The 57671-nt window shown below is 38.1% G+C and carries 50 protein-coding genes (2 of these 50 cut by a window edge); 22 read left to right on the forward strand and 28 right to left on the reverse strand.

All coding sequences use genetic code 11. From position 1 onward, the window contains the following. Positions 1–1352: the 3' portion of a GcvT family protein gene (locus RGQ13_RS00235; RefSeq protein WP_348391552.1), read on the forward strand. The gene continues 1102 nt to the left of window position 1, outside the view; the window shows 1352 of its 2454 coding nt (coding positions 1103–2454); the start codon falls outside the window, past its left edge; it ends in the stop codon at positions 1350–1352. A gap of 227 nt (positions 1353–1579) precedes the next feature. Continuing rightward, positions 1580–3163: a BCCT family transporter gene (locus RGQ13_RS00240; RefSeq protein WP_348391553.1), complete on the forward strand. Its 1584-nt coding sequence runs from the start codon at positions 1580–1582 to the stop codon at positions 3161–3163. A gap of 123 nt (positions 3164–3286) precedes the next feature. Here the strand turns inward: RGQ13_RS00240 and RGQ13_RS00245 are convergent, their stop codons facing one another. The 3 genes from RGQ13_RS00245 to RGQ13_RS00255 form a co-directional block, all read right to left on the reverse strand. Then, entirely contained in the window at positions 3287–4822 is a 1536-nt protein-coding gene (locus tag RGQ13_RS00245) for a sodium/proline symporter (protein WP_348391554.1), read from the reverse strand. 363 nt (positions 4823–5185) lie between these two features. Continuing rightward, complete coding sequence (locus RGQ13_RS00250; RefSeq protein WP_348391555.1) at positions 5186–5413, reverse strand: hypothetical protein; 228 nt, start codon at positions 5411–5413, stop codon at positions 5186–5188. Between the two features lie 542 nt (positions 5414–5955). After that, on the reverse strand, positions 5956–7203 hold the full coding sequence (locus RGQ13_RS00255) for a c-type cytochrome (RefSeq protein WP_348391556.1): 1248 nt from the start codon (positions 7201–7203) through the stop codon (positions 5956–5958). A gap of 316 nt (positions 7204–7519) precedes the next feature. Here RGQ13_RS00255 and yihA point away from each other — a divergent pair, with 316 nt between their 5' ends. Next, positions 7520–8197 carry a ribosome biogenesis GTP-binding protein YihA/YsxC gene (gene yihA, locus RGQ13_RS00260; protein WP_348391557.1) on the forward strand — a complete coding sequence of 226 codons (678 nt, stop codon included), beginning with the start codon at positions 7520–7522 and terminating at the stop codon, positions 8195–8197. Between the two features lie 616 nt (positions 8198–8813). On the opposite strand, the gene polA is transcribed toward yihA, so the two are convergent. Both polA and gorA read right to left on the reverse strand, forming a co-directional pair. Continuing rightward, positions 8814–11570 carry a DNA polymerase I gene (gene polA, locus RGQ13_RS00265; RefSeq protein WP_348391558.1) on the reverse strand — a complete coding sequence of 919 codons (2757 nt, stop codon included), beginning with the start codon at positions 11568–11570 and terminating at the stop codon, positions 8814–8816. A gap of 697 nt (positions 11571–12267) precedes the next feature. After that, positions 12268–13617 (reverse strand): glutathione-disulfide reductase, encoded by a 1350-nt coding sequence (gene gorA, locus RGQ13_RS00270; RefSeq protein ID WP_348391559.1) that lies wholly within the window; start codon positions 13615–13617, stop codon positions 12268–12270. 301 nt (positions 13618–13918) lie between these two features. On the opposite strand from gorA, the gene RGQ13_RS00275 reads away from it, so the two are divergent. The 4 genes from RGQ13_RS00275 (at position 13919) to RGQ13_RS00290 (ending at position 18860) form a co-directional block, all read left to right on the forward strand. Then, entirely contained in the window at positions 13919–15139 is a 1221-nt protein-coding gene (locus RGQ13_RS00275) for a dicarboxylate/amino acid:cation symporter (RefSeq protein ID WP_348391560.1), read from the forward strand. Between the two features lie 135 nt (positions 15140–15274). Next, positions 15275–17317, forward strand: coding sequence for an oligopeptidase A (gene prlC, locus RGQ13_RS00280; protein WP_348391561.1), 2043 nt, complete (start codon positions 15275–15277; stop codon positions 17315–17317). Positions 17318–17340: 23 nt separating this feature from the next. Continuing rightward, positions 17341–18057 carry a DNA-3-methyladenine glycosylase I gene (locus RGQ13_RS00285; protein WP_348391562.1) on the forward strand — a complete coding sequence of 239 codons (717 nt, stop codon included), beginning with the start codon at positions 17341–17343 and terminating at the stop codon, positions 18055–18057. Between the two features lie 59 nt (positions 18058–18116). After that, on the forward strand, positions 18117–18860 hold the full coding sequence (locus RGQ13_RS00290; RefSeq protein ID WP_405054188.1) for a class I SAM-dependent methyltransferase: 744 nt from the start codon (positions 18117–18119) through the stop codon (positions 18858–18860). Positions 18861–18918: 58 nt separating this feature from the next. Here RGQ13_RS00290 and ubiK read toward each other — a convergent pair whose 3' ends face one another. Further along, the gene (gene ubiK / locus RGQ13_RS00295; protein WP_348391563.1) at positions 18919–19173 is read right to left on the reverse strand and encodes a ubiquinone biosynthesis accessory factor UbiK; all 255 of its coding nucleotides are present in this window, start codon (positions 19171–19173) and stop codon (positions 18919–18921) included. 173 nt (positions 19174–19346) lie between these two features. Between ubiK and rep the strand changes: the two genes are divergently transcribed. Then, on the forward strand, positions 19347–21380 hold the full coding sequence (gene rep / locus RGQ13_RS00300; RefSeq protein WP_348391564.1) for a DNA helicase Rep: 2034 nt from the start codon (positions 19347–19349) through the stop codon (positions 21378–21380). Between the two features lie 121 nt (positions 21381–21501). Here rep and RGQ13_RS00305 read toward each other — a convergent pair whose 3' ends face one another. From RGQ13_RS00305 to ftsY, 6 genes are all read right to left on the reverse strand, one after another. Beyond that, positions 21502–22584, reverse strand: coding sequence for a GGDEF domain-containing protein (locus RGQ13_RS00305; RefSeq protein WP_348391565.1), 1083 nt, complete (start codon positions 22582–22584; stop codon positions 21502–21504). A 170-nt stretch (positions 22585–22754) separates the two neighbouring features. Continuing rightward, on the reverse strand, positions 22755–24638 hold the full coding sequence (locus tag RGQ13_RS00310; RefSeq protein ID WP_348391566.1) for a putative bifunctional diguanylate cyclase/phosphodiesterase: 1884 nt from the start codon (positions 24636–24638) through the stop codon (positions 22755–22757). A 244-nt stretch (positions 24639–24882) separates the two neighbouring features. Further along, complete coding sequence (rpoH, locus tag RGQ13_RS00315; protein ID WP_348391567.1) at positions 24883–25749, reverse strand: RNA polymerase sigma factor RpoH; 867 nt, start codon at positions 25747–25749, stop codon at positions 24883–24885. A gap of 235 nt (positions 25750–25984) precedes the next feature. Beyond that, entirely contained in the window at positions 25985–26965 is a 981-nt protein-coding gene (gene ftsX, locus RGQ13_RS00320; protein WP_348391568.1) for a permease-like cell division protein FtsX, read from the reverse strand. After that, positions 26965–27651, reverse strand: coding sequence for a cell division ATP-binding protein FtsE (ftsE, locus tag RGQ13_RS00325; protein ID WP_348391569.1), 687 nt, complete (start codon positions 27649–27651; stop codon positions 26965–26967). Before ftsE ends, ftsX begins: the two co-directional genes overlap by 1 nt. A gap of 47 nt (positions 27652–27698) precedes the next feature. Continuing rightward, the gene (ftsY, locus tag RGQ13_RS00330; RefSeq protein WP_348391570.1) at positions 27699–28892 is read right to left on the reverse strand and encodes a signal recognition particle-docking protein FtsY; all 1194 of its coding nucleotides are present in this window, start codon (positions 28890–28892) and stop codon (positions 27699–27701) included. A 181-nt stretch (positions 28893–29073) separates the two neighbouring features. On the opposite strand from ftsY, the gene rsmD reads away from it, so the two are divergent. Further along, a complete protein-coding gene (gene rsmD, locus RGQ13_RS00335; RefSeq protein ID WP_348391571.1) occupies positions 29074–29661 on the forward strand; it encodes a 16S rRNA (guanine(966)-N(2))-methyltransferase RsmD in 588 nt (195 codons plus the stop codon). A gap of 70 nt (positions 29662–29731) precedes the next feature. Here rsmD and RGQ13_RS00340 read toward each other — a convergent pair whose 3' ends face one another. From RGQ13_RS00340 to RGQ13_RS00350, 3 genes are all read right to left on the reverse strand, one after another. After that, positions 29732–29947, reverse strand: coding sequence for a dodecin (locus RGQ13_RS00340; protein ID WP_348391572.1), 216 nt, complete (start codon positions 29945–29947; stop codon positions 29732–29734). A 112-nt stretch (positions 29948–30059) separates the two neighbouring features. Beyond that, the gene (locus RGQ13_RS00345; protein ID WP_348391573.1) at positions 30060–30653 is read right to left on the reverse strand and encodes a YjaG family protein; all 594 of its coding nucleotides are present in this window, start codon (positions 30651–30653) and stop codon (positions 30060–30062) included. A gap of 81 nt (positions 30654–30734) precedes the next feature. Beyond that, positions 30735–32927: a coiled-coil domain-containing protein gene (locus RGQ13_RS00350; protein WP_348391574.1), complete on the reverse strand. Its 2193-nt coding sequence runs from the start codon at positions 32925–32927 to the stop codon at positions 30735–30737. 200 nt (positions 32928–33127) lie between these two features. On the opposite strand from RGQ13_RS00350, the gene RGQ13_RS00355 reads away from it, so the two are divergent. Further along, positions 33128–33982, forward strand: a complete 855-nt coding sequence (locus RGQ13_RS00355) for an EamA family transporter (protein WP_348391575.1) — start codon at positions 33128–33130, stop codon at positions 33980–33982. Positions 33983–34038: 56 nt separating this feature from the next. Here the strand turns inward: RGQ13_RS00355 and RGQ13_RS00360 are convergent, their stop codons facing one another. The 5 genes from RGQ13_RS00360 to RGQ13_RS00380 all read right to left on the reverse strand — a co-directional run bounded on the left by RGQ13_RS00360 (position 34039) and on the right by RGQ13_RS00380 (position 36516). Then, complete coding sequence (locus RGQ13_RS00360; protein ID WP_348391576.1) at positions 34039–34302, reverse strand: YdcH family protein; 264 nt, start codon at positions 34300–34302, stop codon at positions 34039–34041. A 22-nt stretch (positions 34303–34324) separates the two neighbouring features. After that, on the reverse strand, positions 34325–34600 hold the full coding sequence (locus tag RGQ13_RS00365; protein ID WP_348391577.1) for a TraR/DksA family transcriptional regulator: 276 nt from the start codon (positions 34598–34600) through the stop codon (positions 34325–34327). 244 nt (positions 34601–34844) lie between these two features. Beyond that, positions 34845–35261, reverse strand: a complete 417-nt coding sequence (locus RGQ13_RS00370) for a GFA family protein (protein ID WP_348391578.1) — start codon at positions 35259–35261, stop codon at positions 34845–34847. A 2-nt stretch (positions 35262–35263) separates the two neighbouring features. Then, positions 35264–35488 carry a VF530 family protein gene (locus tag RGQ13_RS00375; RefSeq protein ID WP_348391579.1) on the reverse strand — a complete coding sequence of 75 codons (225 nt, stop codon included), beginning with the start codon at positions 35486–35488 and terminating at the stop codon, positions 35264–35266. A gap of 296 nt (positions 35489–35784) precedes the next feature. After that, on the reverse strand, positions 35785–36516 hold the full coding sequence (locus RGQ13_RS00380) for a glutathione peroxidase (RefSeq protein WP_348391580.1): 732 nt from the start codon (positions 36514–36516) through the stop codon (positions 35785–35787). Positions 36517–36752: 236 nt separating this feature from the next. Here RGQ13_RS00380 and RGQ13_RS00385 point away from each other — a divergent pair, with 236 nt between their 5' ends. Together RGQ13_RS00385 and RGQ13_RS00390 are read left to right on the forward strand one after the other, a co-directional pair. Continuing rightward, the gene (locus RGQ13_RS00385; RefSeq protein ID WP_348391581.1) at positions 36753–37790 is read left to right on the forward strand and encodes an NADP-dependent oxidoreductase; all 1038 of its coding nucleotides are present in this window, start codon (positions 36753–36755) and stop codon (positions 37788–37790) included. Between the two features lie 163 nt (positions 37791–37953). Further along, a complete protein-coding gene (locus RGQ13_RS00390) occupies positions 37954–38571 on the forward strand; it encodes a prepilin-type N-terminal cleavage/methylation domain-containing protein (protein ID WP_348391582.1) in 618 nt (205 codons plus the stop codon). Between the two features lie 119 nt (positions 38572–38690). Here the strand turns inward: RGQ13_RS00390 and RGQ13_RS00395 are convergent, their stop codons facing one another. From RGQ13_RS00395 to RGQ13_RS00405, 3 genes are all read right to left on the reverse strand, one after another. Continuing rightward, on the reverse strand, positions 38691–40031 hold the full coding sequence (locus RGQ13_RS00395; RefSeq protein ID WP_348391583.1) for an ADP-ribosylglycohydrolase family protein: 1341 nt from the start codon (positions 40029–40031) through the stop codon (positions 38691–38693). Positions 40032–40067: 36 nt separating this feature from the next. Next, entirely contained in the window at positions 40068–42635 is a 2568-nt protein-coding gene (locus RGQ13_RS00400; protein WP_348391584.1) for a glycoside hydrolase family 3 C-terminal domain-containing protein, read from the reverse strand. A 96-nt stretch (positions 42636–42731) separates the two neighbouring features. Next, a complete protein-coding gene (locus RGQ13_RS00405; protein WP_348391585.1) occupies positions 42732–43694 on the reverse strand; it encodes a LysR family transcriptional regulator in 963 nt (320 codons plus the stop codon). Between the two features lie 146 nt (positions 43695–43840). On the opposite strand from RGQ13_RS00405, the gene RGQ13_RS00410 reads away from it, so the two are divergent. From RGQ13_RS00410 to RGQ13_RS00430, 5 genes are all read left to right on the forward strand, one after another. Continuing rightward, positions 43841–45604 carry an arylsulfatase gene (locus RGQ13_RS00410; RefSeq protein WP_348391586.1) on the forward strand — a complete coding sequence of 588 codons (1764 nt, stop codon included), beginning with the start codon at positions 43841–43843 and terminating at the stop codon, positions 45602–45604. A gap of 44 nt (positions 45605–45648) precedes the next feature. Further along, complete coding sequence (locus RGQ13_RS00415; RefSeq protein WP_348391587.1) at positions 45649–46467, forward strand: SDR family NAD(P)-dependent oxidoreductase; 819 nt, start codon at positions 45649–45651, stop codon at positions 46465–46467. A 67-nt stretch (positions 46468–46534) separates the two neighbouring features. Continuing rightward, the gene (locus RGQ13_RS00420) at positions 46535–46948 is read left to right on the forward strand and encodes a hypothetical protein (protein ID WP_348391588.1); all 414 of its coding nucleotides are present in this window, start codon (positions 46535–46537) and stop codon (positions 46946–46948) included. 18 nt (positions 46949–46966) lie between these two features. Then, positions 46967–47443: a hypothetical protein gene (locus tag RGQ13_RS00425; protein WP_348391589.1), complete on the forward strand. Its 477-nt coding sequence runs from the start codon at positions 46967–46969 to the stop codon at positions 47441–47443. A gap of 68 nt (positions 47444–47511) precedes the next feature. Further along, a complete protein-coding gene (locus tag RGQ13_RS00430) occupies positions 47512–47724 on the forward strand; it encodes a hypothetical protein (protein ID WP_348391590.1) in 213 nt (70 codons plus the stop codon). Positions 47725–47802: 78 nt separating this feature from the next. Here the strand turns inward: RGQ13_RS00430 and glmS are convergent, their stop codons facing one another. Both glmS and RGQ13_RS00440 read right to left on the reverse strand, forming a co-directional pair. Beyond that, on the reverse strand, positions 47803–49635 hold the full coding sequence (gene glmS / locus RGQ13_RS00435) for a glutamine--fructose-6-phosphate transaminase (isomerizing) (RefSeq protein ID WP_348391591.1): 1833 nt from the start codon (positions 49633–49635) through the stop codon (positions 47803–47805). 22 nt (positions 49636–49657) lie between these two features. Beyond that, positions 49658–50422: a DeoR/GlpR family DNA-binding transcription regulator gene (locus RGQ13_RS00440; RefSeq protein ID WP_348391592.1), complete on the reverse strand. Its 765-nt coding sequence runs from the start codon at positions 50420–50422 to the stop codon at positions 49658–49660. 193 nt (positions 50423–50615) lie between these two features. On the opposite strand from RGQ13_RS00440, the gene hutG reads away from it, so the two are divergent. Both hutG and RGQ13_RS00450 read left to right on the forward strand, forming a co-directional pair. Continuing rightward, positions 50616–51407 carry an N-formylglutamate deformylase gene (gene hutG / locus RGQ13_RS00445; RefSeq protein WP_348391593.1) on the forward strand — a complete coding sequence of 264 codons (792 nt, stop codon included), beginning with the start codon at positions 50616–50618 and terminating at the stop codon, positions 51405–51407. Between the two features lie 34 nt (positions 51408–51441). Next, positions 51442–52815 carry a formimidoylglutamate deiminase gene (locus RGQ13_RS00450; RefSeq protein WP_348391594.1) on the forward strand — a complete coding sequence of 458 codons (1374 nt, stop codon included), beginning with the start codon at positions 51442–51444 and terminating at the stop codon, positions 52813–52815. 23 nt (positions 52816–52838) lie between these two features. On the opposite strand, the gene RGQ13_RS00455 is transcribed toward RGQ13_RS00450, so the two are convergent. Next, entirely contained in the window at positions 52839–53195 is a 357-nt protein-coding gene (locus RGQ13_RS00455; RefSeq protein ID WP_348391595.1) for a hypothetical protein, read from the reverse strand. A 171-nt stretch (positions 53196–53366) separates the two neighbouring features. On the opposite strand from RGQ13_RS00455, the gene ccoG reads away from it, so the two are divergent. The 3 genes from ccoG to RGQ13_RS00470 are packed head-to-tail and all read left to right on the forward strand — an operon-like array spanning position 53367 to position 56496. Further along, a complete protein-coding gene (gene ccoG, locus RGQ13_RS00460) occupies positions 53367–54812 on the forward strand; it encodes a cytochrome c oxidase accessory protein CcoG (RefSeq protein ID WP_348391596.1) in 1446 nt (481 codons plus the stop codon). Positions 54813–54823: 11 nt separating this feature from the next. Beyond that, the gene (locus RGQ13_RS00465) at positions 54824–55804 is read left to right on the forward strand and encodes a serine/threonine protein kinase (RefSeq protein WP_348393359.1); all 981 of its coding nucleotides are present in this window, start codon (positions 54824–54826) and stop codon (positions 55802–55804) included. A gap of 56 nt (positions 55805–55860) precedes the next feature. After that, the gene (locus RGQ13_RS00470) at positions 55861–56496 is read left to right on the forward strand and encodes a thiol:disulfide interchange protein DsbA/DsbL (protein WP_348391597.1); all 636 of its coding nucleotides are present in this window, start codon (positions 55861–55863) and stop codon (positions 56494–56496) included. 143 nt (positions 56497–56639) lie between these two features. Here the strand turns inward: RGQ13_RS00470 and RGQ13_RS00475 are convergent, their stop codons facing one another. Further along, positions 56640–56990: a RidA family protein gene (locus RGQ13_RS00475; RefSeq protein ID WP_348393360.1), complete on the reverse strand. Its 351-nt coding sequence runs from the start codon at positions 56988–56990 to the stop codon at positions 56640–56642. Between the two features lie 106 nt (positions 56991–57096). Continuing rightward, positions 57097–57671, reverse strand: partial view of a TetR/AcrR family transcriptional regulator gene (locus tag RGQ13_RS00480; RefSeq protein WP_348391598.1) — the 3' portion only. It continues 7 nt past the right edge of the window; only the last 575 of its 582 coding nucleotides appear in the window; its start codon lies off the right edge, out of view; the stop codon is at positions 57097–57099.

Here is a 57671-nt window from a genome sequence, read left to right on the forward strand (position 1 = left end):
AATGGATGGTTCATGGCGAAGCTGAAATTAATATGGCTGAATTTGACCCTCGTCGCTTTGGTAACTGGTGTAATGAAGATTATGTTCGGGAAAAGTCTTTTGAAGATTATAATCGCATGTATGCGTTTTCAGCGCCTGGAGAAGAGTTAGATACTGGCCGGAAGCTTAGAACCTCACCACTTTATCAAATATTAAAAACTAAAAACTGTATTTATACGCAAGCCTTTGGCTGGGAACGGCCAAAATGGTTTGCCCCTGAGGGAGTAGAAGAAACTGTAGGTTATAAGCGTTCTAACAGTTTTGAAAGTGTGGCAAATGAATGTAAAGCAGTACGCGAGCGCGTTGGCGTGATGGATTTATCAAGCTTTGCCAAATTTGAAGTGTCAGGCCCAGATGCTGGCGAGTTTATCAATAAATTAACAGCTAATAAGTTACCTAAACAAAATGGCATTGTGCTTACCCATGCGCTGAATAAAAATGGGGTGTTTGAAACAGAGTTTACTATTACTCGCTTAGCCGAAGATAAATACTATTTATTATCGGGTTCAACATGTGAAAGCCGAGATTGGGACCTGCTAAATCAGCGTAAAGATGAAGTTGCAAGTGACGCTGATGTTACCTTAAGCAAGGTCACCATAAAAAATGTCAGTGATGACTATGGCATTCTTGTGCTTGCAGGCCCAGACTCTAGAAAAGTACTAGAAAAAATTACCGAAGATGACGTATCTAAAGCTAATTTTAAGTGGTTGACCGGTAGAGAAATTACCGTTGCAGGTATCGAATTGGTTGCTTTGAAGCTAAATTATGTCGGAGAACTAGGCTGGGAGTTACATTGCCCAATGGATAAAATGGTCGATCTTTATCAAGCTATTTTCGCAGCAGGCACTCCTTTTGGAATAGCCGATTTTGGCATGTATGCGGTTAATTCTATGCGTATGGAGAAAGCCTATAAAGGATTTGGTACAGAATTAACTAACGAAATCACCATGGTCGAAGCTGATATGGGGCGATTTTATAAGCTTGACCAAGGCGAATTTGTCGGAAAAGACGCTTTGTTGCAAAGAATAGATCAAGGGGCAGCAATAAAGTGCGTTTATTTACAAATTGATGCCATTGATGCTGATGTTTATGGCGGCGAAGCAGTATTTTCTGCAGACAACAAAGTCATTGGTGTCGCTACATCAGGAGGATACGGTCATATCGTTAAACAAAGTTTGGCTTTTGCATATGTTGACGCTGCTTTCTCCGCTGCTGATACTGTTTTACAAGTCGAAATACTAGGGGAAATGTGTCAGGCAAAAGTGTTAGCAGATCCGCTATGGGATCCGGCATGCGAACGTTCAAGGAGTTAGTGGGGGAGCCTTAACTGCTCAGCGGTAGGGATAAAAGCATAATTTTAAAAGAAAACTGTATGGCGTTTCTTTATTATGATTTTATTCTTAGCGCTTACTTTCTGCTTAAAAAATACTAAACACTAAAATTACAGCAGCTCGCTTATGATAGTATATTTATAGCATGAAATATCATTATGACCATCAAGCTTCACTCTAAAAATAAAATAAAAATAAAAAGAGATTTTATGAACCCCGACAGCAGTGATAACAATCAAAATTATGAAAGCCAATACACTATAGGGCAACATAATATTCAAAAACTAGGTTTTGATGTTCACAAGCCTGTATTTACCATCAGCGCATTACTTATTTTAAGTTTTGTTTTTATCACACTGTTCAATCCTGAACTGGCCAATCAATCACTGAGTGCTAGCAAAGCGTGGTGTATTGAGCATTTTGATTGGTTTTTTATGGGCGCCGCGAACTTCTTTTTATTATTTTGTCTTGTGCTAACCGTAGGTCCAGTTGGCAAAATTCGCTTAGGCGGTGATGGTGCCACTACCGACTTCACAACTCGTTCATGGCTTGCTATGTTGTTTGCCGCCGGTGTTGGTATTGGGCTAATGTTTTGGGGCGTGGCCGAACCGGTTGCTTATTACAGTAATTGGTTTGGTACACCGCTGAGTGTAAGTCCGAACACACCTGAGGCTGCGCAGCTAGCTATCACCGCCTCTGTTTTTCACTGGGGGGTGCATGGTTGGGCGTTTTTCATCATAGTGGCAGTCGCATTGGCCTTTTTTCATTATAACAAGGGGTTACCACTGACTATTCGCTCGGTGTTTTACCCCATAATAGGCGATCGTTGTTGGGGCTGGCCAGGACACATTATTGATATCTCTGCAGTGGTTGCTACCTTATTTGGCTTGGCCACTTCTTTAGGGCTTGGTGCTACTCAAGCTTCGTCAGGTTTAAATTATTTATTTAATGCCCCTGATGGTTTAATCACCCAGATACTTGTTATCGTCACTATTAGCGCCATCACGGTTATTTCGGTAAAACGTGGCTTACAGGGCGGTATAAAATTATTGAGCAATATCAATATGTTTTTTGCTTTCTTATTGCTCTGTTTTGTGTTTTTAGTAGGGCCAAGCGTGCTACTACTGGAATCATTCTTTAATAATATTGTTGACTACGCTATTAACATTATTCCTTTGAGCAACTGGCATGACCGTAGTGATGAAAGTTGGATGCATGCCTGGACTGTTTTTTATTGGGCTTGGTGGGTAAGTTGGTCACCATTTGTCGGTATGTTTATCGCCCGTATTTCACGGGGGCGGACAATCAGAGAACTTACTATCGCCGCACTTTTTGTCCCAACAATGGTAGTTATGTTGTGGTTTACCGTTTTTGGCAATACGGCTTTATTTCAAGCTCAGCAAAACATCGGTGAGCTTAGTAATGGTATTAGCTCTGTTAGTTTAGCTATGTTTCAAATGTTAGAGAATTTGCCTTTTAATATAATTTCTTCAGGGGTAGGTATATTATTATTGCTGATTTTCTTTATAACCTCTTCAGATTCTGGCGCGCTGGTCTTAGACACTATTACCGCAGGCGGAAAATTAGAAACACCTATACCACAACGTATCTTTTGGGCGCTACTACAAGGCTTGATTGCTTGTGCACTTTTATATGGTGGTGGTGCAATGGCACTCAACGCCCTACAAGCAGCAACTATCACTGCAGCGCTTCCTTTTACCGCAATACTACTTATCATGTGTTTAAGCTTGTATAAGGGCTTACGTGAGTATTCATTTACTAACGCTAAGTGATTAAATGAACCTTGGCACAACGAATAGTTGGTTGAATAGCAGCTTCGAGTATACAGAAGCTGCTGAATGGGCAAAAATTACCTATAAGACACTAAGTCAAAGAAGTATTCTCGGATGATTTTCTTAATCTGTTGCTTGGCTATGAATTGATTGTAAATCAATAGCATAATCCTCGTTTATGCTCTGATTAGGCATAATTTTACAAACTAAATAACCAGCAATCAGTGAAGCACAGAAAGCTGGGGGTAAAGATTCTAGTGCAACAAAATATTGTCCAATACCATCAATATTTGGCGCAGCAAATTTAAAAAATGGAATAGAAATAAAACCAACTATCATTGATGCAATGGCGCCTGAAGCGGTGTAGTTTTTCCAAAAGAGAGACAATATAACCATAGGGCAAAACGTCGCGGCAATACCTGACCAACCAAAAATTACAAACCAGAATATTGTTCTGTCTGGTGACAATATGGCTACGCTTAATGCAATGCCTAGAGCAACGATTGCCAAGCCAATAGTAACGTAACGAGAAATACGAGCAGCAGACTTGCCACGGAGTTCAGGGTTGATGATTTTTCGGTAAAAATCATTGGTTATGGCACCAGACGCAAGTATTAACAATGACGACACGGTTGACATTATCGCGGATAAAACAGCAGCAACGTACAGACCAACAATTAATGGAGGGAATGTATGTTCAACCAGATTTGGCAATACATTTTGCCCACCATTACCTAATGTAGCTTCAGGATCTACCCCTACACTAGTAAATATATACCGACCAATAATCCCAATAGTTACGGCTGATGTTCCCACCAAAAAGGTAAAAACAACAGCTACCCATCGACCTTTGTTTAGTTCTTCCTTGTCTCTTATTGCGATAAATCGTGCAAATATTTGTGGAGAACCTAAAAAGCCAATACCAATAAATAGCATTCCTAAAATACTCATTATGCCCATTAAATTAAAATCATAAGCTCCTGATATATTGAGTAGATTTGGATCGATTGCTTGCAAGCCAGTGATGATATTATCGCTATCCGCTAACATGAAGTAGGCCACAATGGGGAGCAGGCATAGACAAAGCAGCATTACGGCACCTTGAAACATATCTGTCCAAGCGACAGCTAAAAAACCACCCATTACACAATAGATCACTACAATCACAAAGCCTATTATTGCTCCCAAATAATAATCCCATCCGAGGAAGCGTTCAAATGCTGAGCCTGTTGCATCAATTTGAGCACTAATATAAATCAAAACAAAAATAGATAAGGAGAATGCGGCGACCAACCGTAATGTGTTTGTTGTGGGACGAAAACGGCTCACCAAATAATCTGTCATGGTTATACTATCGTATAGGTCGGTTAATTTTTTAAACCGCTGAGCCATAACAAACCAAGCTATTGCAACACCTATAACTTCACCGACAACAATCCAATAAGCACTTACGCCGACTAAAGCTCCCATACCTGTTAAACCGAGTAAAAGCCAAGCACTTTCCCCCGTAGCTTGAGTTGAAAAAGCTGCAACCAAGTACCCAAGACTTTTACCGCCAGTAAAATAGTCTTTGAGGTTTTTAACTTGTTTTGATGCTATATAGCTAAGTCCAATCAGAACCGCAAAGTAAATAATGAGCATTAAGTATTTTTCAAACATATGGAGTAGCCTTTTTACTTTAGTAGTAAGCTTTATTTTTATTGTTACAGCAAATTAACACTTTTTTTGTACTACTGTCTAACACTGATGATATATCGGGTTCTAACTTTGATAACTTGTTTTTGTAGGTCAATTCATGGGAAAGAAAGAATAGAGGGGATATTATGGTACTGGAGGGCTTCCTCCGTGTGAATAATTATTTAAATAAAAATATATCTGGCACTATGCAATGGTTTTGCAAAGCCAATAAACTAGATTTCAATTCAAGTTATGAAATGCAACACATGTAATATAAATCTTGAGGCTGCTAGAGCTAATTCCATATATTAGAATGTCTTTTAGCAACCTAGGTTTTTATTAAATTCAATTTTTTCCAATTTTTAAATCAGGGATATCTGTAGCACCTATAGCATGTAATACAATACCAACCATAAAGAAGAAAAATGTTGCGGCCCCTACACTTGCTTTATACACATCGCTAGCTTCATCCATATTTACCACTAACAGCACTGCTGAAATAACAGCAATGATAAAAAATGTTATCGCGCAAAATGTGGAAACTTTTTGTAAAAAACGTTTGTTGTTCGGCATAAGATCTCTAGAGTTCGATTTATTATCAACACAAAGTATATATCAAAAGTATTTTTATATATTGATAAGGGTCAAGGAGCACAAAATATTAACATCTAAAGTCTTTGATCCTTATCAAGTACCCGACCAATTCAATTAAGTAATATGTGTCCATCTTTTAGAATGAGGGGAATATTATGGGTTGCTGTGGCGCTTGTGGTGGAGAAGAGAAAAAAGCTGTTGAAGAGCAGGAACAAACTCAAGAAACTACTGAAAAATCAGAAGATTAGTTTAACTAGTTTGATGTTACTATATTTAGAAAGGCAACTGTATAAGTTGCCTTTTTTTGTTGGTAAATTATAAACTACAAATCTATTGTCGTTTTCAACATGGAAGTTGCGTATGCCATGATCACATTATGACATGGACGTCATGTATTAGAGCATTGCAGGAGCATTTGCCGAGGATGTGATGGAGTGGTCCATGGCGATTTGCATTGCTTCATCCCTGAAGTAAAAAAAAAGCTGCGCTTTATAGCGCAGCTTCAATATACAAAATGTTTATTATTTTAACGAAGACATGTATTCAGCAACTGCAGCAATATCTGCATCAGTTAACTTCGCAGCAATATTAGCCATCATTGAGTTGATATCGTTATGACGAGTACCATCGCGGAATTTAACAAGCTGTGATTTCAAGTAATCTACGTTTTGGTTGCTAACTGTAGGGAAGCCCGCTAATGCCGCGCCTTTACCGTCAGAGCCATGACAAGCGATACAAGCAGTGATTGCACGAGATGCATCACCACCTTGATATAACTTCTTACCTACATTGTTAGTTTCTGTTGTAGATGCTCTAGCTTTTTGGCTTGCAAAGTAAGCGGCTAGGTCTTGCATATCTGTTGGAGATAAAGCTGCAACCATACCAGCCATTACTGGGTCGTTACGTCCTTCTGGACCAGCTTTAAAATCAGCTAACTGCTTAGCTAGATATTTTTCATGCTGGCCAGCTAAGTTAGGGTACATAGCAACTAAAGCGTTACCGTCAGCGCCGTGACATGAAGCACACATAACAGCTTTGCCTTTGCCTGCTTCAACATCGCCAACAAATGTTAGTTTTGCAGCTGAAGGCTTTTTAGCTACAACAGTAGCAACTGCGGCAGGGTCTTTGAAGTAAGCACCTAAATCAGCAACATCTTGCTCTGTTAAATTTTTAGCTACAACATTCATTGAAACGTTTGTGCGAGATTCATCTTTAAAAGCATTTAATTGCTTTTCAATGTACTCAGGGTGCTGCTTAGAAAGGTTAGGGTTGATCAAGACTTCAGAGTCGCCTTCTTTACCATGACAAGCAACACAAGCTGTAATACCTCGAGCAGCATCACCGTTTTCATATAAACCTTTACCTGCAGCTGCATCTGCAACCATTGTTGGTGCAGCTAAAGTTGCTGGCGCTGGTGTCGCTGATGATGAAGAATCAGTTGGAGCGCCTTCTGCACTATCACCGCTGCGGCTAAATGTTGCAAAATAAGCAGCTACATCACTCATATCTTGATCGGATAAGCCTGCAGCCATTGGTGCCATAACAGGATCTTTACGAGAGCCATCTTTAAAAGCTTTTAATTGCTTAGCAATGTAATCAGCATGCTGGCCTGCGAGGTTAGGGTAAGCATCTGCAATGCCAATACCGTTTGCTCCGTGACAACCAGCACAAACTGCTGCTTTAGTTTTGCCCGCAGTTGCATCGCCAGCGGCAAATGCGTTGCCCAATAGCCCACAACCTAAAATTACTGAAATAATGATTTTTTTCATAGATGTTCTGCCTGTTAATACTATGGAACTCAGTTTTACAACTGATTATTCCCTTTAAAAGCGCTTTTTACTAAATAATCTAAAACTATAAACAAAAGCTTATTATTTTCAGTTTACCTAGAGTAATAAAAAATTTACGCTATTTTACACAATTCCCGCGTTTGTGTAATGGTTATCGGTTAATTTTCGATAAAAACCTTAATCAACTTGCTATTAATCGACTTTGTCACCCTGTTTACAAAAAAACACTGCCTCAAAATGTTAAAAACAGGATATAATTGAATAAGTTATTTTATTTATCTTTTACGTTTATATTATGGTGGATCCCGTTTTGACAACTCCCCTGGTTAATTTACATGTTGCCAAATTTGAGCTGAGTGCTCCCGACATTCGTCGCCTTCCCGCTGATAGTGGTATTGAGGTTGCTTTTGCTGGTCGTTCCAATGCGGGTAAATCTAGTGCTTTAAATACACTGACTAACCAAAAAGCTTTAGCGCGTACGAGTAAAACCCCTGGTCGTACTCAACTGATCAATGTGTTTGATATTCGTGAAAATCGCCGCCTCATAGATTTACCTGGTTACGGTTTTGCTAAAGTCCCTTTAGAAATGAAGAAAAAATGGCAAAAAGCGTTAGCTGAATACTTAGAAAAACGTATGAGCCTAAAAGGCTTGGTTTTATTAATGGATATTCGTCATCCATTAAAAGATTTAGATGTAGATCTAATTAACTGGGCCAATGATTCTCAGTTACCAACATTAGTATTATTAACTAAAGCGGATAAGTTGAAACCAGGAAAAAGAAACTCTGAAGTATTACAAGTCCGCAAAAAGTGCTTAACCATGCATGACAACATTAAAGTACAGGCATTTTCATCATTGACTAAAGTTGGCTTAGAGCAAGCAACTGCAGCTATTAGTGATTGGTTTATTAATATTGAGCATCAAGAGTTGGTTGATATAGCAGATGAAGAAGAGTTCGACGAAAGCGAATAATTTAAAACTCACTTCATTAAAAGAGCCTAACGGCTCTTTTTTCGTTTTTAATGAGAGCAAAGATAGATAAAGTACACCGTCATCCCCCGCGAGCGGAGCGAGGTGAGGGATCTCATTGAGCGAACTGTGGCTCTGCAAAGTGGCAATCTGCGACATCAATACTCAGAATCAATTGTTTTATATTCACAGCAAACGTTAGGAGGTACCGGCCTCGGTAACTGCTCCATGCGTTACTCTATCTCCTGCATCCTTGCAGTCGTTCGCCGGCATGACGTTGTATTCTTTATAGCTTGGTTGGGTAACAGACTTGTAAAGCAGGGATGATGCAATGCAAATCGCTAACTGTGGTATTTGAACAGCTAATTTATTTAAGGCAAAAAAAAACCAACGTCAAGGACGCTGGTTAGAAGCTTATGGGGAAGCTAGAAAACAAAAGTTATTACAACAAGAATTCCGTTAGGAATGAGGCTATAATAGAGTGTTAACTCTAGTTTGTAAAGTGTTTACTCTAAGTTTTATTACATTTTTGTAAAAAAAGTAAAAAAAATAGCAATTAAATGCTATTTTTTAACGATGAGTATGAATCGTTTTGTAATTTTATTACATAACTATTTACTCAATGAGCCTGCTGCCAGTTCTCGCCACTACCGGCTTCCGAGATTAATGGCACATTTAACTGTACTGCATTGTTCATTATTTCGACTAGTTTTTCGGTTGTTTCAACAATTATGCTTTCTTCCACCTCAAAAATAAGCTCATCGTGTACTTGCATGGTCATTTTTATGCGTGGATCATTGTTTTCTATTAGCCATTTATCTACTGCGATCATCGCTTTTTTAATAATGTCAGCAGCTGTGCCTTGCATAGGTGCATTTATTGCGGCGCGTTCTGCGGCTTTTCGTCTAGCACCATTTCTAGATTTAATTTCTGGTAAAAATAGTCGACGACCAAATAAAGTTTCAACATAACCTTGCTCAGATGCTAATTGGCGAGTGTTTTCCATGTACTCTAATACACCAGGGTAACGTTCAAAGTAGGTGTTCATATAATCTTGTGCTTTGCCACGAGCAATGCCTAATTGCTTAGATAAGCCAAATGCCGACATACCATAAATTAAGCCAAAGTTAATCGCTTTTGCACTACGACGATGATCTGAAGTGACTTGCTCAAGCTCTATATTAAATATTTCGGCGGCAGTTGCCTGATGCACATCTCTACCTTCTGCAAACGCAGACAATAGGCCTTCATCATTTGATAAATGCGCCATAATGCGTAATTCAATTTGTGAGTAATCAATCGCCAATATTTTATAACCTTGTGGTGCTATAAACGCTTGGCGAATTTTTTTGCCTTCTTCACTACGAATGGGGATGTTTTGTAAATTAGGATCGGTTGAAGATAAGCGCCCTGTTGCCGTTACTGCTTGATGATAAGAGGTATGTACGCGACCTGATTTTTCACTCACCATTAATGGCAATTTATCAGTATATGTTGATTTTAATTTACTTAAGCCACGGTGCTCAATAATCAATTTAGGTAATGGGTAATCTAAAGCCAGTTCTTGCAATACTTCTTCAGCAGTGGAAGGTGCCCCTTTTGGTGTTTTCTTGATCACCGGAATGCCTTGCTCTTCAAACAAAATTGTCTGTAATTGTTTTGGCGAACTTAAATTAAAGCTTTTACCGGCCACATTGTGAGCTTGAATTTCTAATTCATCTAACCGCATGCCAATTTGATGACTTTGCTCGTTTAATAAGTCAGAGTCAATCAGTACGCCTGTCTGCTCCATACGGGCAAGTACTGGCATGAGTGGCAATTCAATTTCGCTAAATACTTGCTTTTGATCCGGGAATTTTTCTAGTTTAGGCCAAATCGCTTGGTGTAAACGTAGGGTGATATCTGCATCTTCAGCGGCATAGTGGCCAGCTTGTTCAACATCAATTTGGTTAAAGGTAAGTTGTTTTGCACCTTTACCGGCAATATCTTCAAAGTGTACTGTTTTATAACCAAGGTATTTATCAGCCAGAGCATCCATATTATGACGAGTAGACACACTGTTTAAACAATAAGACTCAAGCATGGTATCAAAGCCAACACCTTGTATTGTTATGTCATAATGACTTAATACATTGGCATCGTATTTTAAGTTTTGCCCTATTTTTAAAATGCTGGTGCTTTCTAACAAAGGTTTAAATTGCTCTAACACCCAATCTAAATCTAATTGTTCAGGTGCATCTATATAATCATGAGTAAGTGGCACATAGGCTGCTTTTCCTGCTTCAATAGCAAATGATAAGCCTACTAACTTAGCTTTCATGTAGTTGACACTAGTGGTTTCAGTATCAAAGGCAAACTCTGTACAAGTATTTAATTTATCGAGCCAAATTTGTAAATCAGCCTTTGTTAAAATAATGTCATATGAACTTTCAATGGCTGGTGGTAACTCATTATCTTCTTCAACTACTTGAGTATCTGTTACTACTGCTGTTGCAGAATTCGCACTTGCTGAATTACCTTTATCAAGTTCGGCAAGCAAACGCTTAAGTTCAAACTCGGTATACATTTCTCGTAAAGTGTCAGTGTCAGCATCTATTGCTTCAATTTCATTAATCGGCTGCTCAAGGTCAACATCCAATTTTATTGTAGCAAGCTCATAAGAAAGAGGTAATTGTTCAAGGGCGGCTCGAAGGTTTTCACCAATTTTACCTTTTACTGAGTCGGCGTTGGCAATAACATTGTCTAAATTTTCATGTTCTGTCAGCCATTTCACTGCGGTTTTAGGACCACACTTTTCAACACCAGGAATGTTATCTACTTTGTCGCCCATTAATGCGAGATAATCGATAATTTGATCGGGACGCACACCAAATTTTTCAACTACACCGGCAACATCCATAGCAACGTTTGTCATGGTATTGATTAACGTCACATGTTCGGTGACCAACTGCGCCATATCTTTATCGCCAGTTGAAATTACCGTTTCTAAACCAAGTTTGCTGGCTTGATCGGCCAAGGTACCAATAACATCATCCGCCTCTACAGCATCTATTACTAACAATGGTAATCCCATTGCTTTAATGATTTTATGAAGTGGGGCAATTTGGCAACGTAAATCATCCGGCATTGGTGGACGGTTAGCTTTATATTCTGGGTATAAATCGTTGCGAAAGGTTTTCCCTTTGGCATCAAAAATTACAACGATTTTTCCTGTCGGATAATCTTTTTGCAAACTTTTGATCATATTTAATACACCGGTGATTGCACCTGTCGGATGACCATCTTTAGTCGAAAGTGCCTGTAAATAGGGCACATAATAAGCGCGAAATAAGTAAGACGAGCCGTCAACGAGAATATAAGGGGAGGATTGAGTCATGGTATTTGTTTATTATCTTTGAAATTACTGGCAATAGCATGCCACAGATTCAATTGGTTTGGTATCAAAGCAATTATAAAAAACTGTGGAAAAGTTTTAAATTGTGGATAAGTCTGTTGAAGGAATTGCTAAGTCCACCTACTACAAAGGAAAGTAGCAAGTGTAAAACGCCTGTAAGGCTTAGTAATTATGATGTTCGGAAGATACAAATGACCGTTTCTATTTATTATTATTGGTAAAATAGATGTGGATAATTTTTCCATAAATCCCAAAAGTTAAACAATATAGAGAAGTGTTTTTCCTAATGGGACAATGATACTAGCAGAAAGATTTTTGAAAACAAACGGTTTTTTAACAATATATTAACTAAATAATTTAATTGATAATGTATTTTTTGATGTGAAAAAGTGATTAGTTAGGTAAACAAAGGCTTGTAGCTAATTTGAACAAACTAAGCTTTTTGGACTAAAAATAATTCAAATGAAAAAATTCAAAATAAAGCTCAATTTTCGAATTAAATTCTAATCATTGAGCTGATACTCATTTGAATAAATTATTACTCACTTGTGCAGGCTAAAATCAACCTAATCGGCGCCACTCTCAATCCCAATAACAAGCTATTAATCAATCGAGTGCCTTGCCTAGTTTAATTATTTTGCACAACAAGATCACAAACTTAATCAAACTGGACTTGGTATTAGCGCATGGTAACGAATTCTTCTGCTGCCGTAGGGTGAATTGCAACAGTATTGTCAAAATCTGCTTTGGTTGCGCCCATTTTTACAGCGACGGCAAAACCTTGCAGCATTTCATCACTGCCCAAACCTATACAATGCATGCCAACAATTTTTTCGTTCTTACCTTGGCATATTAGTTTCATTCGACAAGGCTGACGATGTTGAGTAACAGCCGTATACATAGAAGTAAACTGCGACGTATATACAGTAACATCTTCATCGCCAAATGAAGCGACAGCTTGTTGCTCTGTTAATCCAATAGTACCAATAGTTGGGTGTGAAAATACTACTGTAGGTATCAGGTTGTAGTCTAAGTGCTCATCGGTTTTACCATTAAATAAACGCTCAGATAAACGACGTCCTGCAGCTACTGCTACTGGAGTAAGTTGTGCACGGCCAGTGTTGTCACCCACAGCATAAATATTAGCTATGCTAGTATTTTGGTATTTGTCGGTATCAATAAATCCGCGCGAGTTTAATTCAATACCTGTAGCGGCGATATTAATATTATCGGTTGCAGGCTCACGGCCAATGGCCCAAATAACAGCATCTACCGTTATCGCTTCGCCATTTTCAAGTTCAAGCGTTAGGCTATTGTCAGCATTTTTAATTAGCTCTTTTGGTGTGCAATGCGTTTTAAGCGTGGGTCCTTCTTTAGCCATGATCTCAACTAAGGTATCTGACATCATGTCATCAAAATCACGTAAAGGCTTATGTTTGCGTACCAATAATGTTGTTTCACTGCCTAGCGCATTTAATACACCTGCAATTTCAACTGCAATATAACCCGCGCCAACTACTGCAACGCGTTTAGGTTGTTCTTTTAACGCAAAGAAACCATCAGAGGTTATACCAAGTTCGGCGCCTGGAATGTTTGGCACACTTGGTCGACCACCAGTGGCAATTAAAATATTGTCAGCAGTATAGGTTTCACCATTAACTTCTATGGTGTTTTTATCGATAAACTTACCAAAGCCGTTGATCACGGTCACGTTATTCTTGGCAAGGCCACTGTCATACGACTGATGAATACGAGAAATATAGGCTTCACGACTTTCTACCAGTTTTGCCCAATTTAGCTTTCCTGCGGTTAAATCAAAGCCGTAGTCTTGTGAGTAATGTACCGCGTCGGCAATTTGTCCGGCGTACCACATGACCTTTTTAGGAACACAACCAACGTTAACGCAAGTGCCGCCCAAAGCTTTAGCTTCTATTAATGCACACTTTTTACCGTGCATTGCAGCTCTATTTATTGATGCAATACCACCACTGCCAGCGCCAAGGGCGATATAATCAAAATGTTGAGTCATGTATAATTCCTTAATAAGAGGTATCTATTCTAATATCTAATAATTGCGCTCATTGATGCGCTTTTCAACTATAAGAGCGAAGTTTCGTAGTTTTTATTTCAGTGCACTCATCGTGGTGCATAAACTATGCTTAATAATGTCGTTAACATACGCTTCACACGGGTTTCTGTATAGAGAGACTTTGTATTAAGTTGTATAAATACCATTTAGATCAAATAAAATTTTTTTGAATTTAGACAGTATTGAGATGAACAGTTAACTTATATTTGCTCGTAGGGCATAAATAGCAAAGAGATTTCTTATGACAACAATTAAACAAGGCTTTAAGCATAATATCGGCTTACAAGTCGTTATTGCCATGGTTATTGGTGCAGGTGTTGGTGTTTTGATGGGAGAGGGGGCTTCTATTTTTGCACCGTTAGGCTCTATCTTTATTCATTTAATTACCATGTTGGTCGTCCCGTTGGTCGCGGTATCTATTATTTCTGGTGCGGCTAATTTAGGCGCGAGCCCAGATGCGGGCAAAGTTGGTTTTGGTACGATCGCATTTTTCATGGTGACGTCGGCAGTAGCGGTATTCTTAGCTATTTTCTTTGGTGAATTATTTAAGCCTGGAATAGGTGTAGATACTTCAGGTGTTTCGGGCATGTTTGCTAATACCTACGCGGATAAGGGCGAAGTGGCGGGTATATTTGACACCATTTTAGCGATGATCCCGACGAATATATTCGAATCATTAAATTCGAGTAATATTCTGCAAATTATTGTGTTTTGTATGTTCTTTGGAATTGCCATTACCAAAGTTGGCGCTGAACGATCTAAACCTTTTTTAGCCGGTATATCTACAATTATCGATGCTTTTGTTTGGATGATAAACAAAGTGATGATTATTGCTCCCATCGGTGTATTTGGCTTAATGGCAGATGCGGTTGGTACTTTTGGCTTTGATGTATTGGGTATCATCGTTAAGTTAGTTTTAGTGTTTTTATTAGTGATCATTATTTTCGGCTTTATTGTTTACCCATTAATGGTGAAGTTTTTATCTGATGTACCAGTGATGGAATTCATCTCAAAGATGAAAAAACCTCAAGCCGTTGCTTTATCTACAGCTTCTAGTATGGCCACTTTGCCGGTGACAATGGAAGTCTGTGAGGAAGAGTTGAATGTAAAGAATTCAGTAGCCTCTTTTGTGCTACCTTTAGGTGCAACGATCAATATGAGCGGTAATGCCATTTATTACGGTTTAGTTGCGGTGTTTTTCGCGCAAATGTTCGGTATAGAGTTAACACTTGGCGCTTATGTCGCCATTATATTTACTTCCACCATAGGTGCAATAGGACAAGCGGGAGTGCCAGGTCCATCCTTCTTAGTTGTTGCGGTTTTACTTGCTGCGGGTATTCCTATCGAAGGTTTGCCATTATTATTTGCCTTAGATCGAATTTTTGACATGATCAGAACCGCATTAAATATAACCGGTGATGCTGCATGTGCAGTCATCATGAATAAACTGGTAAAGAATTAAAGAAACTTTATAAGTAGAATATATATTAAAGAAAAGGCGCCGAAAGCGTCTTTTTTTTGTTTGTTACTTGAATAATCGCCCAAAAGTACTTATCTCTAGTAGTATTACTATCTCCCTAAAAATATAAGCAGCATTATGAGCAATCCTTTATTAGAGCAATCAGGCCTACCTGAGTTTTCAAAAATCAAACCTGAGCACATTAAACCTGCTGTTGAGCAAGCTATAGCCAATGGTAAAAAAGCTATCGAGCAAGTAGTTGCCAGTGGTGGACCTTTTACTTGGAATAATTTGGTCGCTTATATTGATGAAGTTGATGACCAGCTTGAAAAAATGTGGTCGCCAGTGTCGCATATGAATTCAGTAGTAAACAGTGATGAACTACGTGAAGCCTATGATTCATGTTTAGCCATGTTGTCTGAATACGGCACATGGGTTGGACAACATAAAGGATTATTCGATGCCTATCAACAACTTGCTAATAGTGATGAATTCACTAGCTTAAATGCAGCTCAACAAAAAGTAATTTCTAATGCATTACGCGATTTTAAATTATCGGGTATTGCTTTAGAGGACGATAAAAAAGTTCGTTATGGTGAAATCCAAACTAAGTTGTCAGAACTAGCGTCTAATTTTAGCAATAACTTATTAGATGCAACCGGTGCCTTTTCGGTAAATATTACTGATGAAAGTGAATTATCTGGTTTACCCGAAAGTGCCTTAGCTGGCGCTAAACAATTGGCCGAGTCTCAAGATAAACAGGGCTGGCTATTTACCTTAGATATCCCAAGTTACTTACCAGTGATGATGTACGCCGACAATGCCGATTTGCGTGAGAAAATGTATGTTGCCTTCGTAACCCGCGCATCAGATAAAGGCCCTAATGCCGGCGAATTCGATAATTCAACATTGATCTCTGAAACCTTGGCATTACGCCATGAAGTTGCTCAACTTTTAGGTTTTGCTAATTACGCTGAAGAATCCCTTGCTACTAAAATGGCAGAAAACACAACGCAAGTCCTTGGGTTTTTAGAAGACTTAGCGGGTAAATCAAAAGCGCAAGGTGGAGAAGATCTTAAGCAATTAACCGACTTTGCAAAAGTTGAGTTTGCTGTCGATGAACTTAACCCATGGGATCTTGCTTTTTATTCTGAAAAATTAAAACAAGCTAAATACTCTATTTCAGATGAAGACTTACGCCCATACTTTCCCGAAGATAAAGTCGTGGCTGGTTTGTTCGAAGTGGTACATCGCTTATATGGTTTAACTATAAAGCAGAGAACAGGTGTTGATGTTTGGCATAAAGATGTAAGCTTCTTTGATGTTTATGACAATACCGAAAACTTACGAGGTAGTTTTTATCTAGACTTATACGCTCGAGACAAGAAACGTGGTGGTGCTTGGATGGCTGACTGTGTTGGTCGTCGTCAATTAAGTAAAAACTCCGTGCAATTGCCGGTAGCCTTTTTAACCTGTAACTTTACCAAGCCCGTTGGCGATAAGCCGGCGTTATTTACTCATGATGAAGTGGTAACCTTATTTCATGAGTTTGGCCACGGTTTACATCATATGCTTACTCAAATTAACGCCGCAGGTGTTGCTGGTATTAACGGTGTGCCATGGGATGCCGTTGAACTGCCAAGCCAATTTTTAGAAAATTGGTGTTGGGAACCACAAGCATTAGAATTTTTATCATCTCATTTTGAAACGGGTGAGACTTTACCGCAAGCTATGCTAGACAAAATGTTGGCAGCGAAAAACTTCCAGTCGGCGATGCAAATGTTGCGACAGCTTGAATTTAGTATTTTTGATTTTAAAATTCATGCTGACTTTGATGCTAACGTTGAAAACCAAGTGCAGCAAATTCTCGATCAAGTACGTGCTCAATATGCAGTTGTTAAAGCGCCGGAGTTTAACCGTTTTCAGCATAGCTTCGGCCATATCTTCGCTGGCGGTTATGCTGCAGGTTATTATTCTTATAAGTGGGCGGAAGTACTATCGGCTGATGCTTACTCGCGTTTTGAAGAAGAAGGCGTCTTCAACGCAAATACCGGCAAAGACTTTTTAGAATGTGTGCTAGAAAAAGGCGGTTCACAAGAGCCTATGGAATTGTTTAAAGCATTCCGTGGTCGTGAACCACAGGTGGATGCTTTATTACGCCATTGTGGTATTAACGTTTAATAATTGGATTTAATAACTTAGCTATGGAAAAAATTCAGTCAATTTATCAACGAGCAATTGATCGCAAAGGCGGAGCAGATAATGTTGAGCTTTTACTTTCGCCGTACCAAACTTTAGCAAATTCAAATGCCGAATTAGCTAAATTGGGCAATGATAGATTCTTGGCTGAATTTACCAAAAAAGTTTTCCAATCAGGTTTTGTCTGGCGCGTAGTTGAAAATAAATGGCCTAGTTTTGAGGAGCATTTCTTTGATTTTAATATTGAAAAAATATTAATGATGCCCGATGAAATGCTTGAACGAAAAGCCCAAGATCCGAAAATAATTCGAAACTTTAAAAAGGTACAAACCATAAAGGCAAATGCTCATATGATTCATGATGTTGAACTAGAGCAGGGCAGCTTCAGTGAATTTATTGCTGCCTGGCCTGAAGCAGACATTATCGGTTTGTGGAGTTACCTTAAAAAACATGGTCAGCGTTTAGGTGGTAATACCGGACCTTATGCACTTAGAACATTAGGCAAAGATACTTTCTTATTAAGTCGTGATGTAGAAAGTTACTTTCGTAATCATGAACTAATTACTGGCGGGCTTACCAGCAAAACCAGTTTAAATGCCATTCAGCATTGTTTTAATGAATGGCGCGAACAGAGCGGTTATAGTTTAAAGAAAATAAGCCATCTTATTGCCTTAAGCACTGGCGATAATCATTTCCATGTAGAGCAAGTACCAACAACTTAATGACTGATTCAAATGTAACTCCTCATTGTTTAGTATTCGCTGATAGTTTTAACAATATCATGCGAGCAGAAAGCACAGCTGAAAAATGGGATTTAACCTACGGCGGTGAACTGCGTGATTTAAATAAAGTGAAAAGTCCTTTTTACTTATTAGCTACCGATCACCAATTAGAGTTACATAAAACCGATGAGCCTAAATTAGATGGTATTGTCGTTGATTTCATTGGTGGTGCAGTTGCCCATCGTCGTAAATTTGGTGGTGGTCGTGGCCAAGATATTGCCAAAGCAATTGGTTTAAAACACGGCTTTGAACCTAATGTATTAGATGCTACAGCAGGCCTTGGTCGAGATGCTTTTTTATTAGCAAGCTTGGGCTGTAACGTTACCATGATGGAGCGTCAGTTGCCTGTTGCTGCGTTATTAGATGATGGTTTAGAGCGGGGTAAACTTGATCAAGATATTGGTAGTTGGCTAAGCGAACGGTTATCGTTAATTAATGCATCATCAATTGATGCTATGGCCAAATTAACCGATATAGATGTGGTTTATTTAGATCCTATGTATCCGCACAGAGAAAAATCGGCTGCGGTTAAAAAAGAAATGCGTGTCTTTCAAACGCTAGTAGGTAGTGATCCTGATGCGGACGATTTATTGGATCAAGCATTAGCACTAGCGAAATATCGAGTAGTGGTGAAACGCCCAAGTTATGCCGAACCGTTAAACGGTAAAAAACCATCAACGAGCATCAAAATGAAAAAAAATCGCTTTGATGTTTATGTAAACCAAGGCATTCCGAAAATATAGACTATACCCGTGCTAACTCCTTCTGAAATCTTGCACTTTGAGGTCGTACGGGTATGTATTAATCTGCAGTATTGATTTTTTCTTCAAGTTCGGCGATTTTAGCTGCCATTTCATCTAGTTTAGCTCGTGTTTTGATAAGTACTTGTGTTTGTACATCAAACTCTTCTCGGCTAACAACGTCTAATTGCGATAATTTGCTTTGTAATACCTGCTTAGCTTTAGCTTCAAAATCAGTAGCTACATTTTTTACGCCTGGAGGAATTGCTTCGGTAATTTGTTTGGCGATATCTTCAATTTTTTTAGCGTTAATCATATTAGTCTCGTTTGATTAAATTCTTACATTTATGCTGCTTATAATACCGTTATTAATTAATTAATCACAGGCTTTGAATAAATTTGTTATCACCAAATGGAATTTAAGGAATTTTATATCAAAAGCAGGTAAAATTGCCTCTTTTAAAAATACTGAAAGTAAACAAAGAGCACATGAAACTTAACCCTGGACAAAATGAAGCAAAAAACTACGTTAGTGGGCCATGTCTGGTACTTGCGGGTGCTGGTAGTGGCAAAACAGGGGTTATTTGTCAAAAAATATCGTACTTAATTCAAGAGTGTGGTTATAAAGCTCGCAATATTGCAGCGGTTACCTTTACTAATAAAGCTGCGCGCGAAATGAAAGAGCGAGTAGGAAAAATGCTTGGTCGTGACTTAACACGCGGGTTAATGGTTTCTACGTTTCATTCATTAGGTCTTGATATTGTTCGTCGAGAGATTAAAACATTAGGATTTAAACCTGGTTTTACATTGTTCGATGATCAGGATTCTTTAGCGTTATTAAAAGACCTTACCGAGAAAGAGCTTGATGGCGATAAAGAGTTATTGTCACGCCTACAAAGTATGATTTCCAATTGGAAAAACGACTTAATGTTACCTGACAGTGCATTAAAAAGAGCTAATGGTGCTGATGAAGTGTTATTTGCGGAATTCTATCAACGTTACCATCTAAATATGCGTGCTTATAATGCTCTAGATTTTGATGATTTGATCATGATCCCTACTTTGCTTTTACGAAATTATGAGGAAGTACGTCAGCGCTGGCAAAGAAAAATTCAGTACTTGTTAGTGGATGAGTATCAAGATACCAATACTAGCCAATATGAATTAGTTAAAAACTTGGTAGGTGAACGCGCACGTTTAACCGTAGTTGGCGACGATGACCAGTCAATTTACTCATGGCGCGGTGCTAAACCACAAAACTTAGTGTTACTTGGCGAAGATTATCCGCAATTGAAATTGATTAAACTAGAGCAAAATTATCGTTCTAGTGGCCGTATATTAAAATGTGCCAATATCCTTATCGCTAACAATCCCCATGTTTATGATAAGGCACTTTTTAGTGAGCTAGCTTATGGTCCAGAGCTGCGAGTAATTAAAACAAAAAATGAAGATCATGAAGCCGAGAGAGTTGCCGGTGAATTACTTGGTCATCGTTTTTTAAATAAAAGTAAATTTAAAAATTACGCTATTTTGTATCGAGGTAATTTTCAATCAAGAGTGATTGAAAAAGTACTGATGCAAAACCGTATCCCTTATAAAATAAGCGGTGGCACCTCATTTTTTTCACGCTCTGAAATCAAAGATATTATGGCTTACTTACGGGTTATTGTTAATCCAGATGATGACAATGGTTTTTTACGTATAGTTAACGTACCAAGGCGAGAAATAGGTCCTGCTACGTTAGAGAAACTGGGAACTTATGCCAATATTCGTCAAATTAGTATGTTTGCTGCTAGTTTTGAACTGGGCTTAGAGCAGCACTTAACTGGCCGCGGTTTAGCGCACGTACAAAAATTTACTCGTTTAATTGTTGAAACAGAAGATAACGCCACCCGAGGGGACACCGCGGCTGTGCTTAGAAGCTTCATTCAAAGCATTAATTATGAAGATTACTTGTACGATACCTCTCCAAGTGCAAAAGCCGCTGAAATGCGTATGAAGAACGTGACGCAACTGTTTAGTTGGGTGACTGATATGCTTGCCGGCGATGATGAAAACGAGCCGATGACATTAGCGCAGATTGTCACTCGTTTAACATTACGCGACATGATGGAACGAGATGAAGACGAAGAAGATGCTGACCAAGTGCAGTTAATGACGTTACATGCATCCAAAGGCCTAGAGTTTCCTTATGTCTTTTTGATTGGCATGGAAGAGGGTATGTTGCCGCATCAAACCAGTATTGATGAAGATAATGTCGAAGAAGAGCGCCGTTTGGCTTACGTGGGTGTTACAAGAGCACAAAGAGAGATGATCTTTACCTATGCCCAAGAACGTAGACAATACGGTGAGGTTATTCGCACTGAACCATCTAGGTTTTTATATGAAATGCCACAAGATGATTTGGCTTGGGAGCAAGCTGGACAACGTAAACAAAGCGCTGAAGAGACTCAAGATAAAGGTAAAGCTGGTGTTGCAGGTTTAAGAGCAATGTTGGATGCTAAAAAGCAGGCTAAAAACTAAGTTCAACAGGTGCGAATACGGCGCTTGGCGTATTCGAATACGCTATCGCTTCGATAGCTACTTCGTAATTCGAAATGTAATGTATTCGAGGTTCGTTTCTAAATAAGTGATTTGTTCCTGATTAAGCGGTTCGCTCAATAATATCAATGTTGCTAGCACCCATGATCTTAGCTTGAAACAAAGCAGTGTCCGCAATAGACACTAGCTCTCCTATCGTGTCACAGCAATTATGAACCACGACCCCCATGCTAATTGTATTGGAAAATTGCTTATTATCTGAACTTACAAAAATTGATTTTGCAATTTGATAATTTAATTTTTGCGCAAATTTTTCAGCCTCTGCTTTGGTATATTCCGGAAGAGTAATGACAAATTCTTCACCGCTGATACGACCAATTATTTCCCCTTTAATACACAAATCTTTAATTAACTTAGCTAAATGGACTAAATACTCATCACCAGTTAAATAACCATATTTATCATTTACCCGCTTGAAATTATCTAAATTAGTTAAAATTAACGAGAATGGCCTACCGTTTAAATTGGCTAAATTTAGCTGTTCTTGTCCAGCTTCAAAAAAGTAGTTTCTATTTAAGCAATTGGTCAAGGTGTCGGTTTTAGCTCTTTTATTTATAAATTTTTCATGATGAGAAATTTGTTGGTTAAACATGGCTGAAATTGCTACTAATTCAAGCATGATAAAAAACACTACAGACTGGTAAATTATATTATTTACTTCATCAGACAAAGTGATTAATGGCGCGGCATTCATTGTGTTTTGGCAGTAGAAAAACAGCAGAGTGGCCAAAACGGATAAAATTACTTTTTCTTTCTGTTGGTCTAATTCAAATAACAAAAACGCGCCAGTAGGGACTAAAAAGTAGAATAAATGAAATCCAGATAGGTTGGTGACGAAAATATTAGTGCATATCCATACGTGCAGCATTAGAACTGTAAAAAACCAGAGCTTAGCATTTTTTATGGCGTTAAAACGCATAAACACCAACCCAAGGGCATAAGCAATGGTAAAGCCTAAATTTAATAGGCCTATTTTAATTTCATTTAAAATAAATAAATATAAAAGCGTATAAGTGGCGGATATTATGACGGTAAATAACGTAACCCAATTGGTGGTTTTTATTTTATTGGACGCATTAAAGGGCTGAAATTCAGCGCCAGTATTGATGATTTTAGAAATAAACATTAAAAGTGTTAGTCAACTTAGGTCATTTATAGCTAACTTATCTTAACGTATAAAATAGTAAAAGGCAGTTGTTTGACTTAGATTAAATGTAAAAAAGTATAATACCAATCCGTATAATGATTTGAGCATTGTGCGCACTGGTATAACGCTCCCTTTTAAATCGCTTAGGTTTAAGCGCAATGATTGATGCCGTCATCTTGTTTGTCTGCTTTAATGGCTGCAGGTTTACTAATAAAGTACCCTTGGCCAAATTCACAACCCGCGGCAATTACTTTATCTAGTTGAGCTTGTGACTCTATGCCTTCAGCAACTAACCTAAAACCAAAAGATTCTCCTAAAGTTGCTAGGCTTTTTGCTAATTCCCAATTTTTAATGTTGGTTGAAAATGAACGCACAAAATGTTGATCTAATTTAATAAACTCAAATGGGTAGTTGTTCAAGTAATTAAGTGGTGACTGTCCTGAACCATAATCATCTAGGGCGAGTTTCACCCCCGTTTTTTTAAGGATCTTTAAGTTTTTTAATGAACGTTCAGGTTGTTTATTAAATGCTTGTTCATTAAATTCAATTATCAAACGTTCTGGCTCATTAAAGTGCTGTTGAATTAACTTACTAAGTTGCTGAACTGGTTTCGCTTGTAGTATGTGTTTTCCAGATAGGTTTATGCTGACGAAGCTACCCTTAAATTCAGGTTGAATATCCCACAAGGCTATTTGTTTAGCCACACTTGCGACGACCCAATTTTCAATGTCAATTATTAAGCCTGTTTCTTCGGCTAATTCAAGAAAGCTCGTTGGCGATAATAACCCCTTAGTTGGATGTTGCCACCTTAATAAAGCTTCAAAACCGATAGTATTGGCGCCAGTTAACTCTGATATTTTTTGATAATACAGAACAAACTCTTGGTTGTTTACTGCTTGGCGTAAGTCTTGTTCAAGCGAAAGGTTTGCTAATAACTCATCTCGCATACTGTCATCAAAGAACATTAAACGGCCACGACCCATGGCTTTAGCTTGGTACATAGCCGCATCTGCATCACGTAATACATCGGTCGCTTGTTGATAATGTTGATCACAAATGGCAATACCAATACTAGCGCTAGAAAACAGCTGTTGGTTATCAATGGTGAAAGGCTGCTTAATAGTCTCAATAATACGGCTAGCAATATCTTCTGCATCATCAGGGTGGGCTAAGGTATCAAGTAAAACTACGAATTCATCACCGCCTAAGCGAGAAACAATATCGTTACTACGGATGCACTCTAGAATTCGATCTGCCATTTGAATTAACAGTTCATCACCAACATGATGTCCTAGAGTATCGTTTATCACTTTAAAGCGATCTATGTCGATAAATAACACTCCAAACCGATGATTTATATGGCGCTTTAAGTGCTTAATTGATTGCTCTAACCTATCGGTAAACATCGCTCTGTTTGGTAATTTAGTTAGGGCGTCGTGATGGGCATCATAATAGAGTTTAAGTTCACTTTTTCTACGCTGCTCAACTTGCTGGCGTAAGTTAAAATTACTTTTTTGCAAATTCTGAGTTCGGTCAAAGATGATGTCTTCTATATCTTTACTGTAAAGCTTCAACTGTTCATTAGCTCTATTTCGGTGTATTGCAGCAGCAATTTGCATAGAGATAAAATTAATCAGCTCTAAATTTGTTAGGGCCTTATGGTTAGGATTTATAAAACCTTTTACCCCAATTATGCCTACTGTTACGTCTTCAACTAATAATGGTGTTGCTAACCACACATCAATTAAGTGTGTTTGAGTTTTTCGCGTAGGGAAGGGTCTTTCAGTAATGCTATTATCACTATTTAAAATGCTAACTTTGTCGTGATTTATTAATACCGGATTTGAAATGTTATGAATAAAGTCGATGATATCAGGGGTGAGCTGTTGCTCAATTGGAGAACAACTAAGTTCATCGATATAAAAGTGTTCGGCCTGAGCTGAATTCGCTTGAGTATATAATTGAATATACAAATTTTCAGCGGGAAAATACTGTTGAATAATTTTTTGTAGCGCAGGATAAAAGCAAGACATGTTTGTAACTGAACAGCAAAGTTCAGAAAGTTTCAATAAGCCAGTCTGAACTTTTTTCGTTTGTTTGTATTGCGTTAAAAGAGACCGGAGCTTTTTTATTGTGGAAAGTTTTCTTCCTGTCATATTCTGCCTTTGTTCCTTCAAAGTGCTTTTTTACTGTGCTAATAAGTTTAGCAGTGAATCAAATCTTGTCGAATTTTAGGTACAAAAAAGCCAGGAAAAACCTGGCTTATGCAATTATTTATTAGTGTTCAGCAATAGAGCCTTTTAATTTATTTAAGGCATTTTTTTCTAATTGGCGAACCCGTTCAGCTGATATTTGATATTTATCGGCTAAATCTTGAAGTGTTGATTTAGAGTCTGTTAACCAACGAGCTCTTATAATATCTTGGCTGCGTTCATCTAGGCTAGTAATTGCCTGACTTAGTTGGTTGTTAACATGGTTGTCCCAGTTTGAACTTTCAACTTGCTCTGATAGATCTGAACTGTGATCTTCTAAAAACTGCGACGGTGAAAAGCTGCTAGTTTGGCCACTGTCATCATCGCCATCGCTTAAATCGAAGGCTTGATCACTACTTGCCATGCGGTTTTCCATCTCAAGTACATCTTTTGTGGATACACCTAAAGTTTCAGCCACAGTATGTACTTCGTCATTACTAAACCAGCCTAAACGTTTTTTGTTTTTACGCAGGTTAAAAAATAATTTACGTTGTGCTTTGGTTGTCGCAATTTTAACAATGCGCCAGTTTTTCAATACGAATTCATGAATTTCGGCTTTAATCCAATGTACGGCAAAAGAGACTAAACGTACGCCTACTTCTGGGTTAAAACGTTTGACCGCTTTCATTAAACCGACATTACCTTCTTGGATAAGATCTGCTTGTGGTAAACCGTAGCCTGAGTAGCCTTTGGCAACATGTATAACAAAACGTAAATGCGACATGATTAATTCTTGTGCAGCATTTAAATCGCCATCGTAATGAAGACGGCTAGCGAGTTCGTTTTCTTTTTCAGCGGTAAGCATTGGAATGCTATAAGCTGATTGCATGTATGATTCAATGCTGCCACTTTGTGGGATAGTAAGGGCCATTGATTGCATTGTATTACTCATTTCTACCTCTTTTAAAACCTTGTTTTACGCTATTTCTTACACATCTATTCACTAGATGGACTTTGGATACTATCATAGCTTTTTTGAGATCGCTAATTTAAAAAATAGCTTAATTTAATCGAAAAAATAGTAGCACTTTATTTGCTACTTAACTGTTTGATTAAAATAAATTTAATTAGTTCAATTAGCACATTTTCAAAATTGTAACTAAGGGTGAATTTAGCATAAATAGGCTTTAATCTGCGCTTGGCTCTATCGATTTTATATGTTGTCTAACTGAAATGTAGCTACCAAGTAAACCTAAACCAATAGCGGTCAAAATTAATAATATAATTTCTTCAAAGTTTAAGGTTTGTAATGAAAACTGGCTTTGGTATAGCTGAGCCAAATCAACAATGGCGTAATCCAAATAGCTTCCTAAAATTGCAACCGTTATTGCGGCAAGTAGCCCACCAAAAACACCATACCAAAAGCCGGTATACATAAATGGTCGTTGAATGAAGGCATCTGTAGCCCCAACCATTTTCATTACTGCTATAGCATCTTTTTGATTTAATATTGCTAAACGTATGGTGTTACCAATAATTAATACCACTGATAAGCTTAATAAAATGGCTAATGAAGTAACAATGTCTTGAATTAATACCATGATAGCTTCTAAGCGGGTTAACCACTCAAGATCAAGCTTTCCTTGAGCTACACCTCTTTCTTTTTCTAGTTTTTCAAGTAAAGCATGTGCCGCGGTTGGTTGGCTAAAACGTTTGGATGGGGTTACTAAAATTGTTGCCGGCAACGGGTTGTCATCTAAATAAGACAGTGCTTTGCCAAAGCCAGATAGCTTTTTAAATTCTATTAAGGCGTCACTTGCTGATATATAACGAACTTCTTTTACTTCAGGGTATAGTTGAATGCGTTTTACTAAGTTTTGTGCGTCTTTATCTTTCACCGACAGTTTTAGAAATACACTAATCTGCGCCGCTGAATCCCAGTTTGAACTCACTTGTTGGGCATTTTTAGTAAACAGGTGCAATGTTGCCGGTAGAGTTAAGCTAATTCCTAATACCAATATAGTCATGATAGACGCCATAGGCGTGCGCCATAAATCACCTAAGCTGCCAATGGCTTGTTGTAGGTGACGAACAGGTAGCATGATCAGATTATTTAATGAAAAGCCATTACCCTTTCGAAGTAGAGCGTTAGATTCTTTCTTAGCCATTACTCTTCCTCCTCTTCACTATGGCTTAAGCCATCGGTGATCATTGTGCCTTGTTTTAATGTAAGGGTACGGTATTTCATTCTGGCGATCAGACCAAGATCATGGGTCGCGATAAGAACACATACGCCAACAGAATTGAATTCTTCAAAGAGACGAATAATATCCAATGATAATTTTGGATCTAAGTTACCGGTTGGCTCATCGGCAAGAATGATTGGTGGTTTATTAACGATAGCCCTGGCGATACCAACGCGTTGTTGTTCACCACCCGAAAGCATGTGCGGGTAGCATTTAATTTTGCTTGATAAGCCAACTTTTTCTAATGCAGCTTCAACTCGTTTTCGTGTTTCTTTATGACCTACATTTTCAATAACTAAAGGCAAGGCAACATTGTCAAAAATGGTGCGATCCATCAATAGGTTATGATGTTGAAAAATCATCCCTATATTGCGACGCATGTAAGGGATTTGTGAGTAATTAATTCGTGATATATCACTATTATTAATTAGAATTTGCCCAGCAGTTGGCTTTTCCATAACACTGATCAGCTTTAACAGGGTACTTTTACCTGCACCAGAATGGCCAGTTAAGAACGCCATTTCACCAGCGTCTAAATTGAAGCTAATGTTTCTTAGGGCGTTAAAACCACCCGGGTAAGTTTTATTTACAGCGTTAAAACGGATCATTGTGTGTCACTTTTTATTATTTTAGTTAAACAACCTTGTGTTTGGCATTATTCCTGAGTTTCAAACAGAGCTTCAATAAAGTCTTCACCATTAAATGGGCGTAAATCATCAATACCCTCACCAACACCTAAATAGCGAATTGGCACGTTAAACTTATCTGCTAAGGCGAAAATAACGCCGCCCTTGGCGGTACCATCAAGTTTAGTTACGTTAATACCGGTTAAACCAACAGCTTCATTAAACAAATGTGTTTGGCTGATAGCATTTTGGCCAGTACCTGCATCTATAGTTAGCATAACCTCATGTGGTGCATTTTGATCAATCTTTTTCATAACACGCACAACTTTAATTAATTCTTCCATTAAATGCGCTTTGTTTTGTAATCGACCAGCAGTATCGGCAATTAAAATATCAACGCCTTTGCTTTTTGCTGAATTAATGGCATCAAAGATAACTGATGCACTATCAGCACCTGTGTGCTGAGCTACAACAGGAATATTATTACGGTCACCCCAAACTTGAAGTTGCTCAACGGCAGCAGCACGGAAAGTATCACCAGCAGCGAGCATTACGGATTTACCTTGGGCTTGGAACTGTTTGGCCAGTTTACCAATAGTCGTAGTTTTACCTACACCATTAACACCCACCATTAAAATAACATGTGGGCCTTCAGTTACTTGCGGCTCTGGTTGTTCTACAGTGGCAAGAATTTTTTGCAACTCGGCCTTTAATAAGTCGTATAGTGCTTCTGCATCTTTTAGCTGTTTACGTGATGCTGACTCAGTTAGAGAATCGATTATTTTTGTGGTGGTATCAACACCAACATCAGCTAATAATAACTGCGTTTCTAATTCTTCAAATAATTCATCATCAATTTTTTTACCGCGAAATAAATCAAAAATTCCACCACCAAGGTTTTGTCTTGTTTTACTTAGGCCTTGTTTTAAGCGAGCAAAAAAACCAGATTTTTGTGGTGTTTCGGCAACTGTAGGTGTAGATTTTGGCTCTGGCTCTGGCTCTGGCTCTGGCTCTGGCTCTTCTTCAACGGGTTCAGCTTCAATAATCACTTCAGCTTCAGAGGCAACAGTCTCTACTATTGTATTCTCTGATTCTTCAACTTTTGGTTGTTCAGTTATTTCAACGTTTTCTGCATTACTCTCATGCGCCTCTGTAGCGTCTTCAGTATCAACAGCAGGTTTATCTTTTTTCAGCCAGCCAAATAGGCCTTTTTTCTTCGACATAGTTAATAAATTCGATAATAAGTTGGTAACTGCGACAACAATAATTTTACCCTGTTAGGTAGATAGATTGGTATAATCGTCAGTAACAATAAATTTGCGGTTATAATATCATCATAGTTGGTTTGGCAAAACCAAGCTAGATAAAATAAACTCGCTGAAATGCTCAATAAATGGTAAAAAAATGACTAAAAATCGTAAATCCACAGGGCAAAATCAACAAACGGGTCAAGTTAGAATTATCGCCGGGCAGTTTCGCGGCCGTAAATTACCAGTAATTATGGCCGATGGTTTAAGGCCGACAACTGATCGAGTGAAAGAGACGGTTTTTAACTGGTTAATGCCTCATCTTTATAATGCTAAATGCTTAGATTGCTTTGCAGGTTCGGGAAGTTTAGGGTTTGAAGCTTTATCGCGAGGGGTAAGTAGTACTCAATTTTATGAGTTAAATGCAACTGCGGCGAAGAAAATACAAGAGAATATTCAATTATTGAAAGCAAACAATGCTCAAATTAGTAAAGGTAGTTGTCTGCAGTTACTCGAAACTGAACAGCAACAGTTTGATTTAGTGTTTATCGATCCACCTTTTAGAAAAGGTTTTGTAGCCCAAACTGCAGAGTTGCTTGAAACTAAGCAATTGTTAACAGATGAGGCGATAATTTATGTAGAAGTAGAGTCTGAACTTACCGATCTACAACTACCTATCAACTGGCAATTGTTAAAAGAAAAGATCTCTGGCCAAGTGGCTTATCGCCTATATCAGCGTAGTTAAAACTAGGGTTAGTAAAACTAGGGTCAGAGTCAGGTATTTATATAAAAACCTGACTCTGACCCTAGTTTATTTAACTATATTTTATTCTAAAGCCAACTTTTATCGTTACCTGATAATGGGCAACTTTGTTATCAACTAAGTGACCTCTGGTTTCAATTACTTCAAACCAATTCATATCATTGACCGTTTTAGCACATTCGGCTAACGCATTTTCAATGGCGGCTTCAATACTAGTTGGTGAAGATCCGACGACTTCTAGCTTTTTATAGGTATGATGATCTGACATGGCTATTCCTAATAATTATTGTCTATCCCCACACTTTGAATAAGAGCGGGTATACATTAAGAATAGCTGAATATTTGTTAGTTCCTAGTTCCTAGTTCCTAGTTCCTAGTTCCTAGATTTCTATACCTAAGTTAGACATGCCTTCGCTTAATGCCATTTCTTTTAGTTGTTTGCAGGTTTGCTTATTTTCTTTACTGATTTTAGCTGACATAAATAACTCTTGTTGAGTTTCTATTTCCCATTGCATTAACGGATGATCTTCAATGTCTTGTTCTTTGATGACAATATCTTGTTGTTGCTCTTGCTCAGAGGCAAGTAGAATGCCTAAGTAATAACTTACGCTACTTTGTGATAGCAACCCTACGTTGTTAATTGTTTCTTCATCTTTATCTTGCATGCCTTGTAATAAAGAGCCTAATGCCATACAAGTATCAAGTGCGGGATGAACACCAAAAAAGTCGAAATTGTCCACGTCAGGGATCTCATCTTCAAGTTTTTCTAATTGAGCGGCAAAATTAATTTTTAATTGCCCTTGTTCAAGTTTTTGCCAAACCAAGTCCAATTGATTACGCAATATTTTGTAATTGCCAAAATCAGCAGCTTGCGAAAACATTTGATAATTGGGCAGCATACGTTCAAGGATTGCTGCGGCGAAAGCGGTTTGTTGCCAAAGAGAAAGGTCTTGCAAAGAGATGTTTACAGGCACAATGAGTGTCTCACAAATGATAAGTGCACTAATTATAGCGCACATAATCATTAATATTCAAAGCTAAGTCTAGAGTTGAGGTTAGCCTAACGCTATTTGTTTTTGTGCGTACTCAAATTTTAAGCGGTATTCAGTAAGTTTAGATTCCATTTCGGCAACTTCATCGTTTAATTGACGTTTTAATTCGTGATTTTCATCACGCAGTGCTTTCAATGTATTACGAATTTGATCATCACTGGAATCTTGTCGAGACCTTACAGCAGCATTCTTTTGTACATATTCGGCGATTTTATCTCGCTCAAGTTCTAATAAGCTTTCTAGACGAGTTACTTCTGAAGTGCCACTGGCACTGCTATGTTGTAATTGCTCATATAGTGATTGAATTGAGTCTTTATCTTGGTTTATTTTTTTGATTATGTCATCAGTTTTAGTTTGATGATTTTCAAATCGTTTTAAAGCAGTCGATAACTGTAATTCTAAATCACTAATTTTATCTTGTTGGTTGTCTTGGGTCGCAGCGGCTTGCTGATTGGCTTGCTCAATAATCTGCTTTTGTTCTTTCTTTGCCGCATTTAATTGATTGTCAGATTTTTCACGTTGACTAATTAGTTGACCGTTTATTTGCGAATTTTTGTTTCTTAGTTCTTCTAACTGTTCGTCTCTATTAGCTACTTTGTCTTTTAATGCGTTATTTTGAACCCAAGTAGATTTTTGTTGTTTTTCACTTTGCTCTAATAAATTTTCAGTATCATTAAGTTGCTGTTTAATGGCTGCTGTTGCGCTAGCAATGTCTTGTTGTTCTGAGTTGAGCGATAGTGTTAATTTATCAACCTGCTGTTGTAAGTTCGTTACTTGTTTGTCAGAAGCCTTAAGTGAGTTACTTAACGTTTTCTCTTTGGTGCTACTGTCACTAATTAGTTTGTCTAATCCAGCTTGGTGTGCCGATTTAAGATCAGTAATTTGCTGTTCTAAACTTTGCTTGTCAGCATTGGCACCACTCAGTTTTTGTTCAAACTCAGTTATTGCTTCACCGACACCATCTTTATCTTTTGTCAGTATTGCAAATTGTGCGTCAAATTTTTGTTGCTGTTTATCTAATGCTTTTTTATGAGCTTCATTGATACAATCTAGCTTAATATTCAACTCACTAATATCAGTATTAAGAGTTTTTAATTGTCGTGTTTGTTCACTAATTTTAGTACTTTGGTTTTGTTCTTTTGTTGCCAACTTATCTAGAGCGAGTTGTTGTTTATCTAAGTCTTTTTGTTTGTTCTTAAGTTCTTTATCTTGTTCAGTAGTTGCTGCTCTATGCTGTTTTTCCAGTTTAATGACTTCTTGGCTATGAGCTTTAACTAAATTTTTTCTTTCAACTGAAAGGGTTTTACTTTCTAGGTTTAAGTTTTTTATCTGACTTTTTAAATCGTTTATCTCATCATTTAAACTAGTGTTTGTCTGCTGCGATTTATCTAATTGCGTTTCTAGTGTTTTTAACGCGTCTGTGCTTGAACCTGAAGCTTGCTCATAAACTTTTAAACGTTCATTGTGAGACTTTACTAATGCAGCAGTGGCTGTCTTATGTTCTTTTTTTAATGAAGCGGTCAGCTGTTCAGCATTTATTTTAGCTGTTTCAACCTCTGCAAACTTGGCTTGTAGAGTTTCATTTGATTCGCTTAGCTGCTCATAGTCACTTTTTAATTTTTGCTGATTCTTTTGATCATCACTAAACGTTGCTTTTAGTTCAGCAATATCATGTTCAGAAGATTGTTTAAGTTGCTGATATTTCTTATCGAGTTTTTCAACATCTTTTAAAAGCTTTTCTTTATCTTTGGCCAAGCCTGTTACTTGTTTATTAAGAGGTTCTAATTGGCTTTGTAGTAATTCGCGATTTTCTTTAGTTAAGCGTAAATCTTCTAAAGAGTCTTGCTCGTCTCTCAATTTGATTTTTAGATGAGTTTCAATTTGTACGGCGCGTTCTTTCAAAGCGCTGTATTTGGTTTCGTAGGTAAGTAGTTTCTTTTTTAACTGTTCTATTTCACTAAATTTAAGGTTTACAGAGTCATGCTTAGATTGGCTCAACTTTTCATGAACAGCACTATTTTTTTTATTCAGTGCTAATTTTTGATCTTTTAACGCTTGTTGTTTATCAGTTTCTGCGTGTTCGCTTATTTTAGCCGCAAGTTGATTGAACCTATCTTCAAGTTGAATAAAAATATCGCCGGCAAGTAATTGTAATTGCTCGTCAATTTCACTATTGATTTCTGTTTGAGTTGGCATACAAAATTCTTGAATTAGTTTTTATTATTATTGATAGACAGGTATTTAACCATGTTTATCAGCCTGAAAATAGTGTTGTTGTTACGATCACTACTGTTTTACAATAGCAGAAAACACAACGTAGTCTTACAATTTTTTAACAAGTCCGATGATTAGTTATATATATCCGGATATAAGCGAATGATTTCACTGGGAGTTTGATGATTTATTTAGTTGTAGTGTCGATAGTTTGGGCCTTCTCTTTTGGTTTAATTAAAGGACAATTAACAGGTATTCAACCGGAAGTAGTCGCTAGTATTCGCTTACTGTTATGTGTTGTAAGTTTTCTACCATGTTTGCTGTTTTTGAAATCATTTAAGCCTAATAGTAAATTGATGCTATTAGGGGCTTTGCAATTTGGCGTAATGTATCTCGCTTATATTCAATCTTATCAATACCTTCCTGGTTATCTAGTGGCAGTATTTACCATATTTACGCCTATGTATGTGTTGTTAGTTAATGCTGTTATTAATAAATACTTTAATATGAAACATTTATTACCAGTGTTGATCTCAATTGTTGGTGCTAGCGTTATTGTATTTAAATCTCCACAACAAGCTGAATTTATTACCGGTTTTTTATTACTACAACTTGCTAATATTGCTTTTGCCATTGGCCAGGTAAGTTATAAGCATGTAGCTAAAGATCAGCCCGATAGTGAGAACATGCTTTGGATGTATATTGGCGCAGCATTGTTGGCCAGTACTTATACTGTGATCAATGTTGATTTAAGTCAGGTAAATATTGCAGCTAAGCAGTGGTGGGCTCTTATTTATCTTGGCGTAATATCTTCAGGTTTGTGTTTCTATTTTTGGAATAAAGGAAGCAAGCAGGTAAATACCCCTACCTTGGCGGTAATGAATAACGGTTATGTACCATTAGCGGTGATTTTTGCCATTACATTCTTTGCCGAAAGTGCCGATTATATGCGCTTATCAATTGGCGGCGCACTGATCGGCTTAAGTGTGTATTTAGCGTATTCAATGCAGAAAAAACCAGTTAAAATCAATACATAAAAAATGCGCAGAAAGCGCATTTGATCAAACTTTATATAAAACTCTAGTGCAGCTAATTAAATAGATTGTGCTTGTTTAGCTTGATGCTTTTTTAACATCAAAAATAATTCATCTTTATGATTAAGACGGTTCATTTTAAGTTCATCTAAATATGTATCTGAAGTGTTTTCTACACCTTCTTCAATGCGAATAACTTCATGATCAAGTTCGTGATATTTTTTAAAAACTTTCGCAAAATGATTGTCATTCATTTTTAAGCTGCGGATCTCATCTTTAAATTCTGGAAATTCATGATGTAAATCGTGTTTATGTATGTTCATTATATCTTCCTGATTTTTTATGTTAGTACTTAATTTCTAAATTTTCACTGCACACAAAGCAGTGTTTGCTATATGGCAAAGCTTCTAAACGTTCATTGGAAATTAGTTTGCCACACTCAATACAAATGCCGTATTGTTCTGTTTGTAGCATTGCCAGTGTTTGTTTGATTCTTTGTAGCTCTTGCAACGTTTGTTGATGGATTTCATCAACACCTTCATCATTTTCAATATCCGCTAAGCGCTTACTTAATTCATTTTGCTTCGCTATTAATGAGACTTTTAGTTTCTCAACAATCATTGCCGTTTTCCTTATTTTGTTAATAGATCTCGGATGATGAGTGCTGAGCAAGTGCAGTTAATCACGAGTTAAGGTTGCTAGATTAGCGTGTATAGAAAACTACAATTTGATCTGGCTCAAAAATACTACAGTTGATTTAAAGCCGATGTACGCTAGATAGGGAGAGTGAGGAGATGTGCTCATTTTGATAAGAAATCTCAGTAAATGAGCACGATTATGTATCGGTTGATAGATGCAAGAAAGGTTATTTCGGGCCTTGTTCAAACTTTGGTAGTTGCTCAAAGCTTGTATGCCAATTAGGTGTTTCAGCGCAAAAAATATTTTGTGTAGGTTTTAGCTCAATCTCATCATCTAAGGTACCAACCGGCAGAACATAGAGTTGTTCTGTTTGCGTAAGCCAAGGCATAGTTGAACCACAGTTTTTACAAAAACTGGTGGCAAAGTATTTTGCATCCGGTACGGTATAGCGGCCAAGTGAGTCTTCTCCACTGAGCCAAGTAAACTGCGTTAAAGGTACAAAAATATTTGGTGCAAAGCCACTGCCGGTAACCTTGCGGCAACGGGAACAATGGCAGTATTGAAACATCTTTAATGGTTCACTTACTTGATAACGTACTTGCCCGCATAAGCAACTGCCTTGGTAACACTTAGCTTCACTCATTTTTACTCCAACTGATGTTTGTTTTTAATATAAAGTTGCTCAACTTTTTCGCGCGCCCAAGGCGTTTTACGTAAAAATTTCAAACTCGACTTAATGCTTGGATCAGTAGTGAAACATTTTATTTTGATTAACTTCCCAAGCTCAGCAAAACCAAAATGCTGTTCAAGATCTGTGACGATTTTTTGCAAGGTAACCCCATGTAAAGGGTTGTAAGGTTGATTGTCCATAGTGCTTTGAATTGATGGTTAATATGTAAATAGTAGCATTAAATAGTCATGATTTTCGTTAGTTTTAATACTGTTTAATGAAGTAAAACAAAAAATTGCTCCTCGATAACTGCTCCTGCGTTATTCTAACTACATACATCCTTGTATTAGTGCTTTTTGTCATATAGGCCATCCCTGGCCAAAAAAAGCCCCTATTAGAATTCTAAAAGGGGCTGAAAGTTGCAATAAGAAAGGAAGAGTCTTACCGCTTTTTCAAAGTGCGCGAGCACAATTTGTTTGGCAGATACTTACATAAACTAAGCTTTTAAATAAGCAGCAAGGCCTTCGCTGCTGCCAATATGGTTATTGTCAATAAATACCTGTGGCACTGTGTCATTACCGGTAATTGCTTTTAATGAGGTTAAGCTTGCGTCTTTGCCTAATTCGATTTCTTCAAAGCTGTAGCCGTTGTCGGTTAACAACTGTTTTGCTTTTGAACAAAACTGACAACCAGGTTTTGTGAAGATACTTACTGCTTGTGGTTTTTTAGCATTCGGGTTGATGTAATCAAGCATGGTATCGGCATCTGAAACTTCAAACGGGTCGCCTGGAACGTTAGGTTCGATAAACATTTTTTCAACAACGCCATCTTTAACTAGCATAGAGTATCTCCAGCTGCGCTTGCCAAAACCTATGTCTGACTTATCCACTAACATGCCCATGCCATCAGTGAACTCACCATTACCATCAGGAATTAACGTTACGTTAGCGCTTTCTTGATCTACAGCCCATGCGTTCATAACAAAGGTATCGTTTACTGATAAACAAACTATGTCGTCAACGCCGTTTTCTTTAAACGTTTTAGCCAATTCGTTATAACGCGGTAAATGTGTAGATGAGCAAGTAGGTGTAAATGCACCTGGTAATGAAAACACAACAACGGTTTTACCTTTAAATAATTCATCTGTTGTTATGTTTTTCCATTCGTTATTAACGCGAGTTGGAAATGTAACGCTTGGGATTGATTGGCCTGTTTTAATATCTAACATAGATGCTCCGGTAAATTTTAATATTGATTGTGACAACCAATTAATGGCGTCTGCTAATTCGATGGAGTAAGTATGCGACAACAGCGTAATTAATTAAAATGATATAAATTGATGTTTGTAATCTAAAAAACAGATTGATAAGTATTTGATTGAAATTGAATAGAGAAGAACACCAAACAAATAACGAACAATGCTAAACTTTTCTCCTTATTCTTATATTGGTAGTGGAACTTTAAATGCGACATCAGCAAGCGTGGATAATTAATGAGTATGCAAAGGGTGATTTAACCGGTAATGAATTGTCACTTGTTGAAATACCACAGCCAGATTTAAATGACGGCGAAGTATTAATTAAAACCTTATTGTTAAGTTTAGATCCCTCTAACCGTTTATGGCTTAGTGAAGAAAAAGATTATTTACCACAACTGCAAATTGGCGACGTTATGCGTGGCCTGGTAGTTGGCAGGGTAGAGGAGTCAAAAGATGATAACTTTAAAGTTGGTGATCATGTTTTTGCAATGCTGGGCTGGCAACAATATGCCGTAGTACCTGCTAAGCAATTAACTGCGCAAAATGGCGCAATTAAGTTTAAACCTCATCCGCAAATTCCCCTTGAAGCTTACGTGTCAGCATTGGGTTTAACCGGTTGGACCGCATTTGTTGGCATGCATCATATTGGTAATATCAAACCAGACAGTAAAGTGCTTGTCTCAGGTGCCGCAGGTGCAACAGGACTAGCGGCAAGTCAAATTGCTAAAGCTACCGGTTGTTATACCGTAGGCATTGCTGGAGGGGCACAAAAGTGTGAACTACTATGCTCGCAATTTAATATGGACGGGGCTATTGATTATCGCAGCGAGCAATATTTATCTGCTGCCATGAAAGCACAATTTCCAAATGGAATAGATGTGTTCTTTGATAACGTTGGCGGTGAAATGCTTGATGCCGCGCTAGAAAATATGGCAATGAACGGCGTTGTCGTTATTTCGGGCAGCATTTCTCAATATCAAACATTAGAAGAGAAAGACAAAGTTTATGGCTTGAAAAATAGCTTTATGCTGGCGACAAAACGTTTACGCATGGAAGGCTTTTTAATACTCGATTACTTAGAGCAAATGGACACTATTTTACCAACCATGGAGCAGTGGTTGCTTGACGGTAAATTACAATATCGAAATACCACAGTTGATGGCTTAGGAAATGCTCAAGCGGCATTACCTAGATTGTTTTCCGGCAGAAATACTGGAAAATTAGTAATTAATGTTGCCGATTAACGTATTCGTTACGGTGTATCAAAACGGGTAGATGGGCAGGTTTATAATTTTTTTTAATTAACTGAACAGCGTGCCTATTGATTTGGTTTTTGATATATTTTAGTTATTAACGTGCTAAGTTATATAACATCAAATATAAATAATAATATTCGGCTAATTTTAGATGCATAAAGCTCGCTTCACTCCCCATAATTTATGTTCTTATCGAACGACTAAAAGCCTATCTTCAGGCTTTACTTTAATCGAAATGATTATCGTTATTGTTATTTTGGCCGTACTTGCAGCCGTTGCCGCGCCTAAGTTTATTGATTTAACTAAATCTGCTGATCAGGCAGTAATGAAAGCACAAATAGCTAGTGTGGCTGCAGCTCGAGACTTGGTTACCGTGCAATTAACCTTGCATCCAGAAAATTTAAACGCCAATAAAAGCCGTTTTACCCTAAAAAGTGGCCAACGAATTCGCATTCGTGGCGGCTATGCTGATGGTCGTTGGAATAATACTTTCGTTCATTTAGTTGATGTCAGTAAGGTTGGTCAAGTAGGCACAAATGATTGTGATGCTGAAGAACTAGATTTTTGTGTACGCCATCGTAATAGTGGCTGGTTTCGTAATAGAGGATTTGCTGACAACGCTTCTAGAGGGCGTGGATTTGTTATTTACCCACAAGGCTACAACCTCAACTCTACCAAGTGCTATACCTTTTACTACACACCAAATGACTCGGTAACACCAACGAACCCAGAAAAACCAATAACCGGCAGTGACTTTAGTGAATGCTAGAGCGTAGTACCAATAACACCACAACCACTTGTTTAGTGGCCGTGGTGTTATTGAGTTGCAATGCCATTAAAATGATGTGAAAAATTCATTTGATCAACCTTTTGCCTGATCTTTTACCATTATTTCAGCGGGATAACCCATTGATCATTTTCACTGTCTATGGTGCCCGACATTTGCTCAATCACGATACGATCTATCACTGATATGCTTCTTTTAGCTAATGCAGACAAAGTGTCTTCGCCAAGTTGATTTATAGTTCTATCAGGGAAGTTACGACGTGTTCGATGGATCCAATAAGTATCGGACAAATTCTGTTGATTAAACGCATCTACCACGCCTTGATAACCAATCATAAAGCCTAATAAACCACCCCAAGTTGCGGTTGGGTTATCAGAATCCCAACCCGTTAAACTGCCAATTTGTATGGTGCGCTTGATGTCACCTTGGCCATAAAACAAGCTGACTAAGCTAGCTGAAAAGTTTATTCCTGCTTCAAATGGGTCTTTATACTCATAGCCGTCAGAGTGTTCTATTTGATACTTTTGATAAACCTCGTCCCGGGTTTTCTCCCAGTTATTTTTATCTTTATTTTGTTGATAAGAATGCCAAACAAAATCATACATTTTAGCGGGATAGCTGTGGTTTGGTAATTGCGCTCTTGCTTGTTTTGCTAGCCATTGGGTTTGCTGTTGTATAGATAAATTGCTATCAACTTTTGACGCTAAAGAATGCATCACTATATAAAACTCGGAGATCCACTCGGCTTCATTTTTTGCTGATACGCGTATAGGTAAATGGGCAATATTTAACGCTACATCTGCACGGATTGGAGCAAGTAATCCGAAAATTTCGGTAGTAAGCTGTGCATCAATCATCATATATTTAGTATTGTTTTTTGGCTCACTTGTCGCAGGTGGTAGCATACCCTGCGCCATTAAAATACGTGCTTGTTGGTTTGATTCCCACAAGAAGTTTTCTTTTTGGGGCTTTGACTCTGGAAATTTTTTAAATAGAGGGGCATCTTGCTCAGAGTATATATGCTTTAACCAACCAGCTTGTATTTGTATGGCTGTTAATTTACTTGTTTGATGTAACTCGTGCAGATAAAGATACATGTATTCAATGTCAGTATCATCGTCTGCACCCCATGGTGTGTTTTGCTGTTCAAAATAGAAATCTATGGTATCACTATGTGGTACATATTCTCCCCACATTGCTTTTAAGTCTTTGCTGCCCCAATCTTTGTCAGTATAAAATGGCATAGTTTCAGGCGTGCCGACCTTATCCATTTCGGTGATTAAACCAGTCCAATTTGCTATATTTTGTCCTAACCAAAAGCCATGCAGTTTAGTTTGATATTCACTTCTGGATAGCTTTATTTCTGACGACTGGTTGGCAGCGACATAATCTGAAGCGCAAATTATGATAATTATACTAACTATTTGAAACATGGTTTTCATGATGTATTCGCTTTATTAACTAGTATTAATTTAAATCTATTTGGCCGAATAGTTAAATGTATCTCTTAAGGTAATATTTTCTAAAGAATTGCCTAGCATTACTTCAAACTCTCCCTGCTCTGCTAACCAATCATTAGTATTGATATCCCAAAATGACAAATCTCGTTGAGTTAGCATCATTGTTACCTGTTTAGTTTCACCAGGTTGTAGGAATACTTTATCAAAACCTTTTAGCTCTTTAGTCGGGCGTTCAACGCTTGCCTGTTTATCATGTAAATACAGCTGTACCACTTCAGCGCCGGCAACCTTACCAGTATTTTTTACTTGTGCGGTAACCGTTAACGATTCACCTGAATTTAAGGATTTAGTCGAAAGCTTTATATTGCTCACCTGAAAATCGGTATAAGACAAACCATGACCAAATGCAAAAGTTGGTTTAATGTTTTGTTGTTCAAACCAGCGGTAGCCAATAAATACGCCTTCCGTATAAAGTGATTCTTCAGCGTTATAGTCATTAAGTGCTATAGGGGCAGTATGCGCTAATTTTTCAGGTAGCGTGATTGGCATTTTACCACTTGGATTAATGTCACCAAAGATAATGTCTGAGAATGCGTGACCCGCTTCCATACCGCCATACCATCCCCAAACAATGGCATTTGCTTGCTCGGCCCATGGCATTTCAACAGCAGAGCCGGCAACCAAAAACACAACTGTTTTTTCATTTGCGTTTAATAGCTTACTGATGATCTCATCTTGGTTGTTTGGTAATTTCATATCAGGACGATCTATAGATTCACGATCATCACCATGACTTAATCCGCCAAAATAAATAACCGCATCAGCAGCTTTTGCTGCAGCAAGGTATTCAGCTTCATCGGTTAACAAGTTTCCGGGAGCATTCCAACCTAAAGTGAATGAAGTATTACCGTCATAATTAATTTCAAATGCATAGTTTTGTTCTGCATTTAGATCAATATCATGACTAAGAAGTGTGCCATCAGCATTTGAATAAGTCAGGATATCTGTGCCATCAACTGTTAACGTAAAATCTCCTACGGCAGATACATTTAGGGTATGAGAGCCACTTTTCAGCGGTTTAATGTTGGCTTTCATTGTTATGTGATCATTGCTTTCACTATTTTGAGATTTAAATTGCGAGTCTACAATCCAAGATTCATTTATGATCTCACTTCGTTGCTTATCTTTAAAATACGAAATATTCCACGCTGGCGTTCCAGTCCAATGGCGAGAAGCAACATAATCGCTAGCTATTGGCGCGAGGGTACTGCTACGAGCACGCATAACTGTAATATTTACGTCTTCACCAAGCTGGGCTTTTAATCCTGCTAACGGTGTTACTTCGTATAGGGACTTAACTTCAGAAGAGCCACCACCAGTACCATGTTTTTTATCAGCATTTGGGCCAAGTACAAGTATATTTTTGATGCTACTTTTAGCAAGAGGCAATACATTTTCATTGCCTACTGCTTCATTCTTTAACAGTACGACACCGTCAGTAGCAATTTTTCTTGCAGCTAATTGATGCTCTTTAGTATTTCTTGCTCCAGGTAAGCGATTTTCATCGTACATACCAATAGAATATTGCACCCGTAAAATGCGACGGACTTTATCGTCTAAAACGGAAACTGGGATATTACCCGCTTTAATTTCTTTCAATAATGGCTGAGCAAGAAAGTACTCATCGTAGCTTGGAACATCTGTACCCATCTCAAGATCTAAGCCGTACATTGCCGCATCATGAGTATTAATATCAACATTCCAGTCGGTGAGTAGCACTCCTTGATAGCCCCATTCGCCTTTAAGAATATCCATAACTAAATGCTTGCTTTGATTCGCATTAGTACCATAGTATTCATTGTACGAGCCCATCATGCCTAATACATTGGCCTCTTTTACTGCCGCTTCAAATGCTGGCAAGTACACTTCTCTTAATGTTCGTTCATCTGGTTTTGCGTTTACACCGGTTCGGTTTAACTCTTGAGTGTTCAGAGCGTAATGCTTAACGGTAGCGGCCACATCATTTTGTTGAATCGCTTTAATTTGTGGAACCACTAACTTTGCTGCCAAAATTGGGTCTTCACCCATGTATTCAAAATTTCGACCGTACAATGGTAAACGAGCAAGGTTAATGCCTGGCCCTAAAATAAAGTCTTTTTTGCGTTCACGAGCTTCAGCACCCAGAACTTGGCCATGTAAAATGGCTATTTCAGGATCCCAACTTGCCGCCACTGACGTTAAATGTGGTAAATAAGTAGCGTGATCATCTGTCCAACCAGCTGAACTCCAGCTGTCACGTTGTATTTGGTGACGAACACCATGCGGTCCATCTGACAGCCACATTTCAGGGATACCCACACGGTCAATCGCATTTATATGAAACTTACCACTGGCATGGACCAAAGATATTTTCTCTTCGAGTGTAAGCTTGGCGAGCATTTGGTCAACATTTTGTTCTACAGATTCAACACGAGTCAGCTCTTTCACCGCAGGCGTATCTTGCCCTTGAGTAACCTTATTATCAGAACAAGAAAATACACTCAGAGATATCGCAAATGTAAGAATTGATTTAATTAAAGCTGGCATATTTGACCTTATGATTATAATGTAAGCGCTTACAAAGTTAATCTACCTTAATAAATATGACGACTATGAGCAAGTTTAAATTTATTTATTGTGGGTTTAAACATTCAAAGACCCGATTGTGCTATTAGTCTTTATTGTGTTAATTAATTCTTGCTTTATCCATTGTTCTGCCGCTCCATGCGCAACATGTGGTCCTTCTAATAATAGCAATTCATAAAGATGTTCTGGCGGTATATTTAACTCAAAAACAGAGACAAATTTATTAGTGAAATTTGAGTCAATTCCCATAAAACTGGGCGAAATAAATAGATAATCATCTTGAGAGAGTATTTCTGTTATTAAACTTAGATGGCTACTTCTATAACTAACTGAAGGTTTAAATTTTAATATTCGTTCAAGTTTTTCGGTAGGGTATTCAAAACTTTTACTGTCGCTAATACCGACTTGGTAGTCAATAAACTGATACTTGGCCAAATCTGCTAATTTATTTGCCGCTGGTAAATTAGCAAGAGGATGGGCTTTTCTAGCATAAACGTGAGGTTTAATTTTGCCTAGCATGGTGTAGTTAATTGAACTGTTTTGGGGTTTTACAACATGGATAGCAAAGTCATACTTTCCACGCTCTAATGAACCTAATGGTTCAGCTTCACTTGGACAATCTGTAATTTTAATGTTGGGAGCAATCGACCTTAACTTTTCTATAAAGGGTAATAGTACTGAATGGCAAAGTACAGACGGTATTGAAATAGAAAATGTTCGGCTACAGGTGTCAGGATTAAATTTTCTTGTTGTTAGTAAACTGTCAATTTGAGTAAGAATGTTTGGCAGGTTTTCTCGTATCTCTATTGCTTTTGCCGTTGGCCTCATGCCTGCACTTGTTCGGTAAAATAAAGGATCATCAAATAATAGTCTTAACTTTTTCAGTATTTTACTCATAGCCGGTTGAGTAACAAAAAGTGCTTCAGCAGCTTTGGTGATATTCAGTTCTTTGAATATAACGTTTAATGCGACTAGAAGGTTAAGATCTACTCTATTTAATCTTTGCTCTAATTTGTTCATTTTTGTTTTTGAATACGTTTTCGTATTCCTTCTGGTTATGGTTGGTATAAATATACATCATTTGAAGGAATAGTGCCTGTTGATTAAAATCTCATCAATGTTAATAAAGAAACAATGTAATTCATTTTGTTTAAGGTATTTAATTGATGAAAATTTCGAATAAACTTAAGTTACTTGTAATCTCACTTTCAGCAATAGCTGCTTTAAGTGGATGTGGTAATAATCAGGCAACTCAACAGACAGAAAACCTTCAGAGCACTCAACCCAATATCATACTTATATTAGCGGATGACCTAGGTTATAGCGATATCAGTCCTTATGGTAGTGAGATAGACACCCCTAATTTAGAACATTTAGCCAATAATGGCTTAATGATGACAAACTTTCATGTTGGGGCTGCTTGTTCACCTACTCGCACCATGCTTATGACCGGTGTTGATAATCATCTTGCCGGTTTAGGCAACATGTTAGAAATTCAAGCAGACAACCAATTTGGCAAAAAAGGCTATGAAGGACAGTTAAATAAAGAGGTTGTTACCGTTGCGAGTGCTTTAAAAGGCCAAGGTTACAATTCATATATGGTTGGTAAGTGGCACCTAGGTAAAAATCAAGAAAACAAACCATCTAATAGAGGGTTTGAACGTTCATTTGTTTTACTTGAAAGTGGTGCTGATAATTGGGTTGATCAGTCTTATGGACCAATGTATCAAAAAGTTCATTACCTAGAAGATGGTAAGCCGACTACATTGCCTAAAGAAGATTATTTCTCAACCGATTTTTATACTGACAAAATGATCAGCTACATTGAGTCTAATCGAAACTCAGGCAAACCCTTTTTCAGCTATGTTGCTTATCAGGCTGTGCACAGTCCACACCAAGCGCCCCTGGAATATGTTGAAAAATATAACGGGACTTATGACAAAGGCTGGGATCAACAACGAGATATTCGTTTAGCTAAGCAGAAGAAACTTGGCATCATAGATAAAAGCGCAGAACTTAAAGACGATTTTTCAGATAGCACATTATATAAGACTTCTAAATGGCAAAGCTATTCTGAAGAAGAGCAAGCATTTCACGCACGCCGTATGCAGGTATATGCAGGAATGGTCGATAATATGGACGTTAATATTGGTCGCTTAATGGCTTATTTAAAAAGCATTGGTGAAGCTGATAATACGGTTATCATTTTCATGTCAGATAACGGTGCAGATGCCACTGAACTACAAAATATCCCGCCTTATGAACCTTGGTATAGAGGTAATTATTCATACACTTATCCATCAGATTTGAGTGAGGGTTTAACAGAGTTAGGCCAGAAAGACTCGTTCTCTGCATATGGACCAGGTTGGGCTTCTGTGAGCAACACGCCAACAAGTTACTGGAAAACATACTCTTCAGAAGGAGGGGTTCGTTCACCATTTATCATTCACTACCCAGCTAAAATAAAAGCAGGCCAATTAACCAATAAATTTGCTTATGTTAGTGACATTCTACCGACCTTATTAGAGATTTCAGGTACAAATGTTGATGAAGCCTATGCTGACAAAACCAACATTATCAAACCAACAGGAAAGAGCATGATGCCGTTATTTAGCGGTGAAAGTCAGGTAGTTCATCAACCAGAAAGTATGGTTGGTTATGAGTTGGCAGGTAGTAGCGCATTATTTAATGAAAACCTCAAGCTGGTAAGAAACTTGCCGCCAAAAGGTGATGGTCAGTGGAGACTGTACGACATTGTTAAAGACCCTGGCGAAGTGAATAATTTGGCCGAGCAAATGCCAGAAAAAGTCAACATGATGGTGAAGGCTTATGAAGAATATGCCAAGAATAACAATGTGATCCCGGTACCTGAAGGCTACGACCCTCGTATGCAGTTAATGAAAAATGCACAAAGAGCAAATGCACATTAATAGCAGATGTTTCTAGCAAATCAATCAGAGAAAAAGAGAGACACATGAAAAAGAATATTGTTGTAATTGGCGCTTCTTCTGGCATGGGCAAAGACTTAGTTAAAGCACTCGTTGTAAAGGGGCACAATGTATATTGTGCCGCCCGTCGCATTGAAAAATTAGAAGAGTTAAAGCAATTAGGCGCTCAAATTTTTAAAATGGATATTACTAATGAAGTACAAGTGAATGACGTTATAGCGCAAATTATAGCTGATGCAGGTTATATCGATGTTGTTTACTCTAACGCTGGCTATGCTATTGCCGGGCCGGTAGAAGAAACCCCTATAGCTAAAGTGCATGAGCAATTTCAAACTAACGTGTATGGTGCCGCAATTGTCACAAGAGCAGTTCTGCCTCACATGAGGGAGAGAAATGAGGGGCGCATTATTTTTACCACTTCAATAGCTGGTCGTGTTTCAACCGGCATGAATTCTTGGTATTCAGCCAGTAAGCATGCTTTAAATGGCATGGTGAAAGGATTAGCTCAAGAGCTTAATACTTTTAATATTAAAGTGGTCACTATTGAGCCTGGTTGTGTACTAACAGAATTTGACGGACTTCAATTAGCTGACATGAAGTCTACTAATAAACTCGATGCTTATTCCGATGCAACACAACAATCACATGACTTTTTATATGATGCCTACCGTAAAGGCTCGGATACTCGCTCAACGGTCAAAACCATGCTCAGGGCCGGCTTTTCAAAAAATCCTAAATTAAGTTATCGCTCAACCTTAGATGCCAAAATTTTAAATGCATTACAAGCAATCGTGGGCGAAAAATTATTAGGCAAAATATTTAATCGATTGGTAAGTCGTTTTTAGTTTTACTTACCCCGCGCATTGAAATTTCATCAACAACATTGTTTACAAAACTCTGATAGGAGTAAATATGATTTTTACAAAATTTCTGAAACCCTTTTTGCTGATTGGTGGCTTAGTCACCATGTACGCCGCAATTTATGCTTTCGATCCCGCAGCAGCGCTAAAAGATATGAATGGTCTAGATTTCGATTCACAATATGTTTTTATCATAAGGCATTGGGGGATCATGGTTGGCTTAATGGGGTTCTTTATTGCGGCATCCGCATTTAAACCTGAATGGCGCCAATCGATCGTTTTGTATTCCTTTTTGGAAAAATTATTCATGGTTTACCTCTATTTTAGTAATTTTTTAAACCCTGAAACCGCTTATTTAAATGAAGTGTTTGTTCCTTTTGCCATTACAGATGTCACCATATGTGTGTACACCTTAGGGTATTGGTTTGAGCAGTCTCGAATGAACAAACACCATGCGAAAGCCTGATATTTGGAGTTTAACAATATGAGACACATCCTAAAGGTTACTTATTTCATCTTTTCATTAGTACTTGTTTCTGTGAGCCAATCGTTACAAGCGCAAGAAGATGAATGGACCATTTATGTTGAGCCTTATGCTCAGGCAACAACCATTTCGGGTAAAACCGCTGTAGGGCGGGGTAAAGAAGCCGATATTACCGTTGATTTTGATAAGATATTAAAAAATTTACATTTAGGAGCAATGATAAATGTAAAAGCTATCCACACTTCAGGTTGGGGAGCAGCAATAAATTATGCTTTTATGGATTTACGTGGCGATAAATCATCAGAAAGAGGTGGTGTTGTTGATGCAAAGGTAAGGCAAGGAGAGTTGCAAGCTGAGATTGTCTATCTTCAACAGCTTGGAGAGGCTTCTTTAGAGTATTTAATAGGATTTCGTTGGTGGGATAATGATATTGATTTAAGCTTTCCCCTGTTATTGGTGGCTCAGAATATAGAGTAGATGAAGATTGGGTTGATTACTTTATTGGTGCGCGTTGGGTATCCCCTATCAATAATGAGTGGAATTATATGGTTAGAGGCGACATCGGTAAAGGAGGCACTGATTTCACCTCAAGTGTTGAAGTTGGCGTGCAATATAATATATCTGAACACGGCCAATTAACCATGAAGTACAAATCAACATGGCTTGATTATGAAGACGGAACGCCAGGAGAGGTTGGTTATTTTAAATATGACACTGTAACCCATGGTCCGGCGATTGCTTATACATATAAGTTTTAATTACTGAATTCCATGACGAAAAACGGCAAAAAGCCAAGCGATATGCTTGGCTTTCTAATAATTAACCGTTAATGGCTTTTATTCAACCGTAACTGATTTTGCCAAGTTCCTTGGTTGATCAACATCGGTACCTTTAATTATTGCGACGTAATACGACAATAATTGTAATGGCAAGGTGTAGACAATGGGTGCAATAACGTCATCACAATGTGGCACGTTAATTACTTTCATTGTGTCGTCACTTGCAAATTTTGCATCAATATCGGCAAACACATACATTAAACCGCCACGGGCACGAACTTCTTCGACGTTTGATTTTAATTTTTCAATTAAATCATTACGCGGCGCCACTACAATAACCGGCATATCAGCATCTATCAGGGCTAAAGGGCCATGCTTTAATTCACCAGCGGCATAGGCTTCGGCATGAATGTATGAGATTTCTTTTAGCTTTAATGCCCCTTCCATCGCGATAGGGTATTGATCGCCACGACCTAAAAATAATGAATGATGTTTATCGGCAAAATCTTCAGCTAAATCTTCAATGTTGCTAGCTAATGTCAGTACTTCTTCAAGCTTATTAGGTAAGCTCATTAGAGATGTAATAATTGCTTTTTGCGCATCATCATCCATACATTTGTGTTGGCCAATGGCGATAGTCATCATCATTAAACCAACTAGCTGGGTGGTAAATGCTTTCGTTGAAGCCACACCAATTTCAGCACCTGCCTTGGTCATAAAGGCCAAGTCTGATTCACGCACCAGTGATGAACCAGGTACATTACAAATGCTTAGGCTGGCGCGGTAACCAAGGTCTTTGGCTAAACGTAATGCTGCTAGTGTGTCGGCAGTTTCACCCGATTGTGAGATGGTTACTATTAATGCGTTTTTAGGAACAAATGATTTGCGGTATCTAAATTCACTGGCAATTTCAATGTTACACGATACGCCGGCGTGTTCTTCTAACCAATAACGGGCAACCATGCCTGAGTGATACGACGTACCACAGGCAATAATTTGCACGTGTTCAATGTCTTTAAAAATTTCATCCGCATTTGGGCCAAATGCATCGCTATTGATTTTGCCATCAGTGAAGCGACCTTCTAAAGTATTACGAATTGCTGTTGGCTGTTCATACGTTTCTTTAAGCATGAAGTGGCGGTACTCGCCTTTGTCGCCGGCGTCATGGCTAACCGATGCTTCAGTTATTTCACGCTCGACGCTGTTACCGTCTTTATCTACGATGTTTACGTTGAATCGAGTAATTTCAGCGACATCGCCTTCTTCTAAAAATGAAAAACGACGAGTAACAGGTAATAACGCCATCATATCTGAGGCTAAAAAGTTTTCGCCTAAGCCGTAACCAATCACTAACGGACTACCTGAACGCGCTACAACAACTCGGTCTTTGTCATTGGTATCCATTATTACCGTGCCGTATGCACCTTCAAATTGCTTGCTGGCCGATTGCACTGCTGCCAGTAACGAATCCGCTGTTTTTAATTCGTGATGAACTAAATGGCCAATAACTTCAGTGTCAGTTTCTGAAACAAATACATAACCTAACGCAGTAAGCTGCTCTTTTAATTCTTGGTGGTTTTCAATAATGCCGTTATGAACAACAGCAATGTTTGTGCCAGACACATGTGGATGTGCATTTGCTTCACTTGGTACACCATGAGTAGCCCAGCGGGTATGGGCAATGCCTGTGCCACCATTTACAGGAGAGTCGGTTAATGCATTTGCTAATTCTTGCACTTTACCTAAACGGCGCACACGGTGTAAGTTGCTATTATCATCAATAACTGCAACACCGGCTGAATCGTAACCACGGTATTCTAAACGGCGTAAGCCTTCTACTAAGATGTCTGCGACATCACGTTGTGCCACTGCACCAACTATTCCACACATATTAAAACCTTAAAATTATGTTTTATTTATTACTTTTAGCGCAAATGACATTAATGCCTTGCGCCTGAATTTTGTGTTGTAAATCTGCTGATAAGCCATCATCGGTGATCAGCGTGTTTATGCTTTGCCAAGGCAATTCTAAATTTGGGATGCGACGGCCAATTTTTTCTGATTCGACTACAACAATCACTTCACGGGCGACCTCACTCATTACTTGTGAAAGGCCGATAAGCTCATTGAAGGTTGTGGTGCCGCGCTCTGTATCAATGCCATCGGCACCAATAAATAACTGATCAAAGTCATATGATCTTAGTACCAATTCAGCTACTTTTCCTTGAAATGCTTCTGAGCTTGCATCCCAAGTGCCACCGGTCATCAAAAGGGTAGGTTCGTTTTCTAATTCATTCAGTGAGTTAGCGATTGATAATGAGTTAGTCATTACCACTAAACCTTTCTTCTGCTTAAGCTCAGGAATTATTGCTGCTGTTGTTCTGCCGCTATCGATAATAATACGATTATGATCACTGACATGCTTAGCGGCTTCGATGGCAATGGCTAATTTTTGATTTGATACTTTTTCAGATGACGTTATTTCTTTTGGTAATGGTACTGCACCGCCATAGCGGCGTAACAACAAACCACTCTTCTCTAATGCTGATAAATCTTTACGAATAGTAACTTCTGATGTTTCAAACTGTGCTGCCAATTGATCAACGCTTACTTCGCCAGTGTTTGTTAACTGGCTGAGAATATTATGACGGCGTTGTTGGGTATTTCTTTTTGACATAAGTTTCAGTTTAAACTTCTAAGTTTCGTTTCGAAAGATGTGAGATTAAAACAAAACTTAAGTAATAATGCAAATATAACTTTGCCAGCAACAGCGCAAAATGTTAAATTGCACCTGATAATTTGTATATACAACTTGTGTTCAATGCTGACTTAATGGTGCATTGAATAACTCCAGTAATAAAAGGTATTTCATGAGCAACACTACTTTTACGTTAATTGAAGGCAAGATCCCGCTATTAATAAGCATGCCGCATAATGGTGAAGATATCCCTGATGATATCAAAGCAAAGATGACCGAAACCGGTTTGTCGGTGCAAGATACCGATTGGTACATGGACAAGTTGTATGATTTTTCTGTTGAGCTGGGTGCATATATTTTAATGCCTAAATATAGCCGCTATGTTATTGACTTAAATAGAGATCCAACCGGTATAAATTTATACCCAGGTAGTGACACTACTGAACTTTGTCCAACCACAAGTTTTGAATCAAAACCATTATATTTGCCAGAGCAATTACCTGATGAAGCTGAAAATGAACGCCGAGTGAAACTTTATTGGCAACCTTATCATCAGGCTATTGCATCAACATTAGATAGTATGCAGCAGCAATTTGGTAAAGCGGTAATGTTGGAAGCGCACTCTATTGCGTCGGTAGTACCAAGGTTTTTTGACGGGCAATTGCCCGATTTCAATTTTGGCACGAACAATGGTGTCAGTTGCGCTAGTGAGTTAGTTGAAGCTATTGAAGCGGTTGATTACTCGCCTTATAGCCAAGTAACCAATGGCCGCTTTAAAGGTGGTTATATTACCCGTGCATATTCGAATTTAGAACGTAACATTCATACCTTGCAACTTGAGCTGTCACAACGCACTTACTTAAATGAAGACACGCTAACTTACAATGAGCAAGAGGTTGATTTAGTAAAACCTAAATTAGCAATGCTTGTAGAAGCAATGGTTAAATTCGCTGTTAATAAATAAACCCAATATTTTAAGATCCCAAGATACCAAAATTATGATGAAACTATTCGCTGAAAATATTTTATTAGCCTCAGGTTGGCAGCAAAATAAAACCTTACATATCGATAACGGTTTGATCAAAGCCATAACTGATGGCCAAGATAAAGACGCTGAGTTAGCAAAGGGGGCAGTGATCCCTGGTATGGTTAATTGTCATTCGCATGCATTTCAACGAGGCTTTGCCGGATTTTCTGAGCAAGGTAGCGAAAGCAATGATAGCTTTTGGACTTGGCGTAAAATTATGTATCAGTTTTTAGATAATATCTCGACTGAACAAGCTGAAATTATTGCCAAACAACTTTATATCGAAATGCTCAAAGCCGGTTATACCCGAGTGGCAGAGTTTCATTATTTACATCATGACAAATGCGGTGCAAATCATCAGCAATTGGCTGCTATGGCAAAAGCGATTTTTAATGCTGCCGGTGATACTGGTATAGGGCTTACTATGTTGCCAGTAATGTATCGCTTCAGTGGTTTTGGTCCATTAGAGCCTAATGATGGTCAGAAACGTTTCATTAATTCTATTGAGCAGTTTAATCAATTGGTTAGCGATTGTTTTGTGATGGCTAAAGATAATGACAACGCTAATGTTGGTATTGCCCCACATTCACTACGTGCGGTTGATAAAGAATCATTAGTTGCGGCAGTTAAACATGTACGTAGCCTTGATGAAAAAGCCCCTGTACATGTCCACATTAGTGAACAACAAAAAGAAGTGCAGGATTGCTTAGCCCATTATGGCAAGCGACCGGTGCAATGGTTGCTAGATAATATGGAACTGGATCAGCATTGGTGTTTAATTCATGCGACTCATATTGATGAACAAGAAGTTGCTGGTATTATCAAAACTAAAGCGATTGCTGGTATTTGCCCTACTACAGAAGCTAATTTAGGCGATGGTATTTTTCCTACAACCGAATTTATGGCGCAAGGCGGGCAAGTTGCTATTGGCTCTGACAGCCATATTAGTGTGTCAGCCATTGAAGAAATTCGTTTGCTTGAATACGCACAGCGTTTAATTAAACAACAGCGCGCTATTCTAGCAAACAGTGAAACTCGCTCAGTAGGACAAAACTTATGGCAACATACTGCTAAAGCTGGCGCGTTAAGTACTAGCAGTAATACTGGTGAACTTGCTATCGGTAAACAAGCGGATTTATTAGTGTTAGATGAGAGTAAAACACGCCTATTTGCCAATCAAAATAAATTCATTTTAGACAGCATGATGTTTGCTAGCCAAAATAATCCGATAACAGATGTGATGGTGAATGGTAATTGGTGTGTTGTAGGTGGTGAACACGCGGAGCAAACATCAAGTGCTGATGAATTTGCTCAGGTGTTAAAAGATTTAGGTAATAACCGCTAATACTGCCGATTGCTTTATAAACCTTAAAGAATTCTATATTGATCGATAGTTGCACATACTTTTAATTGATATTGTCTGCGTAACCGTGGGTTGTCTTTCGGCTCTACGCAGTACTCTTTATGAAATGCTTTTAATGAATCCCGTGTTTCGGCAATTTTTTTCACATAGGCCACTTCGCCTTTTGAAAACTTTTTAAAATCTTGATGTAATACTGAGATCAACTTACTAGGGGCAACTTTGGCCTTGGTGTCAGCTATTTCAGAAAAGCTTTCTTGAGCTTCTTCTATTGTGGCGCTATACCATTCATTTAACTCTTCATTCGGATAAAAGTGTAAATACACCGCCGCCGCAACAATTATTATTATTAGATTTTTAAACATGTTCGCTCGAATTTATCGAAATAAGTAGTTAACAGTGATAATAACCCATTTTTACAAAATGTTATAAAATTAAAAAAACTTAATCTAAATCACGTCATTACAGGATAGCCCTGTTATAATTGAACGATAAAAATATGCCTATACCAATTTGGTATTAATTTCGGAATGGCCATGGTTGACAATAAAAAGCCTAAAGAAGTACAAACTCAAACAATACCAGTTAAAAACATTAAGGTTCATCGCCCTAAATCTGGTGGTGTTGAGCAATATAAGCCGCGTGATCAAATTTATGTTCGCAAAGTGAAAGGCTTCTTCCAAAACATTCGTCGTAAAATGAATATCTTCTTTTTAGCAATGTTTGCCGCACTTCCTTGGCTGCAATATAACGGTCAACAAGCTATTTTATTTGATGTTGGTGAGCAACGGTTCAACATTTTTGGCTTAACCCTTTGGCCGCAAGATCTAACCTTACTCGCCTGGATTTGTATTATAGGTGCGTTTTTACTGTTTTTTGTTACTACCTTTCTGGGTAGGGTTTGGTGTGGTTATTTATGTCCACAAACCGTGTGGACCTTTATCTTTATCTGGTTTGAAGAAAAGCTTGAAGGTGCAGCGAATAAACGTAAAAAACTTGATTCACAACAGATGAGTTTTAATAAGTTCTGGCGCAAAGCACTTAAACATACCTGTTGGCTACTATTTTCGTTATTAACCGCGATAACCTTTATTGGTTATTTTACGCCTATGCAGCAGTTAACTATCGACTTTTTCACCTTTAATGCAACGTTTACGATCACTCTTTGGATCCTGTTTTTTGCTTTTTGTACCTATGGTAATGCAGGTTGGATGCGTGAAATTATGTGTTTGCATATGTGCCCATACGCACGTTTCCAGTCAGCAATGTTTGATCAAGATACCTTAACCGTTTCATATGATTATAACCGTGGTGAAAACCGAGGACCAAGAGGTCGTAAAGCCGACCCTAAAGAGTTAGGGTTAGGTGATTGTATCGATTGTAATCTTTGCGTTGAAGTATGTCCTACCGGTATTGATATTCGTAATGGCCTGCAATATGAGTGTATAAACTGTGGTGCCTGCGTTGATGCCTGTGATGGCGTGATGGATAAAATGAAGTACCAAAGAGGCCTTATACGCTATACCACTGAAACTGTATTAAAAGGCAAAACCGTTCATATTCTTCGTCCTAAATTGTTTATGTATGCCACTGTTTTAGTTGTAATGATTGGTTTCTTCATTAATGATATTGCCACTCGTGTGCCACTGCAGTTAGATATTATTCGAGATAGAAATGCGCTTGCTCGAGAAAACATTGATGGCTTTATTGAAAATGTTTACACCTTGAAAATTCTGAACAAGTCACAACAACAAGCAAGTTATAAAATAGATGTTAAGGGCCTAGACAAGCACGAATGGCAAGGTGATAAAATTGTTACTGTTGACGCTGCACAAATGAATACTATTACTATCAGCATTGCGGTTGACCCATTTGATTTGGAAAATTATATGACAGATATATCTTTTGTTATTCATCAAGTAGAGCCTGCTGATAATGATGTAGTCATTAAACAAAGCAGCGTATTCTTTAATAAACGATGAGTATCACTAACTTGGCAGATTTTAGCTTTGCATCCCTTCGGCCTGAAACTATTATTGATGGCTTAGAAGCGGCAGGTTTCAGTGTGGCTAGTGGTTTGCTGGCGCTAAACAGTTACGAAAACCGAGTTTACCAATTTCATGATGATGATTTGGTAAAGTATGTTACCAAGTTCTACCGGCCCAACCGTTGGACCTTAGCGCAAATTCAAGAAGAGCACGATTTTGCTTTAGAGCTTGAAGCTGCAGAGTTGCCTATGGTTGCACCATTAGTGCGGAATGGGCAAAGTATCTTTACTCACCAAGGTTTTACCTTTGCAGTATTTCCTTGTCGTGGCGGCCGAATTTTTGAAGTAGATAATTTAGACCAATTAGAATGGATGGGTCGCTTTGTAGGTCGGATTCATGCGGTTGCCAGTACGAAACCGTTTGAGTGTCGCCCACAAATTTCTACCGAAGAGAGCCTAATACAAGCACGAGAAATCATTAAAGATGGCAATATGGTCAGTTCAGGCTTACAACTACCATTTTTTACCGTGTTAGATCAGGTGATTGATATTGCCAAAGATCAGTATAAACCAACAAAACAGATACGTTTACACGGCGATTGTCATGCTGGCAATATATTGTGGACTGATGCAGGGCCACACTTTGTTGATCTTGATGATTGCCGCACTGGTCCTGCCATACAAGACCTATGGATGATGCTTTCCGGCGACAAACAAGAAAGGCTGTTACAATTAGATACACTATTAATGGGTTATGAAGAGTTTTTTTCATTTGAACATAATGAGCTAACACTGATAGAATCATTACGTTCAATGAGATTAATTAATTATATGGCATGGTTAACTAAGCGTTGGCAAGATCCAGCTTTTCCACGAAATTTCCCTTGGTTTAATACTGAGAGATACTGGGAACAGCAAATTTTAATGTTAAAAGAGCAACACTCTATTTTACGAGAGCCAAGTTTAAGTTTGAATTTAGGTAACTAAAACTTAGCTATCACCAAGCCATAAATATAAAAATATATGCAAGGAATTTGTAAGTAATGAAAAAGTTTATCAGTTTGATTTTTGTGGCGCTACTTGCGTCAGCATGTTCACAAGCGGCCGATTATAAAGAAGGCACACATTACACTGTAGTAAATGATACTGTGTCGGCAAAACCAGAAGTTCGTGAGTATTTTTCATTTTACTGTCCACACTGTTTACGTTTTGAACCACTAATGAAAGATATTAAAAAGTCTTTACCTGAAGGCGTTAGCTTTGAAAAAAATCACGTAGATTTTTTACGTGCGGCTAGCCCAGAAGTACAGTTCAATATTACTAAAGCGATGATTGTTGCTCAGCAAATGCCACAGGAAGAGCAGTTAATTGCGGCACTGTTTGATGCAATTCAAGTTCAACGTAAGCCACTAGCGTCTACCGCTGAGTTACGTAAATTATTTGAAGGTGTTGGCGCTGATGGCGAAAAATTTGAAAAATTAATGTCTAGCTTTGGTGTTAATTCAAAAGCGAAACAAATGAAGAAGTTTCAAGATGAAATGACTCGTAAAGGCGCAATTACTGGCGTACCTACAATTATTGTAAATGGTAAATACAAACTCGAAGCTGGCGGACTAGACCGAGCAGACTTCTTAAATGATTACAAAAATTTAGTAATGTATTTAACCACGCTTAAATAAATCTGCTACGCATTTTTATATAGCTACTGGCTGATGCAGTAGCTTCAAATAAAGGCCCGTTAGGGCCTTTTTTGCACATGGAGGTGCTTATCCTCCCAAACCAGGGATGGGGGAAAGGGAGGGCTTGTTTCTAGAGTAGGGTATTACTTTTCTGCTGCAACTACAGATATCTCAACTAATAGTGCATCGCGAGCCATACTTGCTTCTACACACGCTCTTGCTGGCGCAAACCCCGTTGGCACCCAGTTATCCCAGACCTCATTCATAGCGGCAAAATCAGTCATGGTTTTAACATAGATGGTTGCAGACAACATGTGCTCTTTATCGCTTCCTGCTTGTTCTAATAGGGCTTCAACTTTGTCTAGCATGGTTTGCGTTTGTTCAGTAATGCCTTGTTCGGCATCTTTACAAACTTGGCCACATAAATAGATAGTACCATTATGTTTTACTATGCGGCTCATGCGTTGTTTGGTTTCGATACGTTCGATCATAATGTTTATAACTCGTTTAGAAATATTTGATTAATTGATGTGGATTTTAAAGGCCTTAACAAGGTATTTTTTGTTTATGGCCCAATTGGCTCTATTGTTTTTAGTCAGGTTAGATGCAAATGTCATGGAAAAGTTTTTCTGCTAATTGCTCTAACACTTTCGCTTCAGGATGAGTGTGAGCAAAGGTTCTTAAGCCGTATATACCCATTAAAAAGTAACGGGCCAAATGATCACTATCTTTATCTGAGCTAAGATTTTTTTCTGAAATTGCTTGTTCAAATTTTTCGGCTAATGCTTGCTGTAGCATTGATAAATTATCACTAATGATCTGTTGAATTTCATCATCTTGCTCTGCTATCTCATTTAATGCTTTAGTCAACAAACAAGCTTGTGAGCTATCGCAACTTACGCATTCAGCCACAACATTATCAAGATAAGCTTTTAAATTAATCAGTGTTGGCTGTGTTCCTGAAAAAAACTGTTCAAACTCGGCTTTTCTATCTAAACGATATTGCTCAAGCGCCGCTAGTAATAAACCACGTTTATTTTCAAAAGCGCAGTAAATAGACCCTGGATGTAAACCGGTAGCCGTTTTAAGATCTTGCATACTGGTTTTAGTATAACCTTTATGCATAAAGGCATTCATTGCCGATCTTAGTACTTTTTCTTTATCAAATTCTGCAT

It is taken from the genome of Thalassotalea psychrophila (assembly GCF_031583595.1).
In the GTDB taxonomy this organism is placed as follows: Bacteria; Pseudomonadota; Gammaproteobacteria; order Enterobacterales; family Alteromonadaceae; genus Thalassotalea_A; species Thalassotalea_A psychrophila.

What these genes read in the sequence shown, in the direction of transcription:
- RGQ13_RS00455 (WP_348391595.1), bottom strand. Translation starts at nt 53,195, where the DNA reads ATGTTTAAAAATCTAATAATAATAATTGTTGCGGCGGCGGTGTATTTA.
- polA (WP_348391558.1), bottom strand. Translation starts at nt 11,570, where the DNA reads ATGACTCAATCCTCCCCTTATATTCTCGTTGACGGCTCGTCTTACTTA.
- rpoH (WP_348391567.1), bottom strand. Translation starts at nt 25,749, where the DNA reads ATGAGTAATACAATGCAATCAATGGCCCTTACTATCCCACAAAGTGGC.
- glmS (WP_348391591.1), bottom strand. Translation starts at nt 49,635, where the DNA reads ATGTGTGGAATAGTTGGTGCAGTGGCACAACGTGATGTCGCAGACATC.
- RGQ13_RS00450 (WP_348391594.1), top strand. Translation starts at nt 51,442, where the DNA reads ATGATGAAACTATTCGCTGAAAATATTTTATTAGCCTCAGGTTGGCAG.
- RGQ13_RS00255 (WP_348391556.1), bottom strand. Translation starts at nt 7,203, where the DNA reads ATGAAAAAAATCATTATTTCAGTAATTTTAGGTTGTGGGCTATTGGGC.
- RGQ13_RS00380 (WP_348391580.1), bottom strand. Translation starts at nt 36,516, where the DNA reads ATGTTAGATATTAAAACAGGCCAATCAATCCCAAGCGTTACATTTCCA.
- RGQ13_RS00390 (WP_348391582.1), top strand. Translation starts at nt 37,954, where the DNA reads ATGCATAAAGCTCGCTTCACTCCCCATAATTTATGTTCTTATCGAACG.
- rsmD (WP_348391571.1), top strand. Translation starts at nt 29,074, where the DNA reads ATGACTAAAAATCGTAAATCCACAGGGCAAAATCAACAAACGGGTCAA.
- RGQ13_RS00360 (WP_348391576.1), bottom strand. Translation starts at nt 34,302, where the DNA reads ATGAACATACATAAACACGATTTACATCATGAATTTCCAGAATTTAAA.
- RGQ13_RS00275 (WP_348391560.1), top strand. Translation starts at nt 13,919, where the DNA reads ATGACAACAATTAAACAAGGCTTTAAGCATAATATCGGCTTACAAGTC.
- RGQ13_RS00245 (WP_348391554.1), bottom strand. Translation starts at nt 4,822, where the DNA reads ATGTTTGAAAAATACTTAATGCTCATTATTTACTTTGCGGTTCTGATT.
- RGQ13_RS00395 (WP_348391583.1), bottom strand. Translation starts at nt 40,031, where the DNA reads ATGAAAACCATGTTTCAAATAGTTAGTATAATTATCATAATTTGCGCT.
- RGQ13_RS00340 (WP_348391572.1), bottom strand. Translation starts at nt 29,947, where the DNA reads ATGTCAGATCATCATACCTATAAAAAGCTAGAAGTCGTCGGATCTTCA.
- RGQ13_RS00430 (WP_348391590.1), top strand. Translation starts at nt 47,512, where the DNA reads ATGGTTAGAGGCGACATCGGTAAAGGAGGCACTGATTTCACCTCAAGT.
- RGQ13_RS00470 (WP_348391597.1), top strand. Translation starts at nt 55,861, where the DNA reads ATGAAAAAGTTTATCAGTTTGATTTTTGTGGCGCTACTTGCGTCAGCA.
- RGQ13_RS00365 (WP_348391577.1), bottom strand. Translation starts at nt 34,600, where the DNA reads ATGATTGTTGAGAAACTAAAAGTCTCATTAATAGCGAAGCAAAATGAA.
- RGQ13_RS00240 (WP_348391553.1), top strand. Translation starts at nt 1,580, where the DNA reads ATGAACCCCGACAGCAGTGATAACAATCAAAATTATGAAAGCCAATAC.
- ftsY (WP_348391570.1), bottom strand. Translation starts at nt 28,892, where the DNA reads ATGTCGAAGAAAAAAGGCCTATTTGGCTGGCTGAAAAAAGATAAACCT.
- yihA (WP_348391557.1), top strand. Translation starts at nt 7,520, where the DNA reads ATGGTGGATCCCGTTTTGACAACTCCCCTGGTTAATTTACATGTTGCC.
- RGQ13_RS00385 (WP_348391581.1), top strand. Translation starts at nt 36,753, where the DNA reads ATGCGACATCAGCAAGCGTGGATAATTAATGAGTATGCAAAGGGTGAT.
- RGQ13_RS00250 (WP_348391555.1), bottom strand. Translation starts at nt 5,413, where the DNA reads ATGCCGAACAACAAACGTTTTTTACAAAAAGTTTCCACATTTTGCGCG.
- ftsX (WP_348391568.1), bottom strand. Translation starts at nt 26,965, where the DNA reads ATGGCTAAGAAAGAATCTAACGCTCTACTTCGAAAGGGTAATGGCTTT.
- RGQ13_RS00310 (WP_348391566.1), bottom strand. Translation starts at nt 24,638, where the DNA reads ATGTCTTGCTTTTATCCTGCGCTACAAAAAATTATTCAACAGTATTTT.
- rep (WP_348391564.1), top strand. Translation starts at nt 19,347, where the DNA reads ATGAAACTTAACCCTGGACAAAATGAAGCAAAAAACTACGTTAGTGGG.
- RGQ13_RS00425 (WP_348391589.1), top strand. Translation starts at nt 46,967, where the DNA reads ATGAGACACATCCTAAAGGTTACTTATTTCATCTTTTCATTAGTACTT.
- RGQ13_RS00370 (WP_348391578.1), bottom strand. Translation starts at nt 35,261, where the DNA reads ATGAGTGAAGCTAAGTGTTACCAAGGCAGTTGCTTATGCGGGCAAGTA.
- RGQ13_RS00290 (WP_405054188.1), top strand. Translation starts at nt 18,117, where the DNA reads ATGCGAGCAGAAAGCACAGCTGAAAAATGGGATTTAACCTACGGCGGT.
- ccoG (WP_348391596.1), top strand. Translation starts at nt 53,367, where the DNA reads ATGGTTGACAATAAAAAGCCTAAAGAAGTACAAACTCAAACAATACCA.
- RGQ13_RS00375 (WP_348391579.1), bottom strand. Translation starts at nt 35,488, where the DNA reads ATGGACAATCAACCTTACAACCCTTTACATGGGGTTACCTTGCAAAAA.
- RGQ13_RS00410 (WP_348391586.1), top strand. Translation starts at nt 43,841, where the DNA reads ATGAAAATTTCGAATAAACTTAAGTTACTTGTAATCTCACTTTCAGCA.
- RGQ13_RS00420 (WP_348391588.1), top strand. Translation starts at nt 46,535, where the DNA reads ATGATTTTTACAAAATTTCTGAAACCCTTTTTGCTGATTGGTGGCTTA.
- RGQ13_RS00350 (WP_348391574.1), bottom strand. Translation starts at nt 32,927, where the DNA reads ATGCCAACTCAAACAGAAATCAATAGTGAAATTGACGAGCAATTACAA.
- ftsE (WP_348391569.1), bottom strand. Translation starts at nt 27,651, where the DNA reads ATGATCCGTTTTAACGCTGTAAATAAAACTTACCCGGGTGGTTTTAAC.
- prlC (WP_348391561.1), top strand. Translation starts at nt 15,275, where the DNA reads ATGAGCAATCCTTTATTAGAGCAATCAGGCCTACCTGAGTTTTCAAAA.
- RGQ13_RS00405 (WP_348391585.1), bottom strand. Translation starts at nt 43,694, where the DNA reads ATGAACAAATTAGAGCAAAGATTAAATAGAGTAGATCTTAACCTTCTA.
- RGQ13_RS00400 (WP_348391584.1), bottom strand. Translation starts at nt 42,635, where the DNA reads ATGCCAGCTTTAATTAAATCAATTCTTACATTTGCGATATCTCTGAGT.
- RGQ13_RS00415 (WP_348391587.1), top strand. Translation starts at nt 45,649, where the DNA reads ATGAAAAAGAATATTGTTGTAATTGGCGCTTCTTCTGGCATGGGCAAA.
- RGQ13_RS00285 (WP_348391562.1), top strand. Translation starts at nt 17,341, where the DNA reads ATGGAAAAAATTCAGTCAATTTATCAACGAGCAATTGATCGCAAAGGC.
- RGQ13_RS00440 (WP_348391592.1), bottom strand. Translation starts at nt 50,422, where the DNA reads ATGTCAAAAAGAAATACCCAACAACGCCGTCATAATATTCTCAGCCAG.
- RGQ13_RS00305 (WP_348391565.1), bottom strand. Translation starts at nt 22,584, where the DNA reads ATGTTTATTTCTAAAATCATCAATACTGGCGCTGAATTTCAGCCCTTT.
- ubiK (WP_348391563.1), bottom strand. Translation starts at nt 19,173, where the DNA reads ATGATTAACGCTAAAAAAATTGAAGATATCGCCAAACAAATTACCGAA.
- RGQ13_RS00355 (WP_348391575.1), top strand. Translation starts at nt 33,128, where the DNA reads ATGATTTATTTAGTTGTAGTGTCGATAGTTTGGGCCTTCTCTTTTGGT.
- hutG (WP_348391593.1), top strand. Translation starts at nt 50,616, where the DNA reads ATGAGCAACACTACTTTTACGTTAATTGAAGGCAAGATCCCGCTATTA.
- gorA (WP_348391559.1), bottom strand. Translation starts at nt 13,617, where the DNA reads ATGACTCAACATTTTGATTATATCGCCCTTGGCGCTGGCAGTGGTGGT.